A 57671-nucleotide genomic window follows, 5' to 3' on the forward strand; every position below is an offset into this window, starting at 1 on the left:
GAATATTGAGCGCGCGGTCGATCTCCTCGACGGTGAACTCCTCGAACGGCTTGGCCGGGAAGATGCCCGCGTTATTGACCAGCACGTCGAGCCTGCCGAGTTCGGCCGCGGCCTGATGCACCGCCGTGACGACCGCGCCCGCGTCGGCGCTGTCGGCTTGGACAGCGCTCGCGCGCCGCCCCAACGCTTCCGCCTCGGCGACCACCGATTTGGCCTGCAGTTCGTTGTGCTGGTAGGTCAGTGCCACATCCGCGCCCGCGGCGGCCAGGTGCCGCACGATCGCCGCTCCGATCCCCCGGCTGCCCCCGGTCACCAGCGCAACTTTGCCCGTCAGATCCGACATCGCAACTCCTCCTAATTCTGTGTCGATCAGTACATAAATAGCTAAGCGCATGGGCGGCGACGGCGTCAAGGGGTATATTTAACGATCGACACAGAAAGGAACGGGCCATGGCCGAACGTGGGCGCCCGCGCGCATTCGACCGCGAGGTCGCGCTGCGTCGCGCCATGGAGGTGTTCTGGGAGCACGGCTACGAGGGCTCGTCGATGAGCGATCTCACCGCGGCGATGGGCATCAACTCACCGAGCCTGTACGCCGCCTTCGGCGGTAAGGAAGAGCTGTTCCGCGCCGCTGTCGGTCTGTACGGCGAGACCGAAGGCGGCTACACCGCACGCGCCCTGCGCGAGGAACCCACCGCCCGCGCCAGCATCGAAGCCATGTTGCGCGACAACGCCACTGCCTATACCCACGAGGACAAACCGCACGGCTGCATGGTCGTACTGGCGGGCTCCACCTACACCACCCGCAGCGAAACCATCCGCGACTTCCTGGTCGAAAAGCGCCGCGAGACAACCGAAGACATCCGCGAACGCCTGGATCGCGGTGTCGCGGAAGGTGATCTACCCCCGGACACCGATACTGCGGCCCTCGCCAGCTTCTACACAACGGTCCTGTACGGCCTGTCGATCCGCGCCCGCGACGGCGCTTCGCACACCGAACTCACCCAATCCATCGACTGCGCCATGGCGGCATGGCCCGCATCGGCCATCGCACGCTGATCGCAGCGGTTACTTACGGCGCAGGGCGGCGATGCGCTCACCGAGTTGGTCCGCGGTGGCCAATGCCGTTGGCGGACCACCGCATTCGCGGCGCAACTCACCGTGGATCACACCGTGCGGCTTGCCGGTGCGATGGTGGTGCATGGCGACCAGGCTGTTGAGCTCACGACGCAGCTCACCGAGCTTATCCGCGGTCGCGACCCGCTCGGCGGCCGAGGCGACCTGCGGACCAGGATCGGGTGTCGCGGCCTCACCTCGTTCGGCGAGTTGCTTCGACTGACGTTCACGCAGCAGCGCTCGCATCTGCTCCGCGTCCAACAGCCCGGGAATCCCGAGGTAGTCCGCCTCCTCCGCACTGCCCGCGAAAGTGGCTGTGCCGAAGGAAGATCCGTCGTAGATCACCTGATCGAGTTCGGCGTCCGCGGCGAGTGCGACGAAGGGCTTCTCGTCCTCGCCCGGCTCGTCCTTCTGCTTGTTCGCGTCGATCAGGAGTTCGTCTTCGAGGCCGTTCTGCTCGCGGTGCGGCTTGCCGATGACGTGATCGCGCTGCAGTTCCAGCTGCGCCGCCAGATCGAGCAGCACCGGCACCGACGGCAGGAACACGCTGGCGGTCTCGCCCGGCTTGCGCGCACGCACGAACCGGCCGATGGCCTGGGCGAAGTACAGCGGCGTCGAGGCACTGGTCGCATAGACGCCGACCGCGAGGCGCGGCACGTCGACGCCCTCGGACACCATACGGACCGCCACCATCCACGGATGGGTGTTCTTGCTGAATTCGGCGATCCGGTCCGAGGATGACGGATCGTCCGAGAGCACCACCGCGGGCCGCTCGCCCGAGATGTGCTCCAGCAGTTCGGCGTAATCGCGGGCCCGCTCCTGATCGGTGGCGATCACCAGACCACCGGCATCGGGCATACCGGTGGCACGCAGCTGGCGCAGCCGGGTGTCCGCGGCGACCAGCACCTTGGACATCCAGTCGCCGGCCGGATCCAGCGCGGTGCGCCACGCACGGGCGGTGTGTTCGGCGCTCAGCGGCTCCCCCAGGCGGGCCGAATACTCCTCGCCCGCGCTGTCGCGCCAGTGCGCCTCACCGGAATACGCCAGGAAGACGACGGGCCGGACTACGCCGTCGGCCAATGCCTCCGCATAGCCGTAGGTGTGGTCGGCACGCGAGCGCGGGAATCCGGCCTCATCGGGTTCGTAGCTGACGAACGGGATCTGGCTGTCATCACTGCGGAACGGAGTGCCGGTCAGCGCGAGCCGGCGGGTGGCGTCACCAAATGCCTCGGCGGTCGCCTCACCCCAGGACTTCGCATCGCCCGCATGGTGGATCTCGTCGAGAATCACCAGCGTTCTGCGTCTTTCGGTGCGCACGCGGTGCCGCGCGGGATGCGAGGCGATCTGCGCGTAGGTGACCACGACGCCGTGATAGTCGCCGGAGGTCGCACCGGTCGCGTTGGAGAAGCGCGAATCCAGCTGAATGCCCACGCGGGCGGCGGATTGGGACCACTGATGTTTGAGGTGCTCGGTCGGGGCGACCACGGTTACCTGGTCTACGGTACGGTCGGCCAGCAGTTCTGCCGCGACCCGCAGTGCGAAGGTGGTCTTACCCGCACCCGGCGTCGCCACCGCGAGGAAGTCCCTCGGCTTGGTCGACAAGTACTTCATCAGGGCCCGACGCTGCCAGGCACGTAGCGAACCACCTGTAGAACCCGCGGCGCCCGATCTTTGCGAATCGCCCGGTGTTTCCGCTTCTCCCGCCACAGCGGCGCCACCCGACACAGTCACGAAGACGACCCTAGCTGCCCCCCATGGCGTGTCGCCAAACCGACGCGGCGTGGGCGACGGGCGTCACACGCCGAACCGTGCGCCACGCCGTGTTCATCTGCTCCCCATCGAAGCGATGCCATGGCAAACCGGAACAATATGCTCGGATGCGCAATGCTGTTAGGCATCATGACCGACGAAAGTGCTCTACCGCGCCACACCCCGGGGACCGGCAACCAGCCGATCCACAGCGGCGGAGGCGGCGCGGAACCCACCGCGGCGACCTATGCCCGCAAGGCCGCAACGCGGGTTGCGCATGCCGCGCGACAGGGTGGCAAACTCGTCCTGCGAGTGGCGTCGAAGTCATGGAACGATTCGATTTTCACCAAATCAGCTGCCGCGGCGTTCTGGCAGACGATGTCGCTGGCGCCGCTGCTGCTCGGGGTGCTCGGTAGCCTCGGTTACGTCGGGGAATGGTTCGGACCCGACACCGTGGAGATCGTCGAGCAGAAGATCATCGCGTTCAGCCGTGACCTGTTCAGTTCCAGCGTGGTGAGCGATCTGATCGAACCTACCGTCACCGATGTGCTGGGTCGCGGACGCGCCGCCTTCGTCTCGGTGGGGTTCATATTGTCGCTGTGGGCCGGCTCATCGGCGATGTCGACCTTCGTGGATTCGATCGTCGAGGCGCACGGACAGAAGGATGCCCGGCATCCGGTGTGGCAGCGCATCTTCGCGTTGCTGCTATATGTGCTGTTCCTGGTGGTCGCGGTGTTCCTGCTGCCGCTGATCGCGCTGGGTCCGACACTGATCGGACGGGTGCTGCCGGACTCGTGGCGGGAACCCGGGTTGCGGCTGATCGACTCGTTCTACTACCCGGGTGTCGGCCTGGTGCTGATCATCGGGCTCACCACGCTGTACAAGCTGGCACTGCACAAGTCGCTGCCATGGCACCGCTTGTTCGGCGGGGCGCTGGTCGCGGGCGTGTTCTTCATGGCCGCCAGCGAGGGACTGCGCCGCTACCTGGCCTGGGTCACCAGGACCGGCATCAGCTACGGCGCGCTCGCCACGCCGATCGCGTTCCTGCTGTTCACGTTCTTCCTGGGCTTCGCGGTCATCCTCGGCGCCGAATTCAATGCCGCGGTGCAGGAATTCTGGCCCGCTCGCAGCACCCGCATCGACCAGGTGAAGGAATGGTTGTCCAATCAGTTGGGCGGGGACGACTCCGACACCGACCAGGATGATCCGGGCACAGTGCAGCCCCCGAACCCGCCAGAGGCTCAGGGGCCGATCGAGCGGACACACGACAACGGCGCCGATGCCGACCGGGCACGACTCAGCGCGCCCGGCGACCCGTCACCGGCGTCGACTCATTCGCCCTTGCGCAAGCCGTCGTAGACCTTCTTGCACTCCGGGCAGACCGGCGAGCCGGGCTTCGGCGAGCGCGTCACCGGAAAGACCTCACCGCAGAGGGCGACCACATGGGTGCCCATGACGGCACTCTCGGCGATCTTGTCCTTCTTCACATAGTGGAAGAACTTCGGGGGTGTCGTCGCCCGTCGTCTCGTCGGTGGTCGTATCCGGGCGAACCAGGGTGTCGGTACTCACGCATTCCATGATGCCGCATACTCGCGAGCTCGGCTGATGACGGTCGGTGTTAGTCGAGCTGACCAGGCCATGTGCGGTGCGCCCTCGACAGTGGAAGACTCAGGGTATGCAGCAGTACGGCGACACCCCCGACGCCGACGACATCGGCAGCGGTGATCGCCCGGACGTGACAGTGCCGACGCCACCCCGCAAGTCCACCGGGTACTTCCCCGGCAATGACGAGAAGCACCCGGTGCTGATCACCGAGGCCGCGCCGTCACTGGAGGATCAGCACCGCGCAAGGGTTCGCCGCTACACCATCATCATGGCGTTCCGCATCCCCTGCCTGATCCTGGCCGCGATCGCCTACAGCGTCTTCAGCAACGCCCTGCTCTCGATCCTGATCATCGCCGCATCGGTCCCTCTCCCCTGGATCGCCGTCCTCATCGCCAACGACCGCCCGCCGCGCCGCAAGGACGAACCCAGCCGCTGGGACCGCCCCCGCACCGCCATCGAATCCCGGCCACACCGCGCCATCGATTCCTGAAGCTGCCTGAGCCGAGGAGGCGAGGGCAGGGAGCGGTAGGTCCGGGGTCGGTAGGGCAAGTCCACGCCGACAGTGCAAGTCCACGCGGGCAGCCCAATGATGCCCGCATCCCACCACGCGGGTACCGACACGCCGATACCAAACTGGACGAGCGATCACCATGCAGCGGTGGAGGGCAACGTCGAGGCGCCCGCCACCAGCGCATTCTCGGCGTCAGGGGTGGCGGCGGATGGTGGCGGACATGAGGGCTGCGGCGGCGCAGAGGGCGCCGGCGATGTACCAGGCGAGGTTGTAGGAGCCTTGGACGTCGCGGATGACGCCGGCGCCGGTGGCGGCGATGGCGGAGCCGATCTGGTGGGAGGCGAAGACCCAGCCGAAGGCGACGGGGCCGTCGGCGCCGAAGAGTTCGCGGCAGAGCATGACCGTGGGCGGGACGGTGGCGATCCAGTCCAGGCCGTAGAAGATGATGAACACCCACATGCTCGGCTGCGTGTCCGGCGCGAACAGCGACGGCAGGATCAGCAGCGACAGCCCGCGCAGCGTGTAGTAGCCGACCAGCAGGTAGCGGGGGTCGGCGCGGTCGGTGAGCCAGCCGGAGAAGATGGTGCCCGCAACATCGAAGATGCCGACCAGTGCCAGCAGACCGGCGGCGGTGGTCGGTGGCATGCCGTGATCGTGCGCGGCACTGACGAAGTGGGTGCCGACCAGGCCGTTGGTCGATGCGCCGCAGATCGCGAATCCGCCTGCGAGCAGCCAGAATCCGGGACTGCGCGCGATTGTGGTCAAGACCGTCAGCGCGCGGGTCGCACCGCCGGTCGCCTGCACGCGCAGTCCAACTGTGCTGCCGGGTTCGGCACCATAGGCGGAAACGCCTGCGTCACTGGGGAAGTCGCGGATGAACAGCAGGACCAGCGGCACCACCGCCAGCGCGACACCCGCGACGATCAGCGAGGGCACCCGCCAACCGTGCTCATGCGCCACCGCGGACACCACCGGCAGGAAGATCAGCTGCCCGGTCGCACCCGCCGCGGTGAGCACGCCGGTCACCAGTCCGCGCTGACGCACGAACCAGCGACCGGTGATCGTCGCCACGAACGGCATGGACATCGATCCGACACCGACTCCGACCAAGAGCCCCCAGGTCGCCACCAAATGCCAAGGCTGGGTCATGAATACGGTGAGCCCGCTACCCGCCGCGACCAGCACCAGCGCGCATGCCACCACCCGGCGGATACCGAATCGGTCCATCAGCGCCGCCGCGAACGGCGAAATCAGCCCGTACAGCAGCAGATTCAGCGAGACCGCGGCACCGATGGTGCCATGGGACCAGCCGAACTCCTCGTGCAGCGGATCCAGCAGCACACTCGGCACCGACCGGAACGCCGCCGCGCCCAACAGCGCGATGAACCCCACACCGGCGACGATCCAGGCGGGATGCAGCCGCCTCGGCACGGAATCGACAGGTACCGGAGGCGTCTGCAGTTCAGTCACCCGCTGAGCGTGCCGGAATTTCGCCAATCGAACGAGTGGCCGGAATGCCATAAACCGCCAAGATCGTGCCAGTTTCGACCGATCGGAAACCGGCTCGACAGCATTGCGGACGACACCTACTGTGTGGCGGGGTCAGCGACGGGAACTCTCTCAGTGCCAGTGATGTGCGACACATCCGCGCCAACCGGGCGCGGGCGCCGCCGAATCGCCGGAAGATGCGACAACTGTATGCCGGCTGCGGCGCGGGGACTCCCGCCAGGAAACAGGAGAAAGCATGATTCGGTGGGTCTGGGCCTTCCTCGACCGCCCGACGCAACGTTTCGACGAATGCGCGACATTCTGGTCGACGATTACCGACACCCAACTCTCGCCGCGACGCGGCGAGAACGACGAATTCCTCACGCTCCTACCTGATCCCGCACTCTTCGCCGATGCGGGCGTCAAGATGCAGGCGGTGACCGGACTCGGCCGGGTACACCTCGATTTCGACGTCGACGATGTCACCGCCGCGGTCCGCATCGCACTCGACCTCGACGCCGAACTGGTCGCCAACCACAAGAGCTACGCCGTGCTGCGCTCACCGGGCGGTCAGATCTTCTGCTTCACCCCCAACGGCCGCGCGAAGGGCACTCCCGCCCCGGCCGTGCGCGCCCCGGACGGCACTTTCACCCGCCTCGACCAGGTCTGCCTCGATATCGGCCCGACCGACCACGCCGCCGAATCCCGCTTCTGGACCACCCTCACCAACTGGGACCTCACCCAGGGCCGCCTGCCCGAATTCGCCCGGCTGCGCGCGAAAGAGCCGATGCCCATACAGCTTTTGCTGCAGCGCCTCGGCGAGGACCGACCCGTCGGCGCGCACATCGACCTCGCCTCCGCGGATATCGACGCCACCGCCGCCTGGCACGAATCCCTCGGCGCGACACTGGTCGAGCGCTATGAGCACTGGATCGTCATGTCCGATCCGGCCGACGCGCCCTACTGCATTACCGGCCGCGACCCGAACGGCGTCTGAGACCGCACCCTGTCCAGGTGACACGACGAGCACGTTTCGGTTGCCGGCGTGTCGCGGTGGCAGAGTACCGGTGTGCCTACCAACCAGACAACCACCGGATCGCTGCTTGCCGCGCTGTGCCCCGATCTGCGGGCCGCGCTGACCCGTGTCGGCTACGACGCCGACACGCTGTTGGAAGTGCTCGGCGCCGACGCACACGCCGCACTGGGCCGGTCCGAACCGGTACCGGTGCGTCGCGCCGCTCGCCGAGCGGGCGCACTCGGAACCCTGATCCGCCTGTTGCTGCTCGGTGACGCACTGCCCGAACGCGAGGTCGCGGCCGCACTGGCACCGGTGGATATCGACCGCGCGGTAGCCGCCGGCCTGCTCGCCCGTGACGGTGACGATGTGCGCGCGGCCCTGGACCTGCGTCCGCTCGACGCGGGCGAGGGCACCCGCTGGATCCTGTCCGACCTCGACGATTCGATGTTCCGGCGCACCCTGACCGAGGATCACGTGCTCGGCGTCGGCCACGCCTCCCTGTCGCTGTTGCGCGCCACCCCCACCCGTCGCGTTGGTTCGGTCCTGGACCTGGGCACCGGCTGCGGCGTCCAGGCCGTTCACGCCGCCGCGTACGCGAACCGGGTGACCGCGACCGACGTGAACCCGCGCGCTCTGTGGCTGGCCGAGGCGACGGCCGCACTCAACGGACTCGATATCGAACTTCTGGCCGGTTCCTGGTTCGAGCCGGTGGCCGGTCGCCGCTTCGACCAGGTGGTGGCCAATCCGCCGTTCGTCGTAGGCCCCGCCCGCATCGAACACACCTACCGCGACTCCGGCCTCGCCCTCGACGGCGCAAGCGAATTGGTGATCTCGCAAGCACCCGCCCTGCTCGCCCCCGGAGGCACCGCCGCGATGCTGGCGGCGTGGGTGCATGCCGACGGCGAGGACTGGCGCCAACGCGTCTCGTCCTGGCTGCCCGCGCACGGCATCGATGCCTGGGTGGTCCAACGCGATGTCGCCGATCCGGCCCTCTATGTCGGAACATGGCTGCGTGACGCGGGTTTGGATCCGCGCGACCCGGCCGCACAGGAGCGCGCCGAACAGTGGCTCGACGCCTTCACCGCCGCCGGTGTCGAGGGCATCGGCTTCGGCTTCGTCTACCTGCACGCCATCGACGGTCCGACCGAACTGCTCGCCGAGGACCTGACGCACGGCTTCGACGATCCGCTCGGCGCCGAGGCCACCGCGTATTTCGCGCGCTCGGCCTGGTTGCGCCACGCCGCCGCCGAGGAAAATCTCGCCTGGTCAACACGTTTCGTGGTCGATCCGGCAACCGCGCTGGAACGGGTCTATCTGCACAGCGAATTCGGTTGGGAGCAGCAGGTCGCGCGGCTGCACCGCGGCGACGGTCCGCGCTGGCAGCACGAGGTGGACGAGTCCACCATCGCACTGGTCGCGGGAATGCGCGCCGAGGGTTTGCCGTTACAAGAGCTGGTAGAACTGCTCGCGCTCGCCGACGGATCGGGCGAAGTGACCGAGGAGTTCGCAGCCGACGCATTATCCGTGGTGGCCGGATTGGTTCGCCACGGTTTGGTGCGACCCGTGTAACGAAGCGGCAACCGCTCGCATCCCGCCGAACGCTTCGCGCACGGGCGGTTCCGACAGGGTGGGGTTCTCAGGAACTTCTCAGACGCGAGTGATGGAAACCGCAGTTCAGAGCGGTTTATCGGAGCAGTAGCGGGGAACTTTCTACTTGTCGGGTCCGTTGTTCGGAGTGAGACACCACCGACAGGAGGCAAGTCATGACAAGCCCCGCCACCACTCGTGTGCGCACCAGCGATTCGGACCTCGACGCCCAGAGCCCTGCCGCCGACCTGGTACGTGTGTACCTGAACGGGATCGGCCGTACCGCACTGCTCACGGCAGCCGACGAGGTCGAGCTGGCCAAGCGTATCGAGGCGGGCCTCTATGCGCAGCATCTGCTGGAGACCGGCAAACGACTGTCGGCCACCCGCAAACGCGATCTGGCCGCCATCGTTCGCGAAGGCCAGACCGCGCGCTCGCATCTGCTCGAAGCCAACCTCCGGCTCGTGGTCTCCCTCGCCAAGCGCTACACCGGCCGCGGTATGCCGCTGCTGGACCTGATCCAGGAGGGCAACCTCGGCCTGATCAGGGCAATGGAGAAGTTCGACTACGCCAAGGGATTCAAGTTCTCCACCTATGCCACCTGGTGGATTCGTCAGGCCATCACCCGCGGTATGGCCGATCAGAGCCGCACCATCCGCCTGCCCGTGCATCTGGTCGAGCAGGTCAACAAGCTGGCCAGGATCAAGCGGGAACTGCATCAGCAGCTCGGTCGCGAGGCCACCGATGCCGAACTCGCCAACGAGTCCGGCATTCCGGTCGACAAGATCTCCGATCTGCTCGACCACAGCCGCGACCCGGTAAGCCTGGATATGCCGGTCGGCAATGACGAAGAGGCCCCGCTGGGCGATTTCATCGAGGACTCCGAGGCAACTTCGGCCGAATCCGCCGTGATCGCCGGGCTCCTGCACCACGATGTGCGCAGCGTGCTCGCCACCCTGGACGAGCGTGAACAGCAGGTCATCCGGTTGCGCTTCGGCCTGGACGACGGTCAGCCGCGCACCCTCGATCAGATCGGCAAGCTCTTCGGGCTCTCCCGCGAGCGTGTTCGTCAGATCGAGCGTGAGGTCATGTCGAAGCTGCGCAAGGGAGAGCGGGCCGACCGCCTGCGTGCCTACGCCAGCTGATTCCCGCGATAGCTCGTGCCGGTGATCCCGGCACGTGCCCATAACGCCGGACTGGTCCGAGGCAGGTTCGGCATCCGGCTTGGTGACCCTGGACGGTCACCTCGAAACGCCGACCGGTGACCGCGCGTCCCGTCCCCTCCGGGTTCGCGCGAGCCGGTCGGCGAACCCCATCCAATCCCTGCCGGGTCCGTCGTCGACGGCGACGTTCCCTGGTTTCAGTTCGAGCAGGCTCGCGAAATCATCCTGCACTCGGCCGCTGCCGACGCACCTACGCGCCACGGCGGCCAGGGTGCCCCAGGCGCTGAATCCGGCGCTTGGAGCGGGGACGACGCGAGGTGGGGTCGGTGCCGCGGCCGTTCGGCATTTCCGCGCGATGCAGGGACCCACACTCCAGGATGTGGCCAAAGCGGCCGGTGTGCACACTGCACCATGCAACGGCACTTCGAGCCACCTGCTGGCCCCGCCGCTGACCGGTCCGCCCGCGATCGCGGCGCTGCTGATGCTCCCTCGTGCGGCTATGGTCCCTGCATCGCTCGGGGTCGTACGGCCCAGGGCGGCGAGTTGCGGGAGCTCAGCCGAGGCGGCGGGGGCCGGTATCGAAGCGGCTGGGTTGGGGGCCGAAGCGGGCTCGGGCGTAGAGGATTGCGGCAGCGTTGGGAGATGCGAGGACGGGGTCGAAAGACAGTTCGCGGATTTCGGGGAGGTCGTCGAATAGGGCTGAGACGCGTTGAACGAGTTCGACAAGCGCGGGTTTGTCGACGCGCGGGCTGGCGGGGGTGCCGGAGAGGAGTGGGGCGGCGCGAGGGGCGTCGATGAGGGCGGACGCTTCGTCGGCGGTGAGTGGGAGGGCGCGGTAGGCGCGGTCGCCGAGGAGTTCGATGATCATGCCGGAGAGGCCGAATTCGATGACCGAGCCGAAGGATGGGTCGTCCTGCACCCGCAGCACACAGCCGACGCCGGGGCTGGCCATCTTCTGGATGTGCACGGCGGGATCACCGCATAGTTCCGCCAGGTGCGAGTAGGCCTGGCGCACAGCTTCAGGCCGCCACAGGTCCAGCCGAACCCCACTGAGATCCGGTCGGCGCCGCCACATTTCGCCGGTCGCCTTGGCCGCGACCGGGTAGCCGAGTTCTTCGGCCGCCGCCACTGCCTCGTCGGCGCTGCGGACCTCGCGGAATTCGACGACGTGAATTCCGTAGCAGTCCAACAGGTCCACTGCTTCCAGATCGGTGAGCCAACGCCCGTCGGATTCACGCATCCAGCCGGCGACCAGCCGCTCCGCCCGTTCCGCGTCGATGCCCGCCGGACGCACCACGGTCGACACCGGTTTCGTGCGCCATTGCGCGTATCGGTGTGCCCTGGCCAGTGCCCGTGCGGCCCGCTCGGGATCCGGATAGGACGGTATCGATCCGCGCACCGCAGTACCGCCCGGACCGCGCATAGCGAGTAGGTTCGGGATCCCTTGCTCGGCAACGAAAGTGGTGAGAATGGGTTTCGCCGCATCGGGCACGGCCGCTGCGGCCTCGCGAATGGCATCGGCGAATCCGGCCATCCGCAGCGGCACCGGCGGCGCGAAAACCACGATAACCGCGTCGATCTCCTCCGAGCGCAGCGCGGCGACCACCGCGTCCAGATAGGCGCCGGGCGTCGCGTCGGGCCCCAGGTTCACCGGATCGCCGATCGACTCCTCGTCCACCACACGCTCGGTCGGGCGCGGGCGCCGAACATTGTCGAACGGCACCGCGGCCGGACGTCGGACCTCGAGACCCTCACCGCGTGCGGCATCGACGGCCAGCCAGTTCAGCGCCGCGCTATTGCCGATCACGGCGACTCGAGGACCCGCGGGCAGCGGCTGATAGCCCAGCAGCGCCGCACAGTCGAACAGCTCCGAAATCGAGTCGACCTGAACGATTCCCGACTGCGCGAACAGGTCCCGCACGATCGATCGGTCCATATCGCCGGTCGGCTGGGACCGCGCGGCCAATCGCCCACTGCTCACCGCGACGATCGGTTTACTGCGCGCGACCCGACGCGCGATCCGGGAAAATTTGCGCGGATTACCGAAGCTCTCCAGATACAGCAGGATCACATCGGTGGCGGAGTCGGTGTCCCAGTATTGCAGCAGGTCGTTGCCGGACACATCCGCGCGATTACCCGCCGAGACGAAGGTCGACAATCCGAGGTTGCGCGCGGCGGCCTCACCTAGGATGGCCGCACCCAACGGTCCGGATTGACAGAAGAATCCGATGCGGCCGGGCCCGGGCAGTACCGAGGCCAGGGTCGCGTTCAATGAAACCGAGGCATCGGTGTTGGCGATGCCGAGCGCGCTAGGCCCGACCACCCGCATCCCGTGTCCACGTGCCGCGGCAACCAACTCGTGTTCGGCCACCACACCGCCATCACCGGTCTCCCCGAAGCCCGCGGTGAGCACGACCAACCCCTTGACCCCCTTGGCCATACAGTCGTCCAGAACAGAGCTGATCGCCTCCGGAGGCACGGCAACCACCGCGAGATCCACCTCATCGGGAATATCGCGCACCGTCGGGTAAGCCCGTACCCCGCGCACTGATCGCCGGTTCGGATTGACCGGGAACACCGGACCTTGGAAAACCCCGGAAAGCAGATTGGCCAAGATCACTCCGCCGACCCGGGCCGGGCCCACAGTGGCGCCGATCACCGCGACCGAACGCGGCGCGAGCAGATTGCCGACACTGCGCGCCTCGGAGGCGCGTTCGCGCGAATCCCGCACCGAGAGCAGTGCCTCGGTGGGATCGATGGCGAATTCCAAATGCAGCACCGAACCGTCCCTGGCGCGCTCCACCTGATAGCCCGCGTCACGGAATACGGTGACCATCACTTTGTTCTCGGCGAGCACTTCCGCGACGAACGTCTCGATCTTGTTCTCCGCGGCCGCACCCGCCAGATGTTCGAGCAGGATGGAACCGAGCCCGCGTCCCTGATGCTCGTCGGCCACCACGAATGCGACTTCGGCGGCGCGCGGTCCGGTCCGGTCGGTCAGCAGTTCGTAGCGGCCGACCGCGATGATTGCCTCACCCAGTACCAGCAGCAGTCCGACCCGGTCGTGGTGGTCGACATGGGTGGAGCGGTACAGATCCTTGGGCGAAATACGCGGGTACGGACCGAAGTACCGCAGGTATCGGGAGCGATCCGACAATGCCTCGTGGAACACCTGCAGTCGCTCGGCGTCATCGGGCGTGATCGGGCGCAGGCGCACCACGCCACCGTCCGAGGCGAGTACATCGGCGAACCAGTGCTGTGGCGGCGGAGGCGGTACCGCGGGCGTACTCGGGGAATCCGGGACGGGCGAGTTCTCAGTCACGGGGGTCCTCCGGATCAAGGCCGAGCAACCCGAAGGTGGCTCGGCGCGTAGCCAATACGGCCGTATCGATAGCGCGCTGCGCGCGGTCGGTGCGAGCGTCCCCAGTTTCCCCCGTGCCGCCGGGACCATCCCACGGGCGGTAGGCGGTATCACCACCGTCACCCATGGTGCGCGGCGGATCGACGGTCGGCGCCGCGGACTGGATCATATCGATCCAGTCCTGCGGCACCGCGGTTTTCGGTGCGACGGTGCGATCCAGCGCGGTCGCCAGCAGATGCGTCCAGGCGCGCGGCACCACCCGCACCAGGCCGTAGCCACCGCCGCCGACTGCGAGCCAACGGCCTTCGGCGTACTCGTCGGCCAAATCCCGCATGGCGATAAAGGCGGCGCGTTGACCGTCGACGGTCAGTTCCATATCGGCGAGTGGGTCCTCCCGATGGGTGTCGACACCGCATTGGCTGACCACGATCTGCGGCCGGAACGCCGCCAGCGCACCGGGCACGATCGCGTGAAAGCCGCGCAGCCACTGCGGATCCCGGGTGCCCGGCAGGACCGCCAGATTGATCGCGGTGCCCTCGGCGGCGCCGTGGCCGGTCTCCTCCGGCCAGCCGGTATTGGGCCACAGCGTAGCCGGATGCTGATGAATCGAGATCGTCAGTACTCGGGGGTCGCCGTAAAAGGCGCGCTGCACACCGTCACCGTGATGCACGTCGACATCGATGTAGGCGATCCGATCGAATCCGTTGTCCAGCAGCCAGGAGATGGCCACGGCCGCATCGTTGTAGATGCAGAATCCGGCCGCCGAATCCGGCATCGCGTGATGCATGCCGCCACCGATGCTCACTGCGCGCCGGGTGCGCCCCTGGGCGATCTCGCGTGCCGCAGCCAATGTGCCGCCGACGATCACCGAGGCCGCCTGATGCATCCGCGGGAACACCGGATTATCCGGTGAGCCGAGACCGTACGGCGGTGCGAGCGGCGCATCCGCGGGCGGTGTGGCATGTTCGACGGCCTCGATGTAGTCCGCGGTATGGATGCGCAGCAAATCGGATACGTCGGCCCGCTCGGGCACCAATCGCTCGACACCGTCGAGTAATCCGAGACTTTCCGCCAGGGCCATGGTGAACTGCAGGCGCGCCGGTTTCATGGGGTGCTCCGGCGTCCATGCGTAGTCGAGGAAGCGGTCGGTCCAGACAACCGTGCCGGGTCGCGCCTCGAGATCACCTTCGTCGAGCGGCGCGGACTGTTCGCCGTGCGGTGCAGTGGCCATGCTCGCAACGCTACGCGGGAAGGTAACGGCCCCGTTGGACGTTCGTATGCAGTAGAAATACAAGCAAGAGCGAATACGGTGACAGGCCGTGCGCCGACAGAATTCCCACAGCGCAGTCACGCGTGTAGCGCGAAACCACGCGGCACACGGGGGTGCCGACGTGCGTGGGTAGAATTCGTGCCGACGAAGGGGTAACAGGTGAAGGATCTGGTCGACACCACGGAGATGTACCTCCGTACCATCTACGACCTCGAGGAAGAGGGCGTAGTGCCCCTGCGTGCGCGCATCGCCGAGCGCCTCGAGCAGAGTGGCCCGACGGTCAGCCAGACCGTCGCGCGGATGGAACGCGATGGTCTGCTGCTGGTCGCCGGTGACCGCCATCTCGAACTGACCGACAAGGGCCGCAGCATGGCGGTCGCGGTCATGCGCAAGCATCGCCTCGCCGAGCGGCTGCTCGTGGACATAATCGGGCTGGACTGGCAGAACGTGCACGCCGAGGCGTGCCGATGGGAACACGTCATGAGCGAGGATGTCGAGCGGCGGCTGGTCGAGGTGCTCAACCACCCGACCACCTCCCCCTACGGCAACCCGATTCCGGGCCTGGACGAGTTGGGCCTCGCCCCGCAGAGCGGCGCCGACGAGACCCTGGTGCGGCTGTCGGATCTGCCGCACGGCCAGGTGCACGCGGTCGTGGTGCGTCGCCTCGCCGAGCACATCCAGACCGATCCCGAGGTCATCGGCCAGCTGCGGGAGGCGGGCGTGGTGCCCGACGCGCGCGTGACGGTCGAGACCAAACCCGGTTCGGTGGTCATCACCGTGCCCGGTCACGCGGGTTTCGAGCTCTCGGACGAAATGGCCCACGCCGTCCAGGTGAAGTTGGTCTGAGGCGTGAAACTTCTGGTCACGGGTGGCGCGGGCTATGTCGGTGGCGTCTGCGCGCAGGTTCTGCTCGAATCGGGGCACGAGATCGTGGTGGTCGACGATCTGTCGACCGGCAATGCAGCGGGCGTGCCGTCCGAGGCGCGATTCGTCGAGGGTGATGTCGCGGTCGCCGCGCCCGCTCTGCTCGAGGCCGAATCCTTCGATGGTGTCCTGCATTTCGCGGCGCAGTCGCTGGTCGGTGAGTCGGTGCAACAGCCGGAGAAGTACTGGCACGGCAACGTGGTGAAGACGCTGGAGTTGCTGGAGGCGATGCGCCGCACCGAGACGCCGCGGCTGGTCTTCTCCTCGACCGCAGCCGTGTACGGCGAACCCGAACGGGTGCCGATCACCGAGGACGCGCCGACCCGGCCGACCAACCCCTACGGCGCCTCCAAACTGGCCATCGACCACGCCATCACCTCCTATTCGATCGCACATGGTCTCGCCGCGACCAGCCTGCGCTACTTCAATGTCGCGGGCGCCTACGGCGGCCTCGGTGAAAACCGGGTGGTGGAAACCCATCTCATCCCCCTTGTGCTCCAGGTCGCCCTCGGCCATCGCAAGGCGATCTCGGTCTTCGGCGCCGACTGGCCCACACCCGACGGCACCGCGGTCCGCGATTACATCCACATTCGCGACCTCGCCGACGCCCACCTGCTGGCCCTCGGCTCCGCCGAATCCGGCACACATCGCATCTTCAATCTCGGCAGCGGCATCGGTTTCTCGGTCCGCGAGGTGATTTCGGCCTGCGAGCGCGTCACCGGCCTGCCCATCGCAGCCCAGGACGCACCGCGTCGCGCCGGCGACCCGGCCACGCTGATCGCGTCCAGCGACCGCGCCGTCACCGACCTCGGCTGGCAGCCCAAGCACAACGATCTGGACGAAATCGTCGCCGATGCTTGGGAATTCCTGCGTGACCTCGGTCCGCTGGCACACAGCGCGAAGTAAGCAGGCGCACCATCGAGCGCGGCCACATGGTGGTGCCGCATTTGCCACGACCACCACCATGTGGCTCGCCAACTCACCGCTGACCACCCGCGAACGCGAACGGGCTCACCGGACAACCGGCCCCAAATCGATACCGAGGTCCGCGGCAATGCCGAGCCCGCAGTAGGCAAGGCGGCGGAGCGTATCCGGACGCATCCCGGTGCGCAGTGAGATCTCGAGCAAGCTCGCCATGGAATGGGCGGGATCGGCTTCCAAGGCCGCCTGCAGTGCGACGCCGGCGAGCGGCCCGTCACCGCGGATGTAGGCGCTGTAGCCGAGAAGTGTTGCCGCATCGGCACGGTCGCTGCCCGACAGTGCATGCGTCAGCGCCACCCAGAGGGTCTCCGCAGGGGCCGCATGATCTCCGACGGCCAGCCCGAACAGCGAGTCGCGCACCGTCCGATCACGCAGTGCCGCGGCCAGTTCCGCGTATTCCTGGGCGGTGAGTGCCACACCGGAGTCGATGTTGGCGATCTGCCACAGCACATGTTCGAGTGCCCGCCGGTGGTATCCATCAGGATCACCGCGCCGGACGGCCGCCGCGTACCGCTCGTGCGCGAGCGCGCGAGCGCTGTCCAGATGTTCCGCGACCTGGTGCGCCAGTTCCTCATCCGGTGCGACCAGAGCGGTCAGCTCCGAACGGGTTCCCCGGATCGGCCGCCCTTCGAGCACATGCGCTACCGTCACCATCGATGTGGCCGGATCCGGCAGCGTCCCATGGTGATTCGCATCGAGCAGACTCCACCACCGCTGATCCGCCTCGATGGCGCGCACCGCCCAGGCACCCTCGAGGTACACCTCGGCGCGCGCCAGTCGGCGCGCGAACGCCGCGATGAGCGTGCCCCACGGTCCCGTGCTCCCCGTACCGTTTCGGCGCGTGCGCCGCGGTTCACGCACTCGGTCATCGACGATTACCGCGAGTACTTCCGTCGCCCCCTCTGCGGCACAGATGTGCGAAACACACTCCGCATATGCCGCCGCGAGCCCCCGCCGACTTCCGCCTTCCTGATCCAAATCGAACCGCACCACCGCGTCGATGATCGGACTCTGCTCCGCATCGGTCGTGCCCCGCAGCACCGCCACCACCAGCGACCGCTCCGGCACGAATCCGACCATGGCGGGGACCGCCACAATCAATTCACCGGGATCGTCGACATGCAGTGAATCCCCTGGGATCCGATCCCCGAATTCCGGCGGTGGTTCCGCACAGATTCCCGGGCGCGGCTCTTTCCCGAAACCTCGTGTGCATTCCGACAATTCGTCGTCGACATCAGGGTCGAAGAAGGACACCGAATCAATTCGGGCCGAGACATCGTCGACAGGCCACGTGCGATATGCATGCGCCCCAACGCTATCGCGCGCTGGTTCATCGAAACGCGGCGCAGGGACAATGTCACTCGAATACACGACGGCGTGCGAGCCCTCTGTTTCGTCGACGTCATGCACCCCGCGATCCACTGACCTCTGAGTAGCAGCTAGATGCTCGGCGGCTCGATAGTCCGCTGGCTTGTCGGTACCTATCCCGGCGCCGTCACGCGGATGCTCGACATCCCGTCGGCCCGAGTCGCTGACACCCGACGAGTGGGCGGATTTGCGGAGGTGAACGGCGGGGCTAGCGCAAAAACCGGTGCGCGGCGATGCGCCATCGCCTGGATCTCCGAGGGCGGGAGCGGGATTCGTGGAAGTCGTCATGCATCGAGGGTGCGCTCACCCACCTCGAAGCCCGGGACACCGACCTGGGAATATCGTGGGACCGAATTGCCCTGTGGAAAACACTTGGGCTGTGGACGAATCGGGAATCGGACCCGAATACGGCGACGAGTATGTCGGTGCCACCTGCTACTGTCCGGCCGCAAGCTCCAGCCACCGTGCGGCGGAGGCCGCCGCATTCACCCCTGCTTCACTTGCCGCACCGCCGTCGTGAACAGCTCGTCCAATGCCGCCGTATCCGGCTTCGCATTGCCGAATGTCATGTACGTCACCGTGATTCGCACATCGGCGACCTGCCCGGTGAGCGTCTGCATCGACTGCGTCAGCCCGGCCGCGCTCACCTGCGGCGCCACCGTGCGGCGCAGCGCGAGCGTGTCGTCGGCATCGACCGTCGGCGGCGCTTGCAGTTCGGTGGTCACCGTCGTCGTCGCACCCGCTCGGCTGACGTGCACCTGCTGACACCGCTTCAACTGGTCACGCAACGCCGACAACGGCTGTCCGGTTCTGGTCAACTCCACGGTCATCGTGGCACGCGTATCGTTGTCGGTGCCCACCGCGACGGCCGTCTGATTCGGACCGAATTGCTGAGCGGGCGGAACACATCCATCGGGCTGCACCGTCGAACCGCGCCCGACCCCGGTCAGATCCCCCGCCGCCTGCGCGGCCGCCTCCGGTGGCAGCACGACCGCCTCGTATCCGGCCGGGAACTGCGTGGGATCGGGCAGCAGCGCCGAAAGCTGTGCCGTCACATACTGGGGCCCCGCACTCGGACCGGAGGCGACCGGATGTCCGGTCACCGTCGACGCGCAGCCGGCGAGCAGCGCCGCGCCGACGGCAAGGGGCACCCAACCCGAGACCCCGAATCCGAGTGGCCCCCTGCGCGTCGAATTCGGCACAGTCACCGCTCCACTGTGCCAAACTCCCCGTGCCCGCCCGCGATGCCACGCCGATTCTTCGAGCGACGGGGAATGTGCGGGGCAGCACCGATGTTGCCCTGTCTTATGGGTCGGTGTCGCCCGTGGCAACGTGTGTCGGCGCCATGGGGGACAATGGACAGTGGTTGACCGCCGCGAATTGCCCAACAGGCCTGTGAACCTGGAAGCTCGCATCGGTGAACCGCGCAGGAAGGAGACGCGATGGACCACGAGTCGCGAATGTACGAGTTGGAGTTCCCAGCTCCGCAGCTGTCGAACGACGATGGTTTGGGTCCGGTCCTGGTACACGGACTGGAGGGCTTCACCGATGCCGGGCATGCGGTGCGGCTGGCCACGACGCACCTGCGCGAGAGTCTCGAGAGCGAGCTGGTCGCCTCGTTCGATGTCGACGAGTTGCTGGACTACCGCTCGCGTCGTCCGTTGATGACGTTCAAGACCGACCATTTCTCGGAATACGCCGAGCCCGAGCTGAATCTCTGGGCGCTGCGTGATACCGCGGGCACCCCATTCCTGCTGCTGTCCGGCCTGGAACCGGATCTGCGCTGGGAGAAATTCACCACCGCGGTGCGTCTGCTCGCCGAACAGCTCGGTGTGCGGCGCAGCATCGGACTGAGTGCCATCCCGATGGCGATCCCGCATACCCGCCCGCTCGGCATCACCGCGCATTCCTCCGACCGCGACCTCATCGCCGACCATCAGCGCTGGCCGGGCGAACTACAGGTGCCGGGCAGCGCGTCCTCGCTGCTGGAGTACCGGATGGCCCAGCACGGTCACGAATCCGTCGGATTCTCGGTGCATGTGCCGCACTACCTCGCGCAGACCGCCTACCCGGAGGCCGCGCAGACCCTGCTCGAGCACGTCGCCGACAACGCGGGCCTGGAATTTCCGCTGGCCGCGCTCGGTGAGGCCGCCGCGCGGGTGCGCGAGCAGGTCAACGAGCACATCGCGGGTAATTCCGAGGTCGAAACCGTGGTGCACGCGCTCGAGCGCCAGTACGACAGCTTCGTCTCCGCGCAGGAACGCCAGTCGAGCCTGCTGGTCGGCGATGGTGAACTGCCCAGCGGCGACGAATTGGGTGCCGAATTCGAGCGCTTCCTGGCCGAGCAGGGCGGCTACGACGGCGACGAGGACGAACAGTCCAACTGACCCGATCACCCTGACGGGACCGTAGACGGCTGCCCGTAGGGTGGTCGGAGTGGATCTGACCGAACTGCTGGAGATACCGGGAACCGACGCCGACGCGCTCTACGAATCCTTCGGGGAGTGGGCGGCCGAGCAGGGCACCCCGCTGTATCCGGCGCAGGACGAGGCGCTACTGGAGTTGGCGTCCGGATCCAATGTCATCCTGGCCACCCCCACCGGATCCGGTAAATCCCTCGTCGCGGTCGGCGCGCATTTGTTCGCGTTGACCCGCGGCCTGCGCACCTACTACACCGCACCCATCAAAGCGCTGGTCAGCGAGAAGTTCTTCGCCCTGTGCGAGGTTTTCGGCGCGGATCGGGTCGGCATGGTGACCGGTGACGCGGCGGTGAATCCGGAGGCGCCGATCATCTGCGCCACCGCCGAGATCCTGGCGAATATGGCGCTGCGCGAGGGCGCGGCCGCCGATGTCGGCCAGGTCGTCATGGACGAATTCCACTTCTACGCCGATCCGGACCGTGGCTGGGCCTGGCAGGTGCCGCTGCTGGAACTCCCGCGCGCCCAATTCCTGCTCATGTCGGCCACTCTGGGCGAGGTCGACTTCTTCGCCGCCGATCTGAAACGCCGCACCGGCAATCCGACCGCCATTGTCGCGGGCACCGAACGTCCTGTCCCGCTGAGCTTTTCCTACGCACGCACCCCGATCACCGAAACCCTGGAAGATCTCGTCACGACCAATCAGTCGCCGGTGTACGTCGTGCATTTCACCCAGGCCGCCGCATTGGAACGCGCGCAGGCGCTGACCAGCGTCAACTTCGCCACGCGCGCCGAAAAGGATGCCATCGCAACGGCACTGGGCGATTTCCGCTTCTCCTCCGGGTTCGGCAAGACTCTGTCCCGGCTGATCCGCCACGGTATCGGCGTACATCACGCGGGCATGCTGCCCAAGTACCGCCGCCTGGTGGAGCGCCTGGCCCAGGACGGTCTGCTGAAGGTGGTGTGCGGCACCGACACCCTCGGCGTCGGCATCAACGTGCCGATCCGCACGGTACTGCTGACCGGCCTCACCAAATTCGACGGTGTGCGCACCCGCAGACTCAAGGCCCGCGAATTCCATCAGATCGCGGGCCGAGCGGGCCGAGCGGGCTACGACACCATGGGCACCGTCGTCGTGCAGGCGCCCGACCACGAAGTGGAGAACACCCGGCTGCTGGCCAAGGCGGGCGACGATCCGAAGAAACAGCGCAAGGTGGTGCGTCGCAAACCACCGGAGGGCTTCGTCTCCTGGAGCGAGGAGACCTTCGACCGGCTCGTCGCCGCCAGTCCCGAACCGATGGTGTCGCGCTTCAACGTGACGAACTCCATGCTGCTCAATGTGATCGCCCGCCCGGGCAATTGCTTCGACGCCATGCGCCATCTGCTGGAGGACAATCACGAGCCCCGCCCCGCGCAACGCCGCCACATCCTGCGCGCCATCCGCCTGTATCGCGCCCTCCGCGATGCCGGTGTGGTGCAACAGCTTCCCGAACCCGACGCACAGGGCCGCCGCGCCAGGCTCACCGTCGACCTGCAGCGCGATTTCGCCCTCGACCAGCCCCTGTCCCCCTTCGCCCTCGCCGCGCTCGACCTGCTCGACAAGGACGCCCCCGGCTACACCCTGGACGTCATCTCCCTCATCGAATCGACGCTCGAAGATCCGCGCCAGCTGCTGATGGCCCAGCAGCACAAAGCCCGCGGCCAGGCGATCAACGAGATGAAGGCCGACGGCATCGAATACGACGAACGCATGGAGCTGCTGGAAGAGGTCACCTGGCCCAAACCGCTGGCCGAGCTGATCGAACCCGCCTTCGAGACCTACCGGGCCGGGCACCCCTGGATGTCGGAATTCGCCCCGTCCCCCAAATCGGTCGTCCGCGACATGATCGAACGCTCGATGACCTTCGCCGAACTGATCTCGCATTACGAGCTGGCCCGCTCCGAGGGGGTGGTGCTGCGCTATCTCGCCGACGCCTACCGCGCGCTGCGACGCACGGTCCCGGAATCCGCGCGCACCGAAGATCTCGACGATATGACCGAATGGCTGGGTGAGCTTGTGCGCCAAGTGGATTCGAGTCTGCTCGACGAATGGGAGCAGCTCACCAATCCGGGCGCGGAGAGCGATGCCGATCAGCTCGCGTTCGGCGCGGAAACGGTGCGGCCGATCTCGGCCAACGAGCGCGCGTTCAAGGTGATGATCCGCAATGCCATGTTCCGTCGCGTCGAACTCGCCGCGCTGCGCCGCTGGGAGGCGCTCGCCGAGCTGGGCACCGGACCGGACTGGGCGGCCGAGCTGACGCCCTACTTCGACGAGTACGAAAGCATCGGCACCGGCCCGGACGCTCGCGGTCCGCAGCTGTTCCAGGTGGAACAACGCCCCGGTTTCTGGCATGTGCGCCAGGTGCTCGACGATCCTGCCGGGGACCATGGCTGGGCGCTGGCGGCGGTGGTCGATCTCGCCGAGTCCGACGCCGCGGGCGAGGTCGTATTCGACGAGGTCACGGTAGTCGCAGGGTGATCATGATCAAGGTGTCGTCAACGAGTTGGTTACCAGGGGCATCGCGCTGATACTCTCTCGCGCGGTGCCCGAACGACGGCCGACCCCCAAACGACGGAGAGTTCCCTTAGATTGACCGGTTCAAACCTGCCCGAATCGCCCTATCTGGCCATCCACCCAGAGCGGGTGGGCGAGAACTACCGCGCACTCCAGGCCGCGGTACCAGGAGCCCGAATACGCTTCGCGGTCAAGGCGAGTCCGGTCCCGGAACTCATCCGTCTGCTCGACCGTCACGGCGCGGAGTTCGATGTCGCCAGTGTCGGTGAGATCGACCTGTGCCTGCGCGAGGGCGTCGCCCCGGCCCGCATGTGTTACGGGAACCCGATCAAGAAGGCCGCCCACATCGCCGCCGCCTACGCCGCGGGCGTGCGCCGCTACGCGTTCGACACCGAGGACGATCTGCTGCGCATCGTCGAGCACGCGCCGGGCTCGGAAGTCGAGTGCCGGTTCCTGTCCTCGGCGCCGCAGTCGACGACTCCCTTCGGCACCAAATTCGGCTGCTCCCCCACCGAGGCGCTGCGCCTGCTGGTGCGCGCCCGCGATCTCGGACTGATCGTCGGGGGTCCGTACTTCCACGTCGGCTCCCAGCAGACCGACCCGCGGGCCTGGCGGATCGGCATCGAACAGGCGGGCCGCATCGTGGCAGCGTTGGCGGATAAGGATATTCCGGTGCGCTCGGTGAATATCGGTGGCGGCCTGCCCATTTCGTACGTCGAGGCGGCGCCCGCACTCGACGATATCGGCGCCGTCATCGCGGCAGCCACCGCCGAATTCCTGCCCGAGACCGCCGGACTCGTCATCGAGCCCGGCCGCGCGCTCGTAGGTTCGGCGGGCACCATTCACGCCGAGGTCATCGGCGTGCGCATAGCGCCGGACGGACGGCGCTGGGTGTATCTCGACATCGGCCGCTACAACGGCATGGCCGAGACCGAGAACGAGTACATCGCATACCGCTTCGTCACCGAACGTGACGGAGATCCCGTGGACGAGGCGGTGGTGGCCGGACCGACCTGTGATGGCGACGATGTACTGTATCAACGCACGAAGGTCCTTCTTCCGACCTCGTTGCGAGCCGGTGATCGCATCCAGATCCTCGATACCGGCGCCTATACCGCGAGCTATTCGTCGGTGTCCTTCAATGGTTTTCCGCCCTTGACCGTTCATGTCTCGGGCGCTGAGCGAGAGTGAGTTTGCCTATGACGGCGGAATTCACCGGCTGGCATGTGCTGGCCGAGTTCGGTGGTGTCGACGCAGATCTCTGCGACGATCTCGAACGACTCGAATCGGCGTTGCGCGAGTCTCTGATCGCGGCGGGCGTCACCATCTGCGATGTCGTACACAAGAAGTTCGATCCGCAGGGGGTGACCGTCCTCGCGCTGTTGTCGGAGTCCCACGCCTCGATTCACACTTATCCGGAGTCCGGCGACATCTTTGTCGACGTATTCACCTGCGGAAGTATCGGCGCCGGCGCGTCGAAGGCCGTCGAACTACTGCGGGATAAGTTGTCTCCCAAGGATGTTCGCATGCAGGTCATCCAGCGCGGGCACGGCTCGACGCGGATCGAGGAGCCGGTGGGCAATGGCCTGACCCGCATCTGGGATCTGCACGAGATCATCGTCGACACCCATACTCCGTTCCAGCACATGGTGATCGCGCGCACCGAACAGGGCATCAGCCTGTTCTCCGACGACGATCGCCAGTCCACGGAGTTCTCCCAGCTGACCTATCACGAGGCGATGATGGTCCCGGCCTTCGCGCTGGCCGCGAAGCTGGACAAGGTGCTGATCATCGGGTCGGGTGAGGGTGTGGCCAGCCAGATGTCGGTCGCCGCGGGCGCGACGCTGGTGGATCACGTCGATATCGACCAGCGCGAGGTCGAGTTGTGTGCCGAGCACTTGCCCTACGGCTACACCAGCGATGAGCTGGCCGCCGCGGTGCAGGGTGAGGGCCCGGTCAAAGTGCACTATGCCGACGGCTGGGACTTCCTTGCCAAGGCGAACGAGGCGGGCACCCGCTACGACGTCATAGTCATCGATCTGCCCGATGAGCGGGTCGAGGACGCGCAGCACAACCGGCTCTACGAGTCGGAGTTCCTGTCGCGATGTCGTGCGCTGCTCGCACCCGGCGGCGTGCTCAGTGCACAGGCCGGGTGCGCGACGATGTGGCGCAACGAGACGCTGAAGCGGTCCTGGAAGCGCTTCCACGAGCAGTTCGACACCGTGGTGCAGTACGGCAGCGATGAGCACGAGTGGACATTCCTGTTCGGGTTGAACGAGCGAATCGATGACCCGGTGCAGGCGATGACCGATCGGCTGGTCACGCTGCCCTACCGCGCCGAGACGATCGATGCGCGGGCGCTTGTGCGCGGCGCGATCGAACCGCACGCGCTGCGCGTTTAGCAGCACTCTCGAATCGCACCGGCTCCCAAGGGTTTCCCTTCGAGCCGGTGCGATTCGGCGTTCGGTTACGTGCTCGTGTGCGCTCGAGCCTGCGGCGCGGCCTGCGCCTGCTGCTTGCGCCAGTCCTCGACATTCATTCCGCCGATACCCCAATCGGTCAGCTCGACCTCGTCGATCACGACGAATGTTGTCGCCGGGTCCTTCCCGAGGACATCGCGCAGCAGATCGGTTACGCCCTTGATCAGTAGGGTTTTCTGCTCGCGTGTGACGCCCTCGTTCGTGACTTTGATATTGACGTAAGGCACTACGCGGCCCTTCCCGAGATGAATCCGCCGTCGACGGGGAAGATGTGGCCGGTGGTGAAGGCGGCGTCAGCGAGGTACAGCACCGCCGCGGTGGTTTCGCTCACCTCACCGATTCGGTTGAGCAAAGCCAGTCGGCCCGAAGCGCTTTCGTCGCCGTCACCGAACATTGGTGTGCGAATGATGCCGGGAGCGACGGCATTGACACGGATGCCGTCCGCGGCGAGTTCCGCGGCCAGGCTCGTGGTCAACGCGTGGACGCCGCCCTTGCTGACCAGCGCGGCCGATGCGGGCAGCCCCGCGAGCGCGTGGTTGATCAGCACCGTCCCGATATTGACAATGCTGCCACCGCTTTTCTGCGCTTGCAGCTGACGCACGACGGCCTGTGTGGTGAAGTAGGTCCCTTTCAGGTTGCCGTTCAGGTAACTGTCCAGATCCGCCTCGGTGACATCGACGAACGGCTTGGCCCCGAAGATCCCGGCATTGTTCACCAGCACATCGACTCGCCCGAAACGTTCCACAGCAAGGCGCACGAGCTCGGAACCCGTTGTGGGAGTACCGATATCACCGGCGAATACCGCCAACCGTGACGGCGCGCCCAACGAATCCGCCACCGCCGCGAGCTTGTCCGCATCCCGTCCGTTGAGCACGACATTGTCGCCGCGCGCCACGAATGCCCGAGCGATATCGCGCCCGATCCCACTGGAGGATCCGGTGACGATGACCGTCTTGACCATTTCTTCTCTCTTCCTCGTGATACTTACCGATACGACCGGTCGTCTTGGAATAGGTACACGGCCGGCAAGGCCTGCGATACCTAGAGGTCAGGGCCGAAAGTAGTCATCCAGCAGTCGGCGCAAACACTTGTGCAGCGGTTCGAGCGAGCGCTCGATCTTCATCCTGATCACCGCACCCTCCCACGATTCCAACAGCAGATCAGCCAATTCCGTGGCGTCGATATCGTCGCGAATCGTTCCGAGCTCCTGCGCCCGCCGCAGCGCCGCCGCCACCCCATCGCGCCAGGAATTCCAGGCCCCCGCCAAGGATTCCCGCAGCACCTCACTGCCCTCGAGTTCCCCGCCGAGGTTCGCGATCAGGCATCCACCGGTGAACTCCGCGCGCACGAAATCATCCATGAGCCGCCCGAAGAACGCTCGCAACCCGGCGACCGGATCCGGCGAACTCCCGAGCGCCTCAGCCAGATTCCGCTGCACACATAGCGAGTGGTGGTCGATGATGGCCCGCCCGAAACTCTCCTTGCTGTCGAAGTAGTTGTAGAACGAACCCTTCGGCACTCCGACCGCATCCAGGATCTGCTTGATCCCGGTCCCGTGATAGCCGTTCGTCAGGAACCCGGCAGCTCCCTGCTCCACCAGAAGCTGCCGAGTGTCATCACTGCGTCGCGGGCGTGCCATGCGATTAATATATGACCGGTCGTCTTGGAATGGCAAATCCGCCCCTGCGACCGGCCCCGATTCAGAGCAGCCGTCGCCACTCCGCGCAGCGAGCCACGAACGCACCCAGATGCTCGGCGGCAAAGCGCTCGGCATACCAGTTATCCTGCGCTACCTCGGAAGTCCACACATACGTCCACGCCGACGCCACCGGATCCGGCTGAACCCGCCGCAACTGGTACTCGTCATCCTCGAACGCATCCAACACCGCCCACTCCCCAGCATCGAGCCCGGACAGCACCGCACCCCGCGCCATCCCACGCGAGGCGGGCACCAGCCCGGGGTACACCCGCCCAGGCAGTACCGCCGCCCGCCACCCGATCAGCTCTGCCGCCAGCAAATCCGGACACCGACCGATCAACTCGATCAATACCTCCGGAAACTGCAATGTCCCGTAGACGAACAGCCGATCACCATTCGCGATCGAGCGACCGACCCGCCGTCCCGAATCGTCCACCGTGAACCCTTTCCAACTGCCCACCAGCGGAGATTACGCCGCATGCCCACCTGGGTCCGCAACTGGCGCATGGACTTCATCGCCGCCGACCCGCTCGGCCACGCACTGCTCTCTCCATCGCCGACCGACCCCGCCAACCAAGGAAACAATGCGCGATTCGTCCTTCTCAACCCAGCCGCGCGCACCTTCTACCCGAAGTGGGAACAAGGGACCCGGATCCCCCTCCGAAGAACGCGTCCGTTTCCTCGGCAGCCTCGCCGCCACCATCGCCCGGCAACCATGAGCACCAGTACATCTTCGAGACGGCCGACCGCAATCATGGCTACAGGAATGCATCGCTGTTGCGTACGCACCACTCGGCGAACGTACGCGGACTTCTGCCGAGCAGCTCACGCACTGTGTCGGTGCGGAAACCCACTGTGTCGGCGCGCATCAGCTCGAACCCCTCGATGATCGCCGCCGCCAGCGCCGGTGGCGCACCGCCCGGGTAGCGGGATTCCAAAGCCTCCTGCGGCGTGGCCGCCTCGTGCACCTCGATGACGCGACCGATCGTGCGGGCGATGGTCGCGACTTGTTCTGCGACAGTGCAGGTTTGCGCGCCGGTGAGGGTGTATGTCCTGCCGTGGTGACCGTCGCCGGTGAGGACCTCGGCCGCCACCGCGGCGATATCGGCGGGGTCGATCGGGGCGTAGCGACCAGGTCCGGTGGGGTCGAGGACCGCGCCGCCGGAGCGGATCGTCTGCGCCCACGCCAGCGCATTCGTCATGAATCCACCGGGCCGCAGCACGGTCACCGGTATGCCGGATTCGGCGACGACCCGCTCGCGCTCGACATGCCACCGCCCCATGGCCGGTACCGGATCGCCCATCGCATTGAACGACGACAACTGCACGATATGCCGTACTCCGGCCGCTCGCGCCGCGTTCACCGCATCGACGGTGTGTTCCAGGCCGATGCCGGGCACCAGCAGGAACAGCGCGTCGGCACCGTCCAATGCCGGCGCGAGGGTCGCCGGATCGTCCAGATCGCCGACGATCAACCGACCCCCGCCCGGATCCGCGACGCGAGCCGGATCGCGCACGAGAACACGGAATTCCGCACCTCTGGCCGCGAGTTCGCCGACAAGTTCACGACCGATATTTCCGGTGCCACCGGTGACCACTATCATCAGATCTCCACATCGTTAGCCGTCTAGCGAATAGAACACTAGACGGCTAACGATCTGTTCGTCAATTACCGAGGAGCTCCGACGGTGCCCGAATTTCTCGATCTACACGGCCGCAGTTCGAAGGTGCTGCGCGCACTCGCCGACCGCGAAATGCGCACGCACGGATTGCATCTGGGCCAGAATTACGTCCTGGCCCTACTGTGGGAGCAGGACGGGCGCACTCCGGGCGAGGTCGCCGCGGCGCTGAACGTCACCACCCCGACCGTCGTCAAAATGGCCACCCGCATGAGCGCCGCGGATCTGCTGGAGCGCCGTCGCGACGACCACGACAACCGCCTCGTCCGCCTCTGGCTCACCGATAAGGGCCGCGCCCTTCAACAGCCGATCGAGGCACAGCGACAAGCGCTGGAGGACAAGGTGACCGCCGAGCTCACCCCCACCGAACACCGTCACCTCATGAGCGCCCTGCGCAAGATCCACCGCACCGCAACCGAACTCCTCGGCGATGCCGCACCCTGATCCTGCGGACTCAGTTCACTCCGGGCCGCTGCGACCGAATGATCTGCGCCAGCCGTTCATAATCATCCGCGCGCGCCGTCGACGCGCGAAATGCCAGACCGAGCGTGCGCCCCGGAGCAGGGGCGGCGAAATGCGCGGTTTCCAATGTGCCGCGCGCGGTTTCGGCTGCCACCGCCATCTCCGGAATCAACGTCACCCCGAGACCGCCTGCGACGCACTGGACCACGGTCGCCAGCGAAGCCGCACGGGTATCGCCGACCGCACCCGGATGGGCGTCGGCGGAGCGGCAGAATTCCAGGGTCTGATCACGCAGGCAGTGGCCCTCGTCGAGCAGCAGCAGCGGCAGCGCGTCCAAGGTGGCGGGTGCGATATCGGTGCGACCGGCCAGCTCGTGACCGCGCGGAGTCACCAGGACGAATTCCTCAGTGTACAACGGGATCTCGACGAGGCCGGGCGCTTCGGTCGGCAGCGCGAGCAGCGCCACATCGAGGACGCCCGTGCGCAATCCCTCCAGCAGCCGGGCGGTTTGGTCCTCGATCACCTGGGGATTCAAAGCGGGCAATACCTTGCGCAATTCGGGCAGTAGATCCGGCAGCACATACGGGGCAACCGTCGGAATGATGCCGATCCGCAGGGTGCCGCCCAGGCTGTCACCGGTCGCCGAGGCGACGAATCGATCGGCCGCCTCGAGGGTCGCGGTCGCCTGTGGCAGCAGCCGCATACCCGCGGCGGTGACGAGCACCCGCCGGGTGCTGCGCTCGATCAGCTGCAGCCCGAGCCCGTGTTCCAATGCGGCCAGTGCCTGCGATAACGTGGGCTGGCTCACACTGAGCCGCGCGGCAGCGGTGCCGAAGTGGCGGTACTCCGCGACCGCTACGAACGCACGCAGCTGCGACAGGGTCGGCTGATAAGTCTGATCAGTCACGCCTATCAGTGTAGTGCGACTGATCACGTTTACCTTTCACCGGCCTTTGGGCAAGATCACCAGTGAGCTTTTCGATCCACTCGCTCTAGCAAACCGACTGACGAGGAGACAAGCATGGCTTTGCTGACCATCGGCGACCAATTCCCGGCATACAACCTCACCGCGGTGATCGGCGGTGACCTGTCGAAGGTCGACGCTCAGCAGCCTGACGACTACTTCACCCGCATCACCTCCGACGACCACGCCGGCAAGTGGCGCATCGTCTTCTTCTGGCCCAAGGACTTCACCTTCGTGTGCCCGACCGAGATCGCCGCCTTCGGCAAGCTCAACGAGGAGTTCGAGGACCGCGACGCGCAGGTGCTCGGCGCCTCGGTCGACAACGAGTTCGTGCACTTCCAGTGGCGCGCCCAGCACGAGGATCTCAAGACCCTCCCGTTCCCGATGCTGAGCGACCTCAAGCGTGAATTGGCCTCCGCCACCGGCGTTCTCAACGCCGACGGCGTCGCCGACCGCGCCACCTTCATCATCGACCCGAACAACGAGATCCAGTTCGTCTCGGTGACCGCGGGTTCGGTCGGCCGCAATGTCGACGAGGTGCTGCGCGTGCTGGACGCACTGCAGTCCGATGAGCTCTGCGCCTGCAACTGGAAGAAGGGCGACCCGACCATCAACGCGGGCGAACTGCTCGCCGCAAGCGTCTGAGCATTATCCGAACCACCTGAAAACCCCCGAACGAGAAGAGGATTCGCCGAATGAGCATTGAGACCCTGAAGAACTCCCTCCCCGAGTACGCAAAGGACCTCAAGCTCAATCTGTCGTCCATCGCACGCACCACCGTGCTGAACGAACAGCAGCTGTGGGGCACGCTGCTCGCGTCGGCGGCCGCGACCCGGTCGGCGACGACGCTGCGGGAAATCGCCGAGGAAGCCGCGGACAATCTGTCGGCGGAGGCCTACAACGCCGCACTCGGCGCCGCCTCGATCATGGGCATGAACAATGTGTTCTACCGGGGCAAAGCGTTTCTGGAGGGCCGCTACGACGATCTGCGTGCCGGTCTGCGGATGAACATCATCGGCAACCCGGGTGTCGACAAGGCCGATTTCGAGCTGTGGTCGTTCGCGGTCTCCTCGATCAACGGCTGTGCGCACTGCCTGGAGGCGCACGAGAAGACACTGCGCGAGGCGGGTGTCTCGCGTGAGGTGATCTTCGAATCGCTGCGCGCGGCCGCGATCGTCGCCGGTGTCGGCCAGGCCGTGCAATCCACGGAGACACTGGCCACCGCCGCGGTCTGATATCTCGCCGGAAACCGCAACGGCCCCGTCCGGGTGGACGGGGCCGTTGCCGTTTCCGCACCGACCGGCACGTGTCGGAGCGGCTCGCTAGCCTGTCCGCGATACGCACCTCGTGAACAAGGGAGCAGGCCGATGGCTGTCCGCACGCCGCCGACCGATGAGGACATCTGGGTGGTACCCGCCGCCTGGTGGTCGAAAACCGATCCGTTCCGCGGCCGATGGCCCGCACGCAGGGTTGCCGTGAATGCGGCTGCGGCACAGACCATCTCCGACAAATTGGCGCAGTCCGCGAATCGGATCCGCGCCATCCTGAGCCATTCCGGCTCGCACAAGCCGCTCGCCGAGCAGGGTGCGCAATACCTGGAAGATCGGCGTGCCGACCCGCTCGGCGCGGCCGTGTGCGCCGCGATCGGCATGGACACGAAGCTGTGGGATGACAACGCCCTCGGCCGCTACTACGACGACCACACGGATCTGGCCGATTATCTGGTCGCAACCCACGGTCTCGGCTGTGCCGTGGCGACCGTGGCCGCACTCAGCGGCATCTGCGCGGAAGCGTCGGATACCTGGGGCGGGCAATCGAACCGCTTGGTGGTTTCACGTCCCTGCGATCCGCCCGCCACCCTGGTCCGCCGATTGCGCACCCTGCTGGCCGCCGCCGGGGAGATGGATTACGCCGACGCTCTGGACCAGGCACGGCAGCTGCGCCGCGGACCGCTCTCGATCCGATTGCTCACCTCGTACCTGTTCCCCACCGAACAGGACTGGGTTACAAACGATCTCGCCGATCCGAAACTCACCGACGGCTTCGGATCGATCTTCCTGCTCGCCTCGGTGACCGATTCGGCGCATGCGCACCGCATCCTCGATCTGCTCGGCCGGCATTGGCATCTGCTGCGCGACAACAAATCGCTGATCTACAGTGTCGCAGCACATCTCGGCGCCGACGCCGCCTCGATCCTCACTCGGCTGTGGGAGGCGGGTCAGGGCAATAGCTCCGCACCGGGACCGGAAACCCTGTCGCGCATCCTCGCCCACCTCCCCGCTGACGAAGCGATGGACTTCCTGGCCGGGCATTCGTGGCGCAATGTGACCGCTGCGGCGCTGCTCGCCTCGACCGAACGGTTTCCGGCACGTGCCATGCGTGTGCCGGTGCACGGACCACCCGGCAGGAGAATGCCGCCGACTTCTGCCAGCACGTCCGCCGTCATCCCGAACTCGCCGTCGCCATGCGCGACGAACTGCCCGAATCCGCACAGCAGTTGATCACCGAGAGTCTGCCGGAAGAGCAGACGGTCGATACGACTCCCACCCAACTGGTGCCCGCGATCCTGAGCACACCGCCATGGCAACGACCGCGCAGTAAGCCTGTTGCCACCGTAGCACTCGAAGTTCCTGGTGCCATTGATATTTCGTGGCTCGATGGCGAACGGCAGAAATGGCTCGACACGGTCGGCACGCTGTCCGAGAACGAGATACGCGAGCGGCTGGAGCGCATTCCGCCCGGCAATGATTTTCTCAACGACTGGACATTGCAGGCGCTCGCCCAGGTCGACTTTTCGATCGCGGAACCATATCTGCGCACCAGTACCGTGGGCTGGGGACTCTGGTCCGCCACTCCCCTGCTCGCACTCACGGCAAAACACGGTGCCGCTACGCATGATCTGGTCATCGACACTGTCACGAAGCGACCACGCGACCACGCTGCCGCGATCGCCCCTTTCGAAAGTCCGGCCGTCGCCGAACTGGTCGTGGACTGGCTGCGCTTGCGCTCGCGCCGCCGGATCGCGCTGGACTGGTTGCTCCGCCATCCGGCCTACGCCGCGACCGCGTTCATTCCGGGAGCGATCGGCAAGGCGCGCAAGGCAAGACGCACCCATGCCGCAGCTCTGCGCACCCTCGTCACACTCGGTTACACCGATGCCGTCATTGCCGCCGCGGCCGCCTATGACGCCACCGCGACGGTGCGCGAATTGCTCGATGCCGATCCCGCCGAGATCGTGCCCGCGCGGATTCCCGTTCTCCCGCAATGGTTGTCGATTTCGGAGCTGCCCGCGATCGGGCTGACCGGCGGCCACGCGCTGCCGCCCGGTGCGGTCGCCAATCTCGTTACGTTGATGATGATGTCGGAACCCGGAGCGCCGCATGCCGCGCTGGCACGTATTCGCGACGACTGCGACGCGTCGAGTCTGGCCGCTGCGGCCGGTGCGATCCACGGCCAGTGGACCAGGGCGGGCGCGCCGTCGAAGGACACCTGGGTCTGGGAAGCGCTGGCTGCCTTGGGAAATGACGAGACGGTCGATGAGCTGCTGCCGAATATCCTTTGGAACGGGGCCAAGGACAATGCGCTCGACACCCTCGCCGCCATCGGTATCGACCGCGCCTTGTCGGCACTGATCACAGTGTACGAGAAGGGCCGGAACGCGGCGGTCCGGGAGGCGGCGCAGACCCGGGTCACCGATGTCGCGGACGAATTGGGTTTGAGCGAGGATCAACTCGCCGACCGGCTGGTTCCCGATCTCGGCCTGCGCCCCGACGGTACGGCGCTGCTGGACTTCGGGCCGCGCCAATTCGTGCTCGGCTTCGATGAGCAGCTGCGCCCCACCATTACCGGTACCGACGGCATCCGCTACCAGGCTCTGCCCAAAGCCGGAGTTCGCGACGACGAGTATTCGGCCACCGATGCGACCGCGACGTATCGCTCGATCCGCAAGTCGGTCAAGAAGTTCGCCGCCGATCAGATCCGGCGGCTCGAACGCGCCATGGTCACCGAACGCCGCCTCACCCTGAACGAACTGCGCACCCTGTTCATCGCACATCCGGTGCGCATCAACGTGACTCGCCGACTGATCTGGGCGACCTATCGCAACGATCAGGTGCTCGAGTCGTTCCGCATCGCCGCGGACAACACCTTCGTCGACGCCGACGACGCCACCCTCGAAGTCGCCGAGGATGCCGTCGTCGGAATTGCACATCCCCTCCACCTGGGCACCGAACTGACCGCCGCGTGGGCCGATGCGCTCGCCGATTACGAACTCCTGCAACCGTTTTCACAGATCGCCCGGGAGGTGCACCATCCGGGTCCGGAACTGCTCACCAGTTCCTCCGTGCCGACTCCAGCGAATGCAACTGTTCCCCTCGGCCGTATCCACGGCCTGACCAACCGCGGCTGGAATCCACCAGAACACGGCGACGGCGGTCGCATCGATACCTTCGACAAGCGGCTTCCGAACGACCGGGTGTTCAGTATCGGGATCGATCCGGGCATGGACCCGTTCGAATCGGTCGCGCCCGTGTACGAGCTCAGGTACGCCGCGCTTGCCGGACACAATGGCCCCACCTTCGCCGACCTCAGTCCGGTGACCGTGTCGGAAATCCTGCGTGATCTCGCCTGGCTCTGCGGCCCGCGCTGACAGCACTTCCTGGACGGACACAACAGGCAAATAGGCACATCAGATGCGGGCTCGTCCCGGACGGAAACTCTGCGGCGGCGCATGAATCACTTTTCGGGGGCCGGTAGGCTCGCGAACATGGGCACACAGGGTGAACCAGAGGCCATTGGTACGCGGGTCGAGGTCGTGCGCGTTTTCACGGACCCGACCGGGCGGGGCGGCAACGAGCTCGGTATCGCTCGCGCTGCCGATGTCGCCGAGGTCGACCACCAGGCGCTGGCGGCGAAGGCTGGGTACAGCGAGACCGTCGTTGTCGAGGACCCCGTCGACGAGGTCGCCAAGGTGCGGATCTACACCCCTGCGGTGGAGCTGCCCTTCGCCGGGCATCCGTCGGTGGGCACCGCGTGGTGGTTCGCCGAGCAGGGCCAGCCGGTGCGGACTCTGCAGGTGTCGGCAGGTGCGGTCGACGTCGAACTGACCGACGGCCTCGTCTGGATCAAGGCACGCGGCGAATGGGCCCCGGATTTCACCTTCCACAAGCTCGACGATCTCGATGCGCTGGCGAATCTGCGCCCCGACGATTTCACCACCGGCTCGCATTACCTCTGGACCTGGACCGACGAGCACCGCGGCGCCCTGCGCTCCCGCATGTTCGCCCCTGCCATGGGCGTCCCCGAGGACGAAGCCACCGGAGCCGCCGCCGTCGCCCTCACCGCGCTGCTGCGCCGCAGCCTGATCATCACCCAGGGCAGGGGCTCACAGATCTTCACCGAGTGGGACTCCGACGGTTGGGTCCGGCTCGGCGGCCGCGTCGTCGCCGACTCGGTCGTCCACCTCTAGACCGCGAGTATCCGACGGTAGGTCCACTCGGCCTGCTACCGGGGCATCGAGCTGGGACTCCGCGCGAACTGATCGGACCGCGGGGGACGCTCTATCCCGGCGGCTGCGGATGGCGGCCGGAATCGGAGACGAGTTCGGCGAGGCGGCGCAGCAGCGTGACGAGCTGGACCCGTTCGGTGGGCGTGAACGCCGTGTAGGCGCGGAGCTGGCGCTCGCGCAGCCGGGTCCGGAGCAAAGCGAGCCGCTCGGCGCCATCGTCGGTGAGGCTGACCAGGACTCGCCGCTCGTCCTCCGGGGATCGGCGGCGCACGACAACGCCCTTCGCCTCCAGTTGCTGCAACATGCGGGTGGCGGTGGGCACGCTGACATCCGCGTTGCTCGCCAGTCGTCCCACCGGGATGTCCGCCTCCCCGGCCAGCGGTTCCAGAAGTACGACCTGGGCCAGGGAGAGTCCACCGATCTGCTCGGCACCCGCCGAACGGGCCCGCCGCATGGCGACGAACAGCGCGTCGGCCGCCTGCGCGATCTCCTCCCCGGTTACGTCGGCATCCGCTGCGATCTGCTGGACATTGCCCGTGTTTGCCACGCCTGCTAGCCTAGCATCACAATAATTAGCAAGCTAAATATTAGTAAGCGAGCGAAAATGGCCTCTCCCTCCCGCATCGACGTCCACCAGCACCTCATCCCGCCTGCCTACCGGGAAGCAATGGACCGCCATGGGGAGACGGCCGGGGGTTGGCCCACACCCTCCTGGGATGCCGAGAGTGCGATCGCGATGATGGACCGCCGGTCGATCGCGACCGGCATCCTCTCGATCAGCTCACCGGGCACCCACTTCGGCGACGATGCGGAGGCCCGCGCGATCACCCGCGACGTCAACGAGTACAGCGCGGAGCTGACCAAGGACCGGCCCGACCGCTTCGGGTTCTTCGCGAGTCTCCCGCTACCGGACGTCGAGGCCGCGATCGCCGAAACCTCCTACGCGCTGGACGAACTGCACGCCGACGGTGTGGTGCTGCTATCCAACTACTACGGCCGCTACCTCGGCCACAAGGAGTTCGAGCCGCTCTGGGCCGAGCTCGACGCTCGCGCCGCGGTGGTTTTCATTCACCCCACCGCCCCGCCGATGCCGATGCTGGAGGGCATGCCGAGTCCCCTGCTGGACTTCCCTTTCGACACCACCCGCACCGCCGTACATATGTCGCTCAACGGAGTGATGAGCCGGCACACCCGAATGAAGGTGATCCTCTCGCATGCGGGCGGCTTCCTGCCTTACGCAGCCTGGCGGTTCACCGGAGGCGCCCAGTTCAACCCCGGCACAACGCCCATGGGCATTCTGACGGACCTGCAGCGCTTCTACTTCGACACCGCGCTGTCCACCACGCCGTCCGCCTTACCCTCTCTGCTGGCCTTCGCCACGCCCGGACACATCTGCTATGGCAGCGACTTTCCCTTCGCCCCGGAAACAAGCGGTGACCTCCTCGACTCTCTACTGGAGAGCTACGAGGGCTTCGAACCCGGCCAGCTCGACGCGATCAATCGGGGTAGCGCCGAGGCCCTATTCCCCCGTCTCGCAGCCGCCTGATCAGACAGCGGCGCGGGCGGCCTATCCGGAGACGGCGGCGATCAGCATGTAGGCCGTGCCGAGGTCCATGACGATATGCGGCACGATCGCGGATGTCAGTGCGCGGGTGATGAAGGAACCCGAATGCTGTGGGCCGGTTCGGATGCCGATCGGGTGGCCGAGCCAGCGCCGGCAACGGCCGGTGCTCGCCGCGACGATCAAGGCGAGCGCATCGGCGGTGAAGAGTACGGTCAGTGTCAGTGCCGGTCCGGGAGCCGGCCCGCCGGCGTGCATGCCCGCACTGTGTCCCGCGATCGAGTACAGCATGGCAGCCGCGACGGCGATGTGATCGCCGACGGCGATGATTCGATCATCGGGTAGCGCACGAGTCGTGTTGCGCCACTGCACAATTCGATCTACCAGTAAGGCCGCGAAGACGATGATGAGCGCGATCAGCACACCGCGCAGCACCACCGGATCCGCTCCCATCGGAAAGATCAGCATCGCAAGCATGACCATGCACATGATCAGATGGGCGGCATCGGACTCGTGACATGCCGCCGCATTCATGCCGGGCGAATCCGCTTGCAGGCGAACGGGTTCGGCCCTGCCGACGCCGTCCGGTGCCGCCAATCGCCCGAGCACCACCGCGGCCGCGAACACAAACGCCACCACCACCGACCACCGCAAGGCGCCATACTCCTGCGCGAACTCCACCACACCCACCTCCCAACCCATATCCTCCCCTCCATGCTCCCACCCCACCTCCCCCACCCACCCCCCTTTCCCCCAACCCGAAACCCCAAGACACCCACTGGACGAATGATCACGTGGAAACCAGGGCGGCGAAACGCGAGAAGCCTCCGCCACCAGTTCCACCTGATCTTGATCGCTAGTGTGCGGCGCTGGGGCGGAGGCGCTCGGTGGCGGCGCGGGCGAAGCGGCCCGGCGAGATGCCGCGCCATTGTTTGAAGGCGTTGGAGAAGCTCGGGGCGCCGGAATAGCCCATGCGGTAGGCGACATCTTCGACGGTGAGACCGGTGGCGAGTAGTTCCTCGGCGAGGGTTCCGTAGGTTTCGACGGACAGCCGGCGGTAGGAGGTGCCCTCGTCGGCCAGTCGGCGACGCATTGTGCGCAGGCTCATGTGCAGGCGTTCGGCCACATCTTCCTGGGTGATGCGGCCGTTCATCTGATGTAGCAGCACCTCGCGCACCGATCCGGCAAGGCCCTGCCGCAAACCTCGGCGTTGCAGCAGGTCTGCGCACTGTTCCTCGAACATCAGCGCGGTGAGCGGGCTGGCATTGGGCATCGGTCGATCGATATCGGTGGCGTCGAAGACCGCGAGCTGCAGATCAGGAGATTCGATGCTGGGAATCTCGAATTGCTCCAGTATCGGCCGCATTCGGGACAGCAGCCCACCGGCGACCTCGGCCCGCACCACCGGCGGCGGCACCCCGAACACCAGATACCAGTTGTAGAGCAGGGCCGCCACATCTCGTTCGGCGAGAAAGGCGCGCACATCTGGGGGCAGATCCCGGTCGTCGCCGTAGAGCCAGATCTCGTCGCCGTGATAGACGTGCCAGGCCCGCGCGAACGAGGTCATCATGCTGAAGTAGCGCATCGCGACATCGATGGCCGAACGCATGGTCGGACTGCTCAGCACCGCCATACCGAGTACGCCGTGGGTGGTGATGCGCGTGCGCATACCCGCCTCGAAGCCCAGTCCCGGTTGGTCGTCGAGCAAAGTGACGAGATTGCGGACGAGTAGAAGTTCCTGTGCCGCAGTGATCTCCGCGCCGGGCGTTTTCAACACCACCGGATCGATACCGGTGCCGCGCAGGAGGTCCGCGCGCGTCAGATTGTGATCATCGGCGAGCTCGGCAAGGATCGCCGCATTCGCCACCGACCGCCGCCACTCCCAAGAGGCCACGGATACATCGTGAGCGCTGCTGGCCGATACTCGCAAGGTTTTGGCCGAACATCGTATATACCAAGCGAGTTCGGCTCGAGCTGACCGGTATGCGCAATCTCATGACCCGATATCGCATGGCAACCGCACTATCGCATATCTACCGTCATAGCTATTGTCGAGCGAAGACCAAGGTAGGCGAGAACGACATGCCGAGAAAGACCCTTGTCGGTACGCGCGTCGCGATTACGGGTGGCACCTACGGTATCGGCAAGGAGGCCGCATTGGCCTTCCTGGCCGCCGGTGCCGATGTGGCGATCGGCGACGCGGACACCGGCAAAGTGCGTGCAATCACCGCCCAGCTCAATCGGATTCATGGTGCCGATGCCGTCGGCCTTCCGGTCGAGGTCACCGACGGCGTGTGCTTCGCCGAATTCCTCGCGACCGCCGAACGCAGGCTGGGCGGTCTCGATGTCGTGGTGAATGCCGCCGACATAGAACCAACCGGTTCGTTTCTAGCCGAATCCGATCACGAGTCGGATCGGCAGATCGATATCAATCTCCGTGCGGTGATTACCGGATCCCGGCTCGCCGGAATACGATTCGTTCAACAGGGCCACGGACATATCGTCAATATCGGTTCGGCCATCGGCGTCACGGCCGCACTCGGCGCCGCGGTGTACTGCGCAACCAAACATGCGGTGGTCGGACTCGGCACCGCACTGCACCGCGGACTCGCCGAACAGGGTGTACTGGTCAGCACCATCGCGCCCGGTTACGCACCCGATCCGGAAGCGGTGGCGGACGCGATCGTCGACTGCGTCGAACACCGGCGCGGCGGACTGGTGGTGGTGCCGCCGACGGGGTGGTTCCGTACCGCGATGCCGGATCCGGCGCAGTTGCGTCAGACGATGCGACGGATGCTCGGCAGTATGTGAGCCGTCAGGCCGAGAGCTCCCGCAGGACCCGTTTGAGTACCTTCCCGGTGGGGTTGCGCGGGAGCTCGTCGACGAACAGCACGTCACGCGGGACCTTGAAGCGGGCCAGATGCGACTTCACGTGCTCACGCACCTCGTCCGCGGTGAGCGAATACCCTTCGCGGACAACGACTACCGCGCGCAGTCGCTGGCCGTATCGATCGTCCTTGACCCCGAATGCGCTGACCTCCGCCACTGCCGGATGCGCGGCGAGCAGTTCCTCGACCTCGCCCGGAAAGACGTTCTCGCCGCCGGAGACGATCATGTCGTCATCGCGTCCGTCGATGAAAAGTCTTCCAGCACTGTCGAAATGGCCGATATCGCCGGTGGACATCAGCCGTCCGATGCGCGCCTTGTCACCACCGCCGGTGTAGCCCTCGAATTGGTAGTTGTTGCCGACGAAGATGCGGCCGGTAGTGCCGGGGCTTACCTCTCGGTCGTTGTCATCGAAGATCTTCACGGTGGTACTGGGCACCGGAGAGCCGACGCAGCCGGGCTCGACAGCCAGATCGGCAGGTGTCGCAATAGTCGCGTAGGCCACCTCCGTGGACCCGTAAACGTTGTACACCACCGGCCCGAATGCGTCGGTCACCCGGATGCACAGGTCGGCACCCAGCTGCGAGCCCGCGACGAAGATGATCCGCAACCGCGAAAGATCGCGCCCGGCAAACGCTTTCGGGCCGGCGTCGACGAGTCGCTGCAGCATCACCGGCACCGCGACCATGGCCGTGGCACCGTGGCGGTCCAGACTGTCCAGCACCTCCTGGGGATCGAAGCGCCGCCGGATCACCAGCGTGGAACCGAAGCCGACCGCGAGGACGGCGTGCGCGAACCCGAGCGTATGGAATAGCGGCGCAGGGCATTCGGTGATTTCGCGGGCACGGAACGGCACTTTGCCGAGGATGGCGCCCAGCGGTGACAGTGAGGCCGGCTCGCTGCTGCGCGGCGCACCTTTCGGAGTGCCGGTCGTCCCGCTGGTCAGCAGGATGATGCGGGCGGCGGTGCGCGGCTTGCGCGGTGGCGTGCGCGCCGCACCCGCGATCAGATTGTCGATGGTGTCGACGCCCGGTTTATCGGCCCAGGCACGGTAGCGGCCCCGACGCGGCGTGAAATCGCCGAGCATACTTGCGTATTCGTCGTCGAAGATCAGCAGATCGGCGCCCTCGCGGGTCACCACCTCCCGCAGTTGCGGCGCCGCGAAATCGGTATTGAGCAGGATGATTCGCGCACCGCATTTCGCGGCGGCGAAGACCGCGTAGTGGAAGCCGCGGTGGTTGCGTGCCAGGATGGCGACACCCTCGCCGTCGCGCAGTCCGCGCGCCCGCCAGGCATTCGCGAGCGCGGTGCTGCGCTCGTCGAGTTCACGAAAACTGACGCGGCCGAGTTCATCGATGATGGCGGCGCGATCGCGATAGCGCAGGGCGGCAACCGTTGTCAGCCCGCCCAGCAGTCCGGAGCGCAGCACCGCGGCACCCATGAGGGCGAGTCGATCCGGGCGTTCGGGGGTCGCGAGTCCGGCACGCACCGTCAACGCGGCGTAATAGGTCTCATCGGCGGCCCGACGCGCCGCAGCCGCGGCCAGCGCCCCGACCTTGTTCGCAAACTTCATGATTCGATCCTGACGCCAATCTCGCCGAACCGCTCGCCGACCCGAACCCCTTCGGCCGCAGCCGATTCTGACACCGCGGCCGTGCCGCCGATTCGTCTGAACACGGCGTCGCGTCCCGCTCTGCTGACGACGGCGCCCAGGGGTACCGGCAGTCGGCGCGGCCCAGTGAGGGCACGATCCGTGCGCGGCGCGTACTTCTCGAGTATCGGCATCGTTGTCCACCTAGGTGAGGGCGAGTGCCCTCACAGTAAAGGGTCTCCGGCGGATTCGTCGAGCACCGACCCAGACAGCAGGGCCGACGCAGGCACGATCCATGATGGACGGATGTCCAGCGATATCGGCGACCCCCGACCGACCGCAACCGCACCGGCTGCCGTGCTGCGGATCGTCGTCGATGATCTGTCCGGTCCCGAAGTCGCTGCCCTACTCACCCAGCATCTGGCCGAGATGTACGACAACTCGCCCGAAGACAGCGTGCACGCCCTGGACCTGGATGCGCTCCGTGGACCGAACGTCACCTTCTGGAGTGCCTGGGAGGACGACGAGCTCGCTGGTTGCGGCGCACTCAAAGAACTCGACCCTGCCCATGGCGAGATCAAGTCGATGCGCACCGCCACCGATCGCACCGGCCGCGGCATAGCCTCGGCCCTGCTGCACCATGTCATCGCCGAGGCCAGCGCCCGCAACTACCAGCGACTCAGCCTGGAGACGGGAGCATCCGACTACTTCGCCCCCGCGCTGCGGCTCTACGCCCGCCACGGCTTCGAGATCTGCGCACCCTTCGCCGACTACGTCGAGGACCCGCACAGCGTCTTCATGACGCGCACCCTCTGACGCCTCGCGCCGGACAGGACCTTCAGCGGGCCTGATTCGGATCGTCGACGCCGAGTGGAACGGACTGTCAGCCCGCGTTGATCCCGGTGATCAGCGTGCGATTGCCCGCCGTGCGCGTCGTGATGATCTGTGTGAAGGTCTGCGGCTGCTCGCCCGGACGCTGCTGGGTCAGCCGGACCTCCCAATGCGCCTCCCCCGCATCGCTGCCCGCGCGGGTGATCTGCACGCAGTAGAGGGTGCCGATCGGTACCTGGTTGATTCCGCGCTGAATCTGGTCGGCGGCGGGCACATTCGCATCGTTGGCGACCACGCCGCGCGCGGCGAATCCGGAACGCTGCACATAGTAGGCACGTTCGAACGCGAGGATCGCCGACGGCCCATCGCTGGTGCCGCCGGGATCGGTGCCGGAGATGACATCACCGGTGCGCCGCTGTTCACAGCCCGGCGTGGCGACCACGGAAGGCTGGTCACCGGGTGCCGTGGTCACTGGGGGACGCCCGGCAGTCCCCTGGGCAACCGCACGCGTCGTCGCGGCGGCCGGTCGCTTGTGATTGCCCGAACCGCCGAAGACGAACATCACCACCGACACCACTGCCAACACGACACCGAGCACGATCAGCACCGCGACGACGCGGTTGCCCCCACCGGTCGGTTGCGGATCGCGACGGCGCGGCGGATGCCGCAGTGCCGGACCGGGATTGCCACCGGACCGATCGATGATCGTCGGTACGACGGAACTGGTCTCCGCCGGTAGCTCGGACTCGGCTTCGACCGCGCGCGTCGGAGGCCGACTGCGATTCGCCTCCGGTGGCGCCGCCGCGGGGCGCTGCGGTTCGAGCCACTCCTGCCAATCCCCGGCCGGCCGCGGACGGCGCGGCCGCTCGGGTGGATCGAGCGCATCGGCCAGCGGTGTCCGGTGCTGGCCCGAACCGCGGCGTACGTTCGGACGACGGCGCCGCTTCGGGGTCGAAGCGGCGGGCCGGACCATGGGCAGCCCGGTGTCGAACGGATTGCCCTGGTTCTGGCTCGAGGAGCCGGAATCAGAGCTCGTCATCGTCGAATTCGCCGATCACCGCAGGCGGGACGGTCGCCAATACGGTCGGCACGGTGACGCCGAGTTGACCGTCACGTGGTCGGCGGTCCTCATCCGACTGCGACGACGGCGGCATCGCCAGACCACCACCGGTGGTGCCAGGCTGATTCGTCGGTTCCGGCCCAGACGGGCGCGACGGCGGCGCGTCCGCGCTCGCAGCCGGTGCCTGCGGCGCGGGTGCGGGTGCCGGTTTCGTCGCGGTCGGACCGTCCAGGTTGGGCGGGATCACCGAGTTGGTACCGATATTCGGCGCCGGCTTGGACGACTGCCCAGATCCGCCACCGAAGTCGATGACATTCGTGGGCTTGCTCGCACTGTCACCGCCGGTGGGCGAATTCGTGGTGCTACCCGGATGGATGAGTTCGGGAATCGCCTTATCGATGACCTTATCCGCGGACGCGGCCACGGTGTCCATGGCGTGCGTGCCGACTTCGGCGATCTTATCGATGAGGTGGGTGCCGATATTGACTCCGGCATCGATGGCCGCGGTGCCGACCGAGACGCCCGCGTTGATCAAGTACTGCTGCAATTGGAGTTGGGCCGCCTGCACCGGATCCAGTGGCGTCGTTGTCGTCACGCCCGCCGTGGTCACGCCGTTCGTCGTACCCGGCACCACCGTCTGCTGGGTCGTGCCGACACCCTGCGGTGTGCTCACCGTGAGCGGTCCCATCGCATCCAACCGCGCAGTGTGGTCATTCATTTCCGACTGCGCCGTGCTGACCGCGGTGACCGCGTCGCGCAACGCCTGGGTCGCGCGCGCGATTACCGCATCGGAATCCGAGGACGCGCTCGCGGTGCTCATGATCTGCTTGGCGTCGCGACGGAAGTCCGCGATGATCTGATCCACCTTCTGCGCGGCGCGGGCGCTGGTGGCATGGGCGTCGCCGAGCACCGACAGGTACTCGGGGCCGCGATCGGTGATATCACCGATCTGAGTTTGCGTGGTGCGCAATGCCGGAACGGCATCGTCGGCGGCGCGGGAGGTCCATGTCGATTCGAGGGCGTGCAGGCCCTCGCGGTGCGGACCCTCGGCATCGGCGGCCTGGGTGGACGCGGTGGACAGCGCGTTGACGACGGACTGGTCCGGAGTCGCGACGCCGCTGCCGAGCGAAGCGCGCAATTGCAGCAGCGGCTCGACCAGCGCCGCTACGATCGGCGGATCCACGTTCGGATCAACGGGCGTGCTGACGGGAGTATCGGCGGCGTTGTTCACAGGCCGCCGTCGAAGCAGTCGTCTCATGGCAGCGCCTCTCCTTGCCGGGCAAGCGCGCCCGCGGAATCGACATCAATACCCTGCATGTCCGCGCTGTAGTCGCGCAGCACCTGCCCGTACGCGGCGACCAGTTGTCCTGCGGTCGAGAGCGCCTGCACGTGTTCGTTCACCTTCTCGGTGAACCGGGCCACAAATCCGGCACCGACCTGACCGAGGTCGGCGACCAGCCGCTCGGGATTCACCGCGCCACCCGCGACCTCCGACGCCGAGGCCAGTTGTTGCGACACCGTATTCGCGATCGTGGTGTAGGCGGCCATCGCCGCCGGGTCGAGCTTCAGCGCGTCCACTGTTCCCCCTTAATACGGAAACCAATCTGTCGCGTCATATTTCGACACTCCGAGCGTACTTGGGACCCGGGCAATGTGCGCGGGGATCCTTTCGTTCCACTGGAGTCTATGCCGCCGGATCCGTCTCTTATGTCGACACCGGTCCGGTTCCACAGACTCCGAGGTCGAATGCGGAAATGATCACTTTCACCTCATGCCGGTTCTATGCTTGTCGCGACGAAGTTGGTCCCATCAACACCCTGGCGATCCGCGCACAGGGTGCCGGCACGGGTTAGAGGGGTCAGAAGCGTGAAGAACAGCAAACGTTTTCGAGACTGGTCGGTCAGATCCGCAGTACTCGTCGGTGCCGTTTCCGCAGGTCTGCTGATGGCGGGGACGGCACAGGCCGAACCGTTGTGGCCCGGTGGACCGGATATCGGCACACCGGCGATCATCCCGCCGGTTCCGATCGTCGCACCGTGTGGCACCACCGCACGCATGTGCATGCGGCTGTCGACGAACGAGGCCTGGCTGATGGACAACGGCAAGGTCACCTACGGTCCGACCCCGATTTCGCACGGGCGGCCCGGATATGAGACGCCGCCCGGCGTCTTCAAGGTCGCCTTCAAGCGCGAAGACTTCTGGAGCACCATGCACAACGCTCCGATGAAGTGGGCGGTCTTCTTCAACGGCGATATAGCCACCCATATCGGCCCCATCGAGGAGCAGTCGCACGGATGCATCCGCATGACCCCCGAGGGCGCCGAAGCGACCTACCGCTACCTCAACCCCGGTGACGTCGTCGAAGTCGTTCCCTGACACCGATTCCGTCGCTGAGAAAGGCCCGGGCGCGATCTACGCCGGGGCCTTTTTCGTATCCGACGCCGTCGACCGCAGCCTTGTTTCGTCCAATTTCGGTTCGGGCGTTCGCATTTCAGGACGTAGCGCGACGACGCACGCCATCGCTCGTGATGTGACCGTCATCGACGGACCACAGGACCGCCGAGCCGAACCAGTGACACAACAGCAGGGCCAGTTCGATATCGAGGCGGTCCTCGTCGAACCGCCGCCGGTCAGCCATAACCAACAGTAGATCGCGGCCACGACCCGGGTGATCGATTCCCCGATGCGATTTGTCTTCCTGCGACAACATCGGCCGCGGACTTCGTATTTTCGCGACGGTGTTTACCAGGTGTCCGATTCCTACCGTTGGCGTATCCCTTCGAAACCGCCGGCCCAGGAATTGTCCATGAACCTTTCGGCACTCCCCATATCTCCACACCACCCGCGACCCGTACGAACCGAGCATCACCGACGATCCGCACGCCCTGTCTCCGCGTGCCAATGAATTCTCCGGTTCTCGTCTCCAGAAGACGATGATCCGGGCCCAATTCCATATGACAGTTATTTCAGCCGGCAACGACGCGGCGCACAGAATTCGAAACACCCAGAAAGCGTCAAGAATGACCACTTCGTACGTTCAACAAATCCCCGAGCTCGGGCTCGGCACCGGAAAACTCACCGGCCGCGTCGCCTTCGTGACCGGCGGCACCCGCGGTATCGGCGCCGCGACCGCCCGCAGCCTCGCCGGTCAGGGCGCCACAGTGGCCGTCGGCTACAGCCGCAACCAGGACAGCGCCGACTGTTTCGTCGCGAACCTCACCGAGCAGACCCGCGCGCACGGTGCCGGAGCTTCGGCCCATCAGGGCGATATCGGCTCCGCCGCCGACTGTCGCCGAACCATTGCCGAGGTGATCGAAACTCATGGGCGACTCGACATTCTGGTCAATAACGCGGGTATCACCATGGACAAGACGGTGTCCGCGATGACCGAGGAGGATTGGTACTCCGTGCTCGACGTGAACCTGTCCGGCGCATTCTTCCTCTCGCAGGCCGCGCTTGCGCACATGGTCGAGCGGGGGTCCGGGCGCATCGTCAATGTGTCCTCCGTGATCGGTGAGACCGGCAATATCGGCCAGGCCAACTACGCCGCCTCCAAGTCCGGTCTCTTCGGGCTGACCAAGACCCTGGCCAAGGAGGCCGCCTACCAGCTCGCCGAATCCGGCATGCGCACCGACTACGGCACCGGCATCACGGTCAATGCCGTGACGCCCGGCCTGATCGCCACCGAGATGACCGCCCGCGTTCCAGAGAAGGTGATGACCAAGCTCACCAGCCAGATCCCGGTGGGACGGGTCGGTCGCCCCGAGGAGATCGCCAGGGTCGTGCACTTCCTGGCCGCCGACGCCTCCGCCTTCATCACCGGCCAGGTATGGAGCGTCAACGGCGGCATGGACATGTGACCCCACGCACCGTCGAACTACCTACCCCGGAGAAGCCATCGTGACGAATACCGTTGAAACCGAACGCAATTACCCACCCGCCACCGCCCGCTGCGCGGACGAGCTCGCCGCTCCGCTCGATCTGCTCCTGCTCGACCCGGCCCTCGGCCTGCGCCGCCGCATGACGCCGAACACCTCCTGGGCGCATATGGCCGCCATTCTGGCCCGCAAGCCGGGCACCATTGCCGAGCGCGGCCAGTCGCTGGTCAAGGAGCTCGGCACTATCGCCCGCGGCGACTCCACCCGTGAACCGGCGAAGTACGACAAGCGCTTTGCCGATCCGGCGTGGCAACAGAATCCGATGCTGCACCGCATCGTGCAGGCCTACCTCGCCGCATCTGAGACCGCCGAAACGCTGTACAAGGACGCCGATCTGGACTGGCGTGACGCCGAGCGAATGAAAATCGTCCTCGACAATGTGATCGAGGGCGCTTCGCCGAGTAACAATCCGCTGCTCAGCCCGCTGGGCTGGAAGGCACTCATCGATACCGGCGGACTGAGCGCGGTGCGCGGCCTGCGCCGATTCCTGCGCGATATCGCGGTTCAGCCGCGAGTTCCCACGATGGTCGAGCCGGATGCCTTCGCGGTCGGCGAGACGATCGCGGCCACGCCGGGCGCGGTCGTCCTGAAAACGCGGATGTTCGAGTTGATCCAGTACACCCCGCAGACACCGATGGTGCAGACCGTTCCGCTGCTGATGGTGCCGCCGGTCATCAACAAGTTCTATGTCATGGATATCGCACCCGGCCGCAGCATGATCGAGTATTTCCTGCGGCAGGGCCAGCAGGTCTTCGCGATCTCGTGGCGCAATCCGCGTGCCCGGCACCGTGATTGGGGATTCGACAACTATGGCGCCGCCATTGTCGAGGCGCTCGACGCGGTGCGGCGGATCGCGGGCACCGAGCGCACCCATCTGATGGCGAGCTGTTCCGGCGGCATCCTCGCGGCCATGGTCGCCGCGCATCTCACCGATATCGGCGAGGCCGATCGGCTGGCCAGCCTGACGCTCGCGGTGACCGTGCTCGATCAGTCCAAGGCGGGTTTCGCCGCGGCGGCGCTCGCGGAGAAGGAGGCGCACAGGGCGATCAGGATGTCCGCGCGCAAGGGCTATCTCGACGGACGCGCACTGGCCGAGGTGTTCGCGTGGCTGCGGCCGACGGATCTGATCTGGCGGTATTGGGTGAACAACTACGTCCAGGGGCGCGCGCCCGCGGCGTTCGACGTGCTGTTCTGGAATGCGGACACCACGCGAATGACCGCGGCTCTGCACCACGATATGGTGCTGCTCGGCCTGCACAATTCGCTGACCGAGCCCGGTGCGGTGAGCATGCTGCACTCGCCGGTGGATCTGTCGAAGGTGACCGTGGATTCGTATGTGATCGGCGGCATCGCCGACCACATCAGCCCGTGGCAGGCCACCTATCGCAGCGCGCGGTTACTGGGCAGCGCACAGCAGCGGTACGTGCTCTCGACCAGCGGGCATATCGCCGCGCTGGTCAATCCGCCCGGAAATCCCAAGGCGTCCTACCGATTCGGGCCCGCCGATACCGAGAGTCCCACCGAATGGCTGGAAACCGCGGAGCGGGCCGCGGATTCCTGGTGGCCCGATTATGCCGCCTGGCTCGCCGAGCGCGGCGGACCGGAAAAGGCCGCGCCGCAACAGCTCGGCACCGACGGCCTGCCACCTGTGGGTCCCGCGCCGGGCACGTATGTCCACGAGCACTGAAAACGTGGGAGGTGCCGAGGGGATCACCGCCACTGCCGGGGACCACATCGTCTCCGTATTCGGCCAACGGATCCGGGTGCGTACCCGGCCGGGACAGGGCGTGCCGCTGGTGCTGTGCAACGGTATCGGCGCCGGGCTCGAGGTGCTCGCGCCGCTGGTCGAGCGGCTCGACCTCGATATTCCCGTCGTACGTTTCGATGTGCCCGGCACCGGCGAGTCACCGCATTCCGCACTCCCCTACGGGTTTCCGTATCTGGCATGGTTGCTCGGCCGCGTCCTCGACAAGCTCGGCATCGACCGCGTCGATCTGCTCGGCCTGTCGTGGGGCGGTGCGGTGGCACAACAATTCGCTCTGCAGAACCCGCGCCGATGTCGCAGGCTGGTCCTGGTATCGACGGCGACCGGCGTACTGATGGTGCCCGCCCACCCGCGGGTACTGGTCAAGATGGCCACACCGCGCCGGTTCCGAGATCCGGAGTACGCCGCCGAGATCGCAGCGAGCATCTACGGCGGCACGGCGCGCACCGACCCCGAACCGGTCGCCGAATTGTTCCATCGGCAGGTGCACGCGGGATCCCGGCGCGGCTACCTATATCAGCTGCTCGCGGGTTCGATGTGGACCAGTCTGCCCGCGCTGTGGGCGATCCGGCAGCCCACGCTCATTATCGCGGGCACCGACGACCCGATAATCCCGGTCGCCAACGCCCGCGTCATGCATCGAATGCTGCCGCATTCGACACTGCACCTACATCCGGGCGGCCATGTGGACGTCGTCATCGACGCGGCCGCATTCGGTCCGGTGATCAGCGGATTTCTCCGAGCACACCGAGAAACTATGACATGACCAGCCGGGCCTCAGCGTTCGGAAACGAGCTCCGGTTTCGCGTCGCGATCCTCCTCTTCGGCCATGACCGCCTCGCCGCGGGCGACCATGCCCGCTTCATCGGCGAGCTTCAAATGGGGAATGAACAGCGCTAGTACGAAGGCGATTACCGCGCCTGGGATCAGGTACCAGAAGCCGGGGACCAAGGCGTCCACGTAGGCGCCGACGATGGCGTCATGTAGGCCGTCGGGTAGATGCTTGACCACCGAGGGCACCAACGCGCCCGGATCCAGCTTCGCCGCTGCGGCTTCGGGCCCGTGGGAGACGAAGACATCGGTGAGGCCCTCGGTCAAACGGTTGGTGAAGATGGAGCCGAAAATCGCCACGCCCAGTGCGCCGCCCATTTCGCGGAAATAGTTGTTGGCGCTGGTGGCGGTGCCGATTTGGTCGGGGGCCACGGCGTTCTGGACGACCAGGACGATGATCTGCATGATCAGGCCGAGGCCCGCACCCATGACGAACAGCATGGCGGAGACGACCCACATCGGGGTGTCCGCGTCCAGGCGGGTCAACCAGAGCATGTCCACGAACATCAACACCGCGCCGAGGGGCGGATAGAGCTTGTAGCGGCCGGTTTTGGTGATCATCGTCATCGAGGCGATCAATGCGATCATCAGACCGACCATCATCGGAATCAGCAGCAGACCCGATACCGAAGCCGAAGCGCCCGTTGCCATTTGGAGATAGGTCGGGATGAAGGCGAGGGCGGCGAACATCACCAGGCCGACCACGAAGCCGATCGCGGAGGTCAGCACGAAGGTGCGATTGCGGAACAACCACAGCGGCAGCATCGGCTCCTCCGCGCGCGCCTCCACCAACACGAAGGCAGCGACCACCACGACGAACGCCGCGATCATGGTGACCATAACCGTTGAGCCCCAAGCGTATTGCTTGCCGCCCCAGTCGGTGATCAGGATAAGCAGCGTGGTCGCGGCCGACATCAACACCACACCGAGATAGTCGGGCCGGGTCTTGGGCCGGTGGCTGGGGATGCTCAAGTAGCGGAAGGCGATGAACAGTGCGGCAATTCCGATCGGCACATTGATCCAGAAGCACCAGCGCCAGCCGAGATGGTCGGCGAAGAAGCCGCCGAGCAGCGGCCCCGCGACCGAGGTGATGCCGAAGACCGCGCCCATCGGGGCCATATATTTGCCGCGATCCTTGGCGGGCACCACATCGGCGATAATGGCCTGCGCCAGAATCATCAGACCACCACCGCCGACGCCCTGCAGGCCACGGAAGGTGATGAACTCCCAGAAACTCGTCGACGCCGCGGCGCCGATGGAGGCCACTGTGAAGATCGTGATGGCGAACAGGAACGGCCAGCGCCGCCCGAACAGATCGCCGAATTTGCCGTAGATCGGCATCATGATGGTGGTCGCGAGCAGATATGACGTTGCGGTCCAAGCCATATGGGAGATGCCGCCCAGATCGCCGACGATGGTCGGCATCGCGGTCCCGACGATGGTCTGGTCCAGGCTGGCCAGGAACATCCCCGCGATCAGTGCGCCGAAGATGAGCCAGATCCGCTTCTGGGTCAGGACAATCGGCGCGGGCGGCGATTCAGCCGTGATGGTCATCGCTTGCGTCTCTCTTTCTTGCCGTCATGCTGTTCGAACAGCCGCGCTGCCATTGCGCAGTGTTCGCGTACTGCCGCCGCCAGCGACACAGTCGGATCTCCGGCCGTGGTCATCGCTGCCCGCGTGGTGATGGTCGTCATGAATCCCGCTGCCAGACCGGCGAATTCGGGCGATACGGCACTGCCGAGCCGAGCCGAGAGCAGGTCGATCATCACGCTCTGCAAGCGGGCACCCGAGGCGACGAAGGCCGCGAGCACCCGCGGCTCGGTCTTGATGATCTCGGTAACCAGCGCGATGCCCTCGCGCACCTCGGTTTCGGATTCGAAGCCGTGCACGAACAACCAGGTGAGATCGTCCATCAGCACGCCACTCGGCCCGCCCGCGATGAACTGCTCGCGCAACTCCGGTGTGCCGATCTCGCCGATCGGACCGACTACCGCATCCATTTTCGTCTCGTAGTAGTTGAAGAACGTGCGGGGCGAGACCCCGACCGCTCTCGCGATGTCCTCGACGGTCGTCGCGTCCAGCCCGTGCTCGAGCGCGAGCCGCCGTGCGGCGAGACAGAGATCGAGCTCGGTCTGGCGCTTCTTCTGCTCGCGCAACCCGATCGGGCGCTCGTCCTTGGACATGTCCGCCAAAGTAGCACAAACTGCAATTTTTCAGAAACTGCAAGTTCGAGCGCATACGACTTCGCAGCCGAGAGACCCCGGCCCGGACAGCTCCGAGCGCGAACATTCCGCCGCCCATTCGGAAGCGAATCGCCGGCTACGCGCAACCCGAGTGAGCGTCGTCCCACGAATTAGCCCGATGTGCGAATCTCCTTGGCAGGAAGGAGAATTAGCGCACCTCCCCGAGCCGAGTTAACTCCGATATAACTCAAGATTCATCGACTTGATACCGGATTTTAGATAGTGTTGATACTGCCTACAGCGAGGTGGGATTTCGAGAACTCACGTCGGTCGGGGGGATAACGCCCGTAGGAGAACTCCAGGTGAAGTATCCAGTGTGCGCTCGCGTGTTAGGTCCATTGACGCTTGCTCTCAATAACCACAACGCAACGCCGACAGCACAGAAACAACGCCAACTGCTCGCCTTACTACTCGTCAGACACGACACCGTAGTTCCGGTAACAACGCTGGTCGAAGAGTTATGGAACGACGATCCACCACGCAGCGCCGTCACCGTCGTGCAGACCTATGTACTGGGAATTCGAAAGAAGATGGCCGAGCAGCTCGGCATCGGGCAGGCCGAGGTGGCCGAACGATTTCTCCGGACACGCAGCAAGGGGTATTCGTTCGACGTCAAGGACTGCGTCTTCGATTTGCGCGACTATCAGAGCATGTCCGAGGCCGCGCGCTGTGCCGCCAAGGCAGGCGACGACTATCGCGCGGTAGATCTGTTCACCGCCGCGGAGGCGCTGTGGAGCGGTCCGGCGCTGGTCGACGTGGAGGGCGGTATCCCGCTCGCCGCGGAGATCTCGCATTTGGATCACCTGCGGCTGACCAATATCGAGCTGCGCGTGGAGGCCGAGCTGCGGCTCGGTCGATATCGCGAAGTCTGCCCTGACCTGGCCCGACTCACCATGCAGCACCCGCTGCACGAGCGGCTGCAGGCGTATTACATGTTCGCACTGAGTCGTGCGGGCCAGCGCGCCCGCGCGCTGGAGTCCTACCAGCAGTTCAGCAGGTCGATGCAGCGCGAGCTCGGCCTCGATCCCTGCCAGAAGCTGCAGAAATTGCATCGGGATATCCTCGCCGCCTCCGATGTATCGGTCAGTGCCATGCTCAACAGCCGTCACGCGGGATACCTGATCGGCTGGTATTCCGCCGAATTCCGCGCGGCTCGAGCAGAACCCGCCTGATCCGCCCGCAATAACTCGTCCACCAGCGCGGTCGAATGCGTCGCCGACCGCATGGCCGGGTGGTCGAGTACTTCCCGCAGAAAATCCCGGGTCGTCTCGACGCGCGTACCCGAAATCCGGAATTCGGCCAGGGCTCGCCGCATGCGCGCGAGCGCCTGGTCCCGGTCCGGCGCCCATACGATCAGTTTGGCAAGTAACGAATCGTAGTGCGGTGGGATCGAATATCCGGCGTGCACATGCGTATCGACACGAACGAACGGACCACCGGGGGGTGTGAATTCGGCCACAATTCCGGGTGCCGGTGCGAATTCGGCAGCCGGGTACTCGGCATTGATGCGGCATTCAATCGCCGCACCGCGCAGGAAAATATCGCGCTGCGCGATGGTGAGCGATTGCCCGGCCGCAATATGAATCTGTTCAGCGACCAAATCGATACCGGTAACCATTTCGGTCACCGGATGTTCGACCTGGATTCGGCAGTTCACCTCCATAAAATAATAATTCCCCTGCCGATCCACCAGAAATTCCACGGTTCCGGCGCCGACGTACCCGGCTTCCAGCACCCCGTCCACCGCGGATTTGCCCATCCGCGCCGCGAGACCCTCCGGCAGCCGCGGCGCGGGTGACTCCTCGATGAGCTTCTGATGCCTGCGCTGCACCGAGCAATCGCGCTCACCGAGGTGCACACCGTTGCCGTAGCCATCGCACAACACCTGGATCTCGACGTGCCGGGCGCCCTCGAGGTACTTCTCCAGATAGACTCGACTGTCCCCGAACAACATTCGCGCGGTCGCCCGCGTCTCCTGATAGGCGCGTGGGAACGCCGCACTGTCGCGTACCACCTGCATCCCGCGCCCGCCGCCACCCGCGGCGGCCTTGATGATCACCGGGTACCCGATCGAGTCGGCCAGTGCGTGCGCATCCTCGGGTTCGAGCGGATCCAGACTGCCCGGCAGCAGTGGTAGCCCCGCCTTGGCCATCAGGGTGCGTGCCGACTGCTTGTCGCCGAGCTGGGCCATCACATCGGCGGGCGGACCGATCAGGGTGACACCCGCCGCGCGGCAGGCATCCGCGAAATCCGGTGATTCCGAAAGGAATCCGTAGCCGGGATGGATCGCATCGGCGCCGGTTGTCTCGGCCGCGGCGAGTACGGCGGCCGCATTGAGATAGCTGCGTTTGGCCGCGGCAGGCCCGATCTGCACCGATTCGTCGGCAAACTGCACGACGGCCGACTCCGCGTCGGCGACCGAATGTACCGCTACGGTGCGCACCCCGAGTTCTCGGCAGGTGCGCGCGACCCGCAGCGCGATCTCGCCGCGATTGGCGATAAGAATCTTCTCGAACATGGTGTCCCGCACTCTCCTACGCCACCGACCGAACCGGAACCTGCTGCCGCGCACCGAACCGGCGGAACCGGGCGCGCCGCTCGGCGGCGAGGTCTTCGCCACCGCGACCGGTCAACTCGCGCAGACTCGCCGCCAGCGCACGGTGCAGTTGGTTCGCCGCCGCCAGCGGTGCCGCACCCACATCGTCGCCGGGTTCGGGCAGCACCGCATCCACGATGCCGAGCCGCAGCAGGTCACCGGCCGTAAGTGACAGCGCGGCAGCGGCTTTCGGTGCTGCGGCCGGATCGTTCCATACGATGGCCGCGCATCCTTCCGGACTGATCACCGAATATGTACCGTTGGCGAACATCAGCACCCGATTGGCGACGCCGAGCGCCAACGCGCCACCGCTGCCGCCCTCCCCGATCACCACGCTGATCACCGGCACCCGCAGCGCGGACATCAGCCGGATATTCTCCGCGATCACGACCGCCTGCCCCTGCTCCTCGGCGGTCGCGCCGGGATAAGCGCCGGGCGTGTCGATCAACGTGATCACCGGCAGCCCGAGCTTTTCGGCGAAACGCATGAGCCGTGCGGACTTTCGGTATCCCGCCGGAGTCGGCATACCGAAGTTGCGCGCCATCAACTCCTTCGGCTCATGCCCCTTCTGATGTCCGATCACCACGACCGGCTGGTCACCGAGCCAGGCGGTACCGCCGACGATGGCCGGGCAGTCCCCCGAGATGCGGTCCCCGCGCAACTCCTGGAAGCCGTCGAAGGCCAGGGCGACGTAATCGAGCGCGGTCGGTCTGCTCGGCGTGCGCGCCCGCCGAACCTGCGCCCAGGGATCGCTGTCGGGAACCCGAGCCGGGTCGGTGATGGTTCCCGCGTCCAATTCGGTCACCGCATCGCCGGTCGGATCGACCGGACCGGCCACTCGCAGCAGGGACCCGAGTGCCTGGCGCAATCCGGCGCGCGGCACGATCATATCGATCAGCCCACGCTCCAACAGGAATTCGGCGGTCTGGAACTTCGGCGGCAGCTCCTGACGGATCGTCTGTTCGATCACCCGGCGACCAGCGAAGCCCAGCCGCGCCCCCGGTTCGGCGATCAGCACATCCGACAGCGTGGCGAACGACGCCGCGACCCCGCCGTAGGTCGGATCGGTGATCAGTGTGATGGTGAGGATGCCCGCGCGGTCCAGCTGTTCCAGCGCCGCACTGGTTTTCGCCATCTGCATCAGCGACAGCGGTCCCTCCTGCATTCGTGCGCCACCCGAGGCGGTGACGATGAGCAGCGGAATCCGTTCGGCGAGCGCGGTTTCCGCGGCCGCGGTGATCATCTCGCCGACCGCGGTGCCCAGACTGCCACCGAGGAACCGGAAATCCATGGCCGCGATGATCACCGGATTGCCGTCGATAGCCGCGAACGCGCACAGCACGGCATCGTGCATGCCGGTGCGCGCCCGTGCGGCGGCGAGCCGGTCCGGATAGGGCTTGGTATCGGTGAAGGTCAGCGGATCGTCGTCGGTGGGGATGACGGCGAGCGGTTCGAAGCGGCCCTCGTCGGCGAGCTGGGCGATGCGCTGCTCGGCGGTGATCGGGGTATGTCTGCCGCATTCGCCGCACACACCGAGGTCGCGGGCGAATCGCTTGCCGTACAGCGGAATCAGACAGGCCGGGCAGAGTACCCAGTCCGCGGCACCGTCCAGGCCGTGTGCTGACTTCATCACGCGTGTCTCCTGTGCTCGGGGAAGATGCGACCCAGCCTGCGCGCACCCGCTAGAGAACAGCTCGACTCCGGCGCTCGAGTCAGGTTCGAGGACCGCCTTCGATGCTTGACCCCACGATCGAAGGGAGATAACGCCATGAACCCCAACGCATCCGGTGGTGCGGTATGAGCCGCCGCGTTGTCGTCACCGGACTAGGTGTCCGCGCGCCCGGCGGTTCGGGTAAGGACGAATTCTGGAAACTGCTGTCCGAGGGCCGTACCGCGACGCGCCGGATTTCATTCTTCGACCCCACGCCCTACCGGTCCCAGGTGGCGGGCGAGGCCGATTTCGACCCGATTCAGGAAGGGTTGTCGCCCAGGGAAATTCGCCGCATGGATCGGGCGGTGCAGTTCGCCGTGGTGTGCGGACGGGAGGCGGTGGCCGATAGCGGCATCGATATCGGATCGCTGGATCCGCACCGGCTCGGCGTCAGCCTCGGCAGCGCGGTCGCCGCGGCGACCAGCCTGGAGCAGGAATATCTGGTGCTGTCGGATTCCGGTAAGAACTGGCTGGTCGACGAGACCTACCTGTCCCCGCACATGTTCGACTACATGGTGCCGAGCGTAATGCCCGCCGAGGTGGCCTGGAGTGTGGGCGCGGAAGGGCCGGTCGCCATGGTCTCCAACGGCTGCACCTCCGGGTTGGATTCGGTCGGCCACGCCGTGCAGTTGATCCGCGAGGGTTCGGCCGATGTGATGCTGGCCGGCGCGGCGGATACCCCGATCACGCCGATCGTGGTGGCCTGCTTCGATGCGATCAAGGCCACCACCTCCCGCAATGACGATGCCGAACACG

Annotated in this window: 52 protein-coding genes and 2 pseudogenes (1 of these 54 running past the window's edge); 28 read left to right on the forward strand and 26 right to left on the reverse strand. The window is 66.2% G+C overall.

Annotated elements, in window-relative coordinates:
* The coding region (locus ON44_RS20805; protein WP_040692587.1) for an SDR family NAD(P)-dependent oxidoreductase at positions 1-343 on the reverse strand (343 nt) is incomplete at its 3' end.
* 107 nt (positions 344-450) lie between these two features.
* On the opposite strand from ON44_RS20805, the gene ON44_RS20810 reads away from it, so the two are divergent.
* Complete coding sequence (locus tag ON44_RS20810) at positions 451-1059, forward strand: TetR/AcrR family transcriptional regulator (protein ID WP_040692589.1); 609 nt, start codon at positions 451-453, stop codon at positions 1057-1059.
* A 9-nt stretch (positions 1060-1068) separates the two neighbouring features.
* Here the strand turns inward: ON44_RS20810 and ON44_RS20815 are convergent, their stop codons facing one another.
* A complete protein-coding gene (locus ON44_RS20815) occupies positions 1069-2727 on the reverse strand; it encodes a DEAD/DEAH box helicase (protein ID WP_245567257.1) in 1659 nt (552 codons plus the stop codon).
* A 288-nt stretch (positions 2728-3015) separates the two neighbouring features.
* Between ON44_RS20815 and ON44_RS20820 the strand changes: the two genes are divergently transcribed.
* Positions 3016-4224 carry a YihY/virulence factor BrkB family protein gene (locus ON44_RS20820; protein ID WP_051182272.1) on the forward strand — a complete coding sequence of 403 codons (1209 nt, stop codon included), beginning with the start codon at positions 3016-3018 and terminating at the stop codon, positions 4222-4224.
* Here ON44_RS20820 and ON44_RS20825 read toward each other — a convergent pair.
* Positions 4197-4434: pseudogene (locus tag ON44_RS20825) on the reverse strand (DUF3039 domain-containing protein). The gene ON44_RS20820 and the pseudogene ON44_RS20825 sit on opposite strands and share 28 nt — an antisense overlap.
* A 106-nt stretch (positions 4435-4540) precedes the next feature.
* Here ON44_RS20825 and ON44_RS20830 point away from each other — a divergent pair.
* On the forward strand, positions 4541-4960 hold the full coding sequence (locus ON44_RS20830) for a DUF3099 domain-containing protein (protein WP_083898028.1): 420 nt from the start codon (positions 4541-4543) through the stop codon (positions 4958-4960).
* A 213-nt stretch (positions 4961-5173) separates the two neighbouring features.
* Here the strand turns inward: ON44_RS20830 and ON44_RS20835 are convergent, their stop codons facing one another.
* The gene (locus ON44_RS20835; RefSeq protein WP_040692593.1) at positions 5174-6502 is read right to left on the reverse strand and encodes an MFS transporter; all 1329 of its coding nucleotides are present in this window, start codon (positions 6500-6502) and stop codon (positions 5174-5176) included.
* A gap of 223 nt (positions 6503-6725) precedes the next feature.
* Between ON44_RS20835 and ON44_RS20840 the strand changes: the two genes are divergently transcribed.
* The 3 genes from ON44_RS20840 to ON44_RS20850 all read left to right on the forward strand — a co-directional run bounded on the left by ON44_RS20840 (position 6726) and on the right by ON44_RS20850 (position 10219).
* Complete coding sequence (locus tag ON44_RS20840; protein ID WP_040692595.1) at positions 6726-7466, forward strand: VOC family protein; 741 nt, start codon at positions 6726-6728, stop codon at positions 7464-7466.
* A gap of 72 nt (positions 7467-7538) precedes the next feature.
* Positions 7539-9056, forward strand: a complete 1518-nt coding sequence (locus ON44_RS20845; RefSeq protein ID WP_051182274.1) for a DUF7782 domain-containing protein — start codon at positions 7539-7541, stop codon at positions 9054-9056.
* 194 nt (positions 9057-9250) lie between these two features.
* A complete protein-coding gene (locus tag ON44_RS20850) occupies positions 9251-10219 on the forward strand; it encodes a sigma-70 family RNA polymerase sigma factor (protein ID WP_040692597.1) in 969 nt (322 codons plus the stop codon).
* A 571-nt stretch (positions 10220-10790) separates the two neighbouring features.
* Here ON44_RS20850 and ON44_RS20855 read toward each other — a convergent pair.
* A complete protein-coding gene (locus ON44_RS20855) occupies positions 10791-13559 on the reverse strand; it encodes a bifunctional acetate--CoA ligase family protein/GNAT family N-acetyltransferase (protein ID WP_040692600.1) in 2769 nt (922 codons plus the stop codon).
* On the reverse strand, positions 13552-14829 hold the full coding sequence (locus tag ON44_RS20860; protein ID WP_040692603.1) for an acetoin utilization protein AcuC: 1278 nt from the start codon (positions 14827-14829) through the stop codon (positions 13552-13554). Before ON44_RS20860 ends, ON44_RS20855 begins: the two co-directional genes overlap by 8 nt.
* 198 nt (positions 14830-15027) lie before the next feature.
* On the opposite strand from ON44_RS20860, the gene ON44_RS20865 reads away from it, so the two are divergent.
* Together ON44_RS20865 and galE are read left to right on the forward strand one after the other, a co-directional pair.
* Positions 15028-15714: an iron-dependent transcriptional repressor DtxR gene (locus ON44_RS20865; protein WP_040692605.1), complete on the forward strand. Its 687-nt coding sequence runs from the start codon at positions 15028-15030 to the stop codon at positions 15712-15714.
* Between the two features lie 3 nt (positions 15715-15717).
* A complete protein-coding gene (gene galE / locus ON44_RS20870; RefSeq protein ID WP_040692607.1) occupies positions 15718-16698 on the forward strand; it encodes a UDP-glucose 4-epimerase GalE in 981 nt (326 codons plus the stop codon).
* A gap of 105 nt (positions 16699-16803) precedes the next feature.
* Here the strand turns inward: galE and ON44_RS20875 are convergent, their stop codons facing one another.
* Together ON44_RS20875 and ON44_RS20880 are read right to left on the reverse strand one after the other, a co-directional pair.
* A complete protein-coding gene (locus ON44_RS20875; RefSeq protein WP_245567258.1) occupies positions 16804-18027 on the reverse strand; it encodes a DUF4192 domain-containing protein in 1224 nt (407 codons plus the stop codon).
* 599 nt (positions 18028-18626) lie between these two features.
* Positions 18627-19349, reverse strand: a complete 723-nt coding sequence (locus ON44_RS20880) for a DUF5642 family protein (RefSeq protein ID WP_245567259.1) — start codon at positions 19347-19349, stop codon at positions 18627-18629.
* 234 nt (positions 19350-19583) lie between these two features.
* On the opposite strand from ON44_RS20880, the gene ON44_RS20885 reads away from it, so the two are divergent.
* The 4 genes from ON44_RS20885 (at position 19584) to speD (ending at position 25514) form a co-directional block, all read left to right on the forward strand.
* The gene (locus tag ON44_RS20885) at positions 19584-20528 is read left to right on the forward strand and encodes a PAC2 family protein (RefSeq protein WP_040692608.1); all 945 of its coding nucleotides are present in this window, start codon (positions 19584-19586) and stop codon (positions 20526-20528) included.
* A gap of 49 nt (positions 20529-20577) precedes the next feature.
* A complete protein-coding gene (locus ON44_RS20890) occupies positions 20578-23076 on the forward strand; it encodes a DEAD/DEAH box helicase (protein ID WP_040692609.1) in 2499 nt (832 codons plus the stop codon).
* Between the two features lie 126 nt (positions 23077-23202).
* A complete protein-coding gene (locus ON44_RS20895) occupies positions 23203-24303 on the forward strand; it encodes a type III PLP-dependent enzyme (protein ID WP_040692691.1) in 1101 nt (366 codons plus the stop codon).
* An 8-nt stretch (positions 24304-24311) separates the two neighbouring features.
* Positions 24312-25514: an adenosylmethionine decarboxylase gene (gene speD / locus ON44_RS20900; protein ID WP_040692610.1), complete on the forward strand. Its 1203-nt coding sequence runs from the start codon at positions 24312-24314 to the stop codon at positions 25512-25514.
* Between the two features lie 65 nt (positions 25515-25579).
* Here the strand turns inward: speD and ON44_RS20905 are convergent, their stop codons facing one another.
* From ON44_RS20905 to ON44_RS20920, 4 genes are all read right to left on the reverse strand, one after another.
* Positions 25580-25819: a tautomerase family protein gene (locus ON44_RS20905; protein ID WP_040692612.1), complete on the reverse strand. Its 240-nt coding sequence runs from the start codon at positions 25817-25819 to the stop codon at positions 25580-25582.
* A complete protein-coding gene (locus ON44_RS20910; protein ID WP_040692614.1) occupies positions 25819-26553 on the reverse strand; it encodes an SDR family NAD(P)-dependent oxidoreductase in 735 nt (244 codons plus the stop codon). Before ON44_RS20910 ends, ON44_RS20905 begins: the two co-directional genes overlap by 1 nt.
* An 87-nt stretch (positions 26554-26640) precedes the next feature.
* On the reverse strand, positions 26641-27231 hold the full coding sequence (locus ON44_RS20915) for a TetR family transcriptional regulator C-terminal domain-containing protein (protein WP_040692616.1): 591 nt from the start codon (positions 27229-27231) through the stop codon (positions 26641-26643).
* Between the two features lie 61 nt (positions 27232-27292).
* On the reverse strand, positions 27293-27751 hold the full coding sequence (locus ON44_RS20920) for a gamma-glutamylcyclotransferase family protein (RefSeq protein WP_218007614.1): 459 nt from the start codon (positions 27749-27751) through the stop codon (positions 27293-27295).
* 18 nt (positions 27752-27769) lie between these two features.
* Between ON44_RS20920 and ON44_RS53505 the strand changes: the two are divergent.
* A pseudogene (locus tag ON44_RS53505) lies at positions 27770-27931 on the forward strand (MmyB family transcriptional regulator); the annotation flags it as partial.
* Between the two features lie 118 nt (positions 27932-28049).
* Here the strand turns inward: ON44_RS53505 and ON44_RS20925 are convergent.
* Positions 28050-28895, reverse strand: coding sequence for an NAD(P)H-binding protein (locus ON44_RS20925; RefSeq protein WP_040692618.1), 846 nt, complete (start codon positions 28893-28895; stop codon positions 28050-28052).
* A gap of 84 nt (positions 28896-28979) precedes the next feature.
* Here ON44_RS20925 and ON44_RS20930 point away from each other — a divergent pair, with 84 nt between their 5' ends.
* Entirely contained in the window at positions 28980-29414 is a 435-nt protein-coding gene (locus ON44_RS20930; protein ID WP_040692620.1) for a MarR family winged helix-turn-helix transcriptional regulator, read from the forward strand.
* A gap of 10 nt (positions 29415-29424) precedes the next feature.
* Here ON44_RS20930 and ON44_RS20935 read toward each other — a convergent pair whose 3' ends face one another.
* Positions 29425-30339, reverse strand: a complete 915-nt coding sequence (locus tag ON44_RS20935) for a hydrogen peroxide-inducible genes activator (protein WP_040692622.1) — start codon at positions 30337-30339, stop codon at positions 29425-29427.
* A gap of 114 nt (positions 30340-30453) precedes the next feature.
* Between ON44_RS20935 and ON44_RS20940 the strand changes: the two genes are divergently transcribed.
* The 5 genes from ON44_RS20940 (at position 30454) to ON44_RS20960 (ending at position 35863) form a co-directional block, all read left to right on the forward strand.
* Complete coding sequence (locus ON44_RS20940; RefSeq protein ID WP_040692624.1) at positions 30454-31041, forward strand: peroxiredoxin; 588 nt, start codon at positions 30454-30456, stop codon at positions 31039-31041.
* A gap of 50 nt (positions 31042-31091) precedes the next feature.
* The gene (gene ahpD, locus ON44_RS20945) at positions 31092-31631 is read left to right on the forward strand and encodes an alkylhydroperoxidase, AhpD family (RefSeq protein ID WP_040692625.1); all 540 of its coding nucleotides are present in this window, start codon (positions 31092-31094) and stop codon (positions 31629-31631) included.
* 132 nt (positions 31632-31763) lie between these two features.
* Positions 31764-32897 carry a hypothetical protein gene (locus tag ON44_RS20950; RefSeq protein ID WP_040692626.1) on the forward strand — a complete coding sequence of 378 codons (1134 nt, stop codon included), beginning with the start codon at positions 31764-31766 and terminating at the stop codon, positions 32895-32897.
* The gene (locus ON44_RS20955) at positions 32861-35044 is read left to right on the forward strand and encodes a DUF4132 domain-containing protein (protein WP_051182255.1); all 2184 of its coding nucleotides are present in this window, start codon (positions 32861-32863) and stop codon (positions 35042-35044) included. The genes ON44_RS20950 and ON44_RS20955 overlap by 37 nt, the downstream gene beginning before the upstream one ends.
* 117 nt (positions 35045-35161) lie before the next feature.
* On the forward strand, positions 35162-35863 hold the full coding sequence (locus ON44_RS20960; RefSeq protein ID WP_051182256.1) for a PhzF family phenazine biosynthesis protein: 702 nt from the start codon (positions 35162-35164) through the stop codon (positions 35861-35863).
* Positions 35864-35954: 91 nt separating this feature from the next.
* Here ON44_RS20960 and ON44_RS20965 read toward each other — a convergent pair whose 3' ends face one another.
* On the reverse strand, positions 35955-36449 hold the full coding sequence (locus ON44_RS20965) for a MarR family winged helix-turn-helix transcriptional regulator (RefSeq protein ID WP_245567260.1): 495 nt from the start codon (positions 36447-36449) through the stop codon (positions 35955-35957).
* A 57-nt stretch (positions 36450-36506) separates the two neighbouring features.
* Between ON44_RS20965 and ON44_RS20970 the strand changes: the two genes are divergently transcribed.
* Positions 36507-37448, forward strand: coding sequence for an amidohydrolase family protein (locus tag ON44_RS20970; protein ID WP_040692628.1), 942 nt, complete (start codon positions 36507-36509; stop codon positions 37446-37448).
* Between the two features lie 21 nt (positions 37449-37469).
* Here the strand turns inward: ON44_RS20970 and ON44_RS20975 are convergent, their stop codons facing one another.
* The gene (locus ON44_RS20975; RefSeq protein WP_157187234.1) at positions 37470-38165 is read right to left on the reverse strand and encodes a DUF5134 domain-containing protein; all 696 of its coding nucleotides are present in this window, start codon (positions 38163-38165) and stop codon (positions 37470-37472) included.
* A gap of 154 nt (positions 38166-38319) precedes the next feature.
* Positions 38320-39357: an AraC family transcriptional regulator gene (locus ON44_RS20980; protein WP_040692630.1), complete on the reverse strand. Its 1038-nt coding sequence runs from the start codon at positions 39355-39357 to the stop codon at positions 38320-38322.
* A 188-nt stretch (positions 39358-39545) separates the two neighbouring features.
* Between ON44_RS20980 and ON44_RS20985 the strand changes: the two genes are divergently transcribed.
* On the forward strand, positions 39546-40274 hold the full coding sequence (locus ON44_RS20985; RefSeq protein ID WP_157187235.1) for an SDR family NAD(P)-dependent oxidoreductase: 729 nt from the start codon (positions 39546-39548) through the stop codon (positions 40272-40274).
* A 4-nt stretch (positions 40275-40278) separates the two neighbouring features.
* On the opposite strand, the gene ON44_RS20990 is transcribed toward ON44_RS20985, so the two are convergent.
* On the reverse strand, positions 40279-41922 hold the full coding sequence (locus tag ON44_RS20990; protein ID WP_040692631.1) for an acyl-CoA synthetase: 1644 nt from the start codon (positions 41920-41922) through the stop codon (positions 40279-40281).
* A gap of 324 nt (positions 41923-42246) precedes the next feature.
* Here ON44_RS20990 and ON44_RS21000 point away from each other — a divergent pair, with 324 nt between their 5' ends.
* Positions 42247-42756: a GNAT family N-acetyltransferase gene (locus tag ON44_RS21000; protein ID WP_245567261.1), complete on the forward strand. Its 510-nt coding sequence runs from the start codon at positions 42247-42249 to the stop codon at positions 42754-42756.
* Positions 42757-42823: 67 nt separating this feature from the next.
* Here ON44_RS21000 and ON44_RS46935 read toward each other — a convergent pair whose 3' ends face one another.
* Genes ON44_RS46935 through ON44_RS21015 form a run of 3 tightly spaced genes read right to left on the reverse strand, consistent with a single transcriptional unit; the run spans position 42824 to position 45409 of the window.
* The gene (locus ON44_RS46935; RefSeq protein WP_051182258.1) at positions 42824-43810 is read right to left on the reverse strand and encodes a DUF8176 domain-containing protein; all 987 of its coding nucleotides are present in this window, start codon (positions 43808-43810) and stop codon (positions 42824-42826) included.
* Positions 43797-45089 (reverse strand): hypothetical protein, encoded by a 1293-nt coding sequence (locus ON44_RS21010; protein WP_040692633.1) that lies wholly within the window; start codon positions 45087-45089, stop codon positions 43797-43799. The genes ON44_RS46935 and ON44_RS21010 overlap by 14 nt, the downstream gene beginning before the upstream one ends.
* Positions 45086-45409, reverse strand: a complete 324-nt coding sequence (locus ON44_RS21015) for a hypothetical protein (protein ID WP_040692636.1) — start codon at positions 45407-45409, stop codon at positions 45086-45088. Before ON44_RS21015 ends, ON44_RS21010 begins: the two co-directional genes overlap by 4 nt.
* A 288-nt stretch (positions 45410-45697) precedes the next feature.
* Between ON44_RS21015 and ON44_RS21020 the strand changes: the two genes are divergently transcribed.
* Complete coding sequence (locus ON44_RS21020; RefSeq protein WP_245567262.1) at positions 45698-46207, forward strand: L,D-transpeptidase; 510 nt, start codon at positions 45698-45700, stop codon at positions 46205-46207.
* A gap of 115 nt (positions 46208-46322) precedes the next feature.
* Here the strand turns inward: ON44_RS21020 and ON44_RS21025 are convergent, their stop codons facing one another.
* Entirely contained in the window at positions 46323-46469 is a 147-nt protein-coding gene (locus ON44_RS21025; RefSeq protein ID WP_157187236.1) for a hypothetical protein, read from the reverse strand.
* Between the two features lie 382 nt (positions 46470-46851).
* Here ON44_RS21025 and fabG point away from each other — a divergent pair, with 382 nt between their 5' ends.
* From fabG to phaZ, 3 genes are read left to right on the forward strand one after another with little or no spacing between them, the layout of a single operon-like run.
* Positions 46852-47691, forward strand: a complete 840-nt coding sequence (fabG, locus tag ON44_RS21030; RefSeq protein WP_040692644.1) for a 3-oxoacyl-ACP reductase FabG — start codon at positions 46852-46854, stop codon at positions 47689-47691.
* Between the two features lie 40 nt (positions 47692-47731).
* Complete coding sequence (locus ON44_RS21035; RefSeq protein WP_051182259.1) at positions 47732-49456, forward strand: PHA/PHB synthase family protein; 1725 nt, start codon at positions 47732-47734, stop codon at positions 49454-49456.
* Positions 49440-50300 carry a poly(3-hydroxyalkanoate) depolymerase gene (gene phaZ, locus ON44_RS21040; RefSeq protein WP_051182260.1) on the forward strand — a complete coding sequence of 287 codons (861 nt, stop codon included), beginning with the start codon at positions 49440-49442 and terminating at the stop codon, positions 50298-50300. The genes ON44_RS21035 and phaZ overlap by 17 nt, the downstream gene beginning before the upstream one ends.
* Before the next feature lie 11 nt (positions 50301-50311).
* Here phaZ and ON44_RS21045 read toward each other — a convergent pair whose 3' ends face one another.
* Both ON44_RS21045 and ON44_RS21050 read right to left on the reverse strand, forming a co-directional pair.
* Entirely contained in the window at positions 50312-51919 is a 1608-nt protein-coding gene (locus tag ON44_RS21045; protein WP_040692647.1) for an MDR family MFS transporter, read from the reverse strand.
* On the reverse strand, positions 51916-52548 hold the full coding sequence (locus tag ON44_RS21050; protein WP_051182261.1) for a TetR/AcrR family transcriptional regulator: 633 nt from the start codon (positions 52546-52548) through the stop codon (positions 51916-51918). Before ON44_RS21050 ends, ON44_RS21045 begins: the two co-directional genes overlap by 4 nt.
* Positions 52549-52910: 362 nt before the next feature.
* Between ON44_RS21050 and ON44_RS21055 the strand changes: the two genes are divergently transcribed.
* Positions 52911-53780, forward strand: coding sequence for an AfsR/SARP family transcriptional regulator (locus ON44_RS21055; protein WP_157187237.1), 870 nt, complete (start codon positions 52911-52913; stop codon positions 53778-53780).
* Here the strand turns inward: ON44_RS21055 and accC are convergent.
* Entirely contained in the window at positions 53714-55126 is a 1413-nt protein-coding gene (gene accC, locus ON44_RS21060; protein WP_051182263.1) for an acetyl-CoA carboxylase biotin carboxylase subunit, read from the reverse strand. The two genes, ON44_RS21055 and accC, sit on opposite strands and share 67 nt — an antisense overlap.
* Positions 55127-55142: 16 nt before the next feature.
* Positions 55143-56834 (reverse strand): acetyl-CoA carboxylase carboxyl transferase subunit, encoded by a 1692-nt coding sequence (locus ON44_RS21065; RefSeq protein WP_040692649.1) that lies wholly within the window; start codon positions 56832-56834, stop codon positions 55143-55145.
* A gap of 167 nt (positions 56835-57001) precedes the next feature.
* Here ON44_RS21065 and ON44_RS21070 point away from each other — a divergent pair, with 167 nt between their 5' ends.
* Positions 57002-57671, forward strand: partial view of a beta-ketoacyl-[acyl-carrier-protein] synthase family protein gene (locus tag ON44_RS21070; protein WP_040692652.1) — the 5' portion only. Its footprint extends 599 nt past the window's final position; the window shows 670 of its 1269 coding nt (coding positions 1-670); its start codon is at positions 57002-57004; the stop codon falls past the right edge of the window.

This window comes from Nocardia vinacea NBRC 16497, from assembly GCF_000308835.1.
In the GTDB taxonomy this organism is placed as follows: Bacteria; Actinomycetota; Actinomycetes; order Mycobacteriales; family Mycobacteriaceae; genus Nocardia; species Nocardia vinacea.

Coding starts and splice junctions, on each gene's coding strand:
- ON44_RS21025 (WP_157187236.1), bottom strand. CDS start 46,469: ATGGCTGACCGGCGGCGGTTCGACGAGGACCGCCTCGATATCGAACTG.
- ON44_RS20950 (WP_040692626.1), top strand. CDS start 31,764: ATGGCTGTCCGCACGCCGCCGACCGATGAGGACATCTGGGTGGTACCC.
- ON44_RS21010 (WP_040692633.1), bottom strand. CDS start 45,089: ATGAGACGACTGCTTCGACGGCGGCCTGTGAACAACGCCGCCGATACT.
- ON44_RS20850 (WP_040692597.1), top strand. CDS start 9,251: ATGACAAGCCCCGCCACCACTCGTGTGCGCACCAGCGATTCGGACCTC.
- ON44_RS20885 (WP_040692608.1), top strand. CDS start 19,584: ATGGACCACGAGTCGCGAATGTACGAGTTGGAGTTCCCAGCTCCGCAG.
- ON44_RS20810 (WP_040692589.1), top strand. CDS start 451: ATGGCCGAACGTGGGCGCCCGCGCGCATTCGACCGCGAGGTCGCGCTG.
- ON44_RS20840 (WP_040692595.1), top strand. CDS start 6,726: ATGATTCGGTGGGTCTGGGCCTTCCTCGACCGCCCGACGCAACGTTTC.
- ON44_RS20960 (WP_051182256.1), top strand. CDS start 35,162: ATGGGCACACAGGGTGAACCAGAGGCCATTGGTACGCGGGTCGAGGTC.
- ON44_RS20975 (WP_157187234.1), bottom strand. CDS start 38,165: ATGGGTTGGGAGGTGGGTGTGGTGGAGTTCGCGCAGGAGTATGGCGCC.
- ahpD (WP_040692625.1), top strand. CDS start 31,092: ATGAGCATTGAGACCCTGAAGAACTCCCTCCCCGAGTACGCAAAGGAC.
- ON44_RS20860 (WP_040692603.1), bottom strand. CDS start 14,829: ATGGCCACTGCACCGCACGGCGAACAGTCCGCGCCGCTCGACGAAGGT.
- accC (WP_051182263.1), bottom strand. CDS start 55,126: ATGTTCGAGAAGATTCTTATCGCCAATCGCGGCGAGATCGCGCTGCGG.
- ON44_RS20925 (WP_040692618.1), bottom strand. CDS start 28,895: ATGATAGTGGTCACCGGTGGCACCGGAAATATCGGTCGTGAACTTGTC.
- ON44_RS20820 (WP_051182272.1), top strand. CDS start 3,016: ATGACCGACGAAAGTGCTCTACCGCGCCACACCCCGGGGACCGGCAAC.
- ON44_RS20915 (WP_040692616.1), bottom strand. CDS start 27,231: ATGGCACGCCCGCGACGCAGTGATGACACTCGGCAGCTTCTGGTGGAG.
- ON44_RS21045 (WP_040692647.1), bottom strand. CDS start 51,919: ATGACCATCACGGCTGAATCGCCGCCCGCGCCGATTGTCCTGACCCAG.
- ON44_RS21050 (WP_051182261.1), bottom strand. CDS start 52,548: ATGTCCAAGGACGAGCGCCCGATCGGGTTGCGCGAGCAGAAGAAGCGC.
- ON44_RS21065 (WP_040692649.1), bottom strand. CDS start 56,834: ATGAAGTCAGCACACGGCCTGGACGGTGCCGCGGACTGGGTACTCTGC.
- ON44_RS20985 (WP_157187235.1), top strand. CDS start 39,546: ATGCCGAGAAAGACCCTTGTCGGTACGCGCGTCGCGATTACGGGTGGC.
- ON44_RS20970 (WP_040692628.1), top strand. CDS start 36,507: ATGGCCTCTCCCTCCCGCATCGACGTCCACCAGCACCTCATCCCGCCT.
- ON44_RS20990 (WP_040692631.1), bottom strand. CDS start 41,922: ATGAAGTTTGCGAACAAGGTCGGGGCGCTGGCCGCGGCTGCGGCGCGT.
- fabG (WP_040692644.1), top strand. CDS start 46,852: ATGACCACTTCGTACGTTCAACAAATCCCCGAGCTCGGGCTCGGCACC.
- ON44_RS20815 (WP_245567257.1), bottom strand. CDS start 2,727: ATGAAGTACTTGTCGACCAAGCCGAGGGACTTCCTCGCGGTGGCGACG.
- ON44_RS20955 (WP_051182255.1), top strand. CDS start 32,861: ATGCGCGACGAACTGCCCGAATCCGCACAGCAGTTGATCACCGAGAGT.
- ON44_RS21000 (WP_245567261.1), top strand. CDS start 42,247: ATGTCCAGCGATATCGGCGACCCCCGACCGACCGCAACCGCACCGGCT.
- ON44_RS20910 (WP_040692614.1), bottom strand. CDS start 26,553: ATGGTCAAGACGGTCATCGTCACCGGATCCTCCAGTGGGATCGGGCGC.
- ON44_RS20835 (WP_040692593.1), bottom strand. CDS start 6,502: ATGGCATTCCGGCCACTCGTTCGATTGGCGAAATTCCGGCACGCTCAG.
- ON44_RS20940 (WP_040692624.1), top strand. CDS start 30,454: ATGGCTTTGCTGACCATCGGCGACCAATTCCCGGCATACAACCTCACC.
- phaZ (WP_051182260.1), top strand. CDS start 49,440: ATGTCCACGAGCACTGAAAACGTGGGAGGTGCCGAGGGGATCACCGCC.
- ON44_RS20830 (WP_083898028.1), top strand. CDS start 4,541: ATGCAGCAGTACGGCGACACCCCCGACGCCGACGACATCGGCAGCGGT.
- ON44_RS46935 (WP_051182258.1), bottom strand. CDS start 43,810: ATGACGAGCTCTGATTCCGGCTCCTCGAGCCAGAACCAGGGCAATCCG.
- speD (WP_040692610.1), top strand. CDS start 24,312: ATGACGGCGGAATTCACCGGCTGGCATGTGCTGGCCGAGTTCGGTGGT.